Here is a 57,671-nt window from a genome sequence, read left to right on the forward strand (position 1 = left end):
ACGGTAAGATAGAGGCGCGGGTTGATAAAGCGCTGCTGCCCAATTACGACGTGTTTGACGAGTATCGCTACTTTGAGCCATCAACCGAGTTTAACTGTATCGATTTTAAGGGCAAGCGCATAGCGCTCACCATTTGCGAAGATTTGTGGAACACGATAGAAAACCCGCTGTACATTACCCGCCCAATGGATTCGCTGATAAAACAGCAGCCCGATGTGATGATCAATATCGCGGCTTCGCCTTTCGCGTACAATCATGATGAAGAGCGTATCGCCATCCTTACCGATAACGCGAGCAGGTATAAGCTGCCGCTGTTCTACGTAAATCAAATAGGCGCGCAAACCGAACTCATATTTGACGGTGGCTCTCTGGTGATAGACAACACCGGTAAACTGGCCGATGAACTACCTTATTTTACAGAAGCGCTTACGTATTATACCCTTAATGACGATGCTTCCATCAGTTTCGACCATCAATCTACCTTAAAAACGGAGCGACCTTCGGATATCGAACAGATCCACCAGGGGCTGTTGCTCGGTATCAGGGATTATTTTTACAAGTCCGGCTTTAGCCGCGCTACCTTGGGTTTATCCGGAGGGATAGATTCAGCCGTAGTGTGCGCGTTGGCCGCGGAGGCCCTGGGTGCCGAAAATGTAATGGCGGTGTTATTGCCATCAAAATTCTCCACAGACCATTCGCTGAAAGATGCCGAAGACCTGGTGAATAACCTGGGCTGTAAAAGCGAAACCATTGCCATACGCAACGTTACCGATGCCATTGAGGGGGTGCTGCAACCGCAGTTCAATAATTTGCCGTTCAATATTGCCGAGGAGAACATTCAATCGCGCAGCAGGGCGATCATTTTAATGGCCATGTGTAATAAGTTTGGCTACATATTGCTCAATACGTCCAACAAAAGCGAGGCGGCTGTAGGTTACGGTACTTTGTATGGCGATATGTGCGGAGGCATTTCAGTAATTGGCGATGTATACAAAACGCAGGTGTTCGAGCTGGCGCGATACATAAACCGCGAGCGCGAGATCATCCCCGAAAATACTATTGTTAAACCGCCATCGGCAGAGCTAAGGCCCGATCAAAAGGATACCGACTCATTACCGGAGTATGATGTGCTGGATAAGATACTGCGCGAGTACGTGGAAAACCGCTGCTCATCGTCGGAAATTATACAAATGGGCTACGAAGAAAATACTGTAAAACGGGTAATAAAACTGGTAAACACTGCCGAACATAAACGCTACCAAACGCCGCCTATTTTGAGGGTGTCGCCAAAAGCGTTCGGTATGGGGCGGCGTATGCCAATTGTAGGTAAATATTTATCGTAAATATTTGAATATTAAACTAAACCTTTTGCGTTTGCGTTCGTCTAAATAAAAAAGAGGGAATAAGAAGACCATGAAAAGATCGATCTATTTAGGGTTACTGGTATTGTGCATATCAGTTTTATCCGCCTGTTCAAATTACAGGTACTATACCGCTGCAAAAAATAAAACCAATTTTGGGAGTTACCGTACTTTCGGTTGGGTACGAATGAAACAGCCGGATAATAATCCGCAGAAAATATACTCCAACGATATTGCCTTTGAAAATATTAAGGACGCGGCCAACGATGCCTTGAAGGCGAAAGGATTAACATTACAAGATGACCAGCCCGATTTGTACGTAAACTATACTGCAATGACAGGGCGTGGTTATAAAACACAATACTACTCACCTTACTACGGCGGCTTTTACGGCGGCTTTTACGGCGGTGGCTGGGGTTGGGGCGGATGGGGTGGCTGGGGCTACCGTCCGTTCTATGGCGGCGGCTGGGGCTGGGGTGGCTACGGTGGCGGTTATGCCGATCGTGTTCCTTTCCGTGAAGGTACCATCATCATCGACCTTATTGACCGTAAAACCGGTAAAATGGTATGGCGCGGTTATGGTGTAGGCGAACTGCGTAACCCACAAAAAGCTATTAATGATTTGCCAAAGGTAGTAAGCGGTATTATTGCACAATTAAAGCTTAGCGCCGATAACAAATCATAATAAAGAAATAAACTATTGACCTGAAAGAAGGCCCCTTTGGTGTAATGCCGGTGGGGCTTTTTTTATTGCGCGGCGGCTTGATTATGCCTGCGCGCTAAACGTATAAAAGTAAACATCAATACTATTACGGCGAGTAGCAATACCCAGGTATCAATAGGGCATTCCAGATCGGGGTCGCTGTTATCGCAGGGCAGGGGCACATCATCGGCCGCCTTAAGGTTAAGGGCTGCCAGCATAAATAATATCAGTAAAGCTTTGATCTTACCGGTTTTCATAAAAATGGAGCTTGTATACAAACTTACAGCTTATAACAGGGCTTTTTGCCGTTTGCTGTGGGTTTGGGCGTAAATGAACAGGTTGAACAAAACGCTGCTGTACTGCAAACTTGATTTTCTGTTTTGCAATATAAACCCTTATCTTTCAACCATAATATGAAAAGGATTTTATCAGCGCTTTCGGGTTGCTTTTTGGTATTGTTTGGTTCGGGTGCTTTTGCCCAGCGGGCATTGGTTACTGATGCTAAAAAAAAGGAAATAACCGCACTTTCGGTTCAGCTTAACGCAGCCCATAAAATTAATTTTCAGAAAGCGTTGGCATTGGCTAAAAGCAAGGGCTGGGCAGTGCGCAGGCAAACCACAAATGGCCGTGTTATTAGTTTGCAGGGGGTTAACACATTGGGTTTTCCGGTATATCTTACCACTCATAATACCGAAGCTGCCGCTGCTACCCGCACCAACGCGGTGCAGCCAGGCGGCGAATTAAACCTTAATTTATCAGGATCGAGCAGCTTTTTAAACGGTAAACTGGCTATATGGGATGGCGGTACCGTTTTTCGTACCCACCAGGAGTTTGCCGGTAAAACCATCACCTTTGGTGCCGGGCAAAGCGGTTCTGTTGAACATAGCACACACGTGGCCGGTACCATGATAGCCAAAGGTGTAGTGCCGTTGGCTAAAGGGATGGCCTTCAATGCCGGTACGTTGTTATCTTATGATTTTGATGATGATGTATCGGAAATGACGGCTGCATCGCCAAATCTGCTCATCTCCAATCATTCTTATGGTGATGTTGCCGGTTGGGATCGTAATATTGATGAAAACCGGTGGGACTGGTATGGCCTGCCCGGTGATACGGAGGATTATATATTTGGCTATTATGATACCCGCGCGCAGGATTTTGATCGTATTGCTTACAATGCGCCATATTACCTCATTGTAGAATCGGCGGGTAACAGCCATGCTTACACGGGGCCTGCTGTTGGCGCTACTTACTGGGGTTACGAAAGCCGTACCAATCAAACATTTGTTAATAAAGGCCCACGCCCGGCAAACATCAGCAGCAATAACGGTTTCGATGTAATATCAACCACCGGTAATGCTAAAAATATTTTAACAGTGGGCGCGGTAAACCAATTACCTAATGGGCCAACCAACAGCGCCGACGTAAGAATAGCCAGCTTTAGCAGCTGGGGCCCAACAGATGACGGCCGTGTTAAGCCTGATATTGTGGGCATGGGGGTAAACGTATATTCAACATTAAACTCCGGCACTACAGCTTACGGCTACTCATCGGGTACATCAATGGCATCGCCAAACGTGAGTGGATCTATATTTTTGTTGCAGGAATATTACGGACAGTTGCATCATGATAGTTTGATGCGCGCTGCTACCTTAAAAGGTTTGGTTTGCCATACCGCTTTTGACGCGGGCAATGCTGGGCCCGATTATAAATTTGGCTGGGGACTGCTGGATATGCGTAAAGCCGCGCAGGCCATTACCGATATGGGCATTAAAAGTGCTATAAATGAAAATACGATACAGCAGGGCCAGGTACAAAACTTTGTAACGAAGGCAGTGGGTAACGAACCATTAATAGCAACCATTTCATGGACAGACCCCGAAGGCACGGTAGCCGCGGCAGGTACTTTGAACGATAGAACGCCGAAACTGATCAATGATTTAGATATACGGGTAACCGATGGCAGCACTACGTTTAACCCCTGGATGCTCGACCCGGCAAACCCTGACGCTTTGGCAACAACCGGTAATAACATTCGCGATAATGTTGAACAGGTGTACATAGCTAATCCTGTTGCGGGTAAAGATTATACCATCACCATTACCAACAAAGGTACGCTGAAAGGCGGCTCACAAAACTATTCTGTAATACTTACAGGCGGTAATCTTACCGGTATTGATGCAGCTGTGGTAACCGAAAGCTTATCTGCTTACCCCATCCCGGCTAATAACACGCTTAACGTGCTGCTTAATGTTAAAACCGCAGGGCAGTTGACACTAAATGTGTATGATTTGATGGGCCAAAGCATGCATACCGAAAAGGCGAATGTGGCGGCAGGCGTGTACAGCAAGCCATTAAATGTTGGCAACCTGTCAACCGGGATATACATTCTAAAAATTGCCACGGGGCAGCAGGTTTACACTAAAAAGTTTATTGTAGCACGATAGGGCTTTCAAGGTATATGCCATGATGCGTGCCATCCACAGTGTTGCTTCACCCAACCCTCTACAACGGAGAGGGCTTAAAAAATGATGTTTCTTTTCTCGTCAGCAAACAGCTTCGGGCGAAAGCGGGAAGAATATGACTATCGCGCACAAAAAAGCACAATCAAAATGCTGATTGTGCTCGGTATGTTATTGATATTTTTTATTAAAACGTATACTTTATACCCAAACCCGGGGCCAGGTCAAAAAACGGACCGGTAGCCAGTTCAACACGCGGGTTAAGATCAAGACTGATGGCTATAGGGGCTTCGGGTAATTTGTACTCTAAACCTAAAACACCATCGGCACCTAATAATATCTTGCTGTCTTCGTAGTATTCGTCGCCGCCAAGTTTTTTGTATTTACCGCGGCCTATTGAACCCGCGTGGGCACCAAAACCATAGTAAAACTTTAACCCGGTTGTATTAAAAGCCTCCTGGTGTATTTCGTATAAGCCGGTAAGTACAGCGCCATGGCTACGTAAACCAAGTATACCTTCAAGAGCTGTATTAGGTTGCATGAAATATTTTACCGACAAGCCATTCTCATATCCGCCAAATTTTAAGCCGGCAGCAATAGGATAATCCTGCGCTTGTGAACGGGTAGAAACAAGGAGAGCAGCAGCGGCAATAAATAATGTAAATAGTAGTTTTTTCATTGTAAAGTTTTTGCAAATAAACGGCAGAAACCGGCGTTTATGTCAACCTATAACAAAAAACAAAGCTTGTTGTGTTGTATGATGCTGATAATCAATGCTAAATATTGACGCCTGAAGCCACTATAAAAGGGCAGTTTAGCTTAAATTAGGCCAATTGCATTTAATTAAATGATGAATAAATATATAAAACTGGCTTTGCTGCTGGCATTGCCGGTATGTTTTAACACTGCCCCTGCCGATGCGCAAAGCACAGGCAATACTGCCAAATACCGTAATGGCATGGTCGTATGCGCATACCCCGATGCTGCCCGTGTTGGCGCCGATGTATTAAAGAAGGGCGGCAACGCTGTTGATGCCGCGGTGGCCGTACAGTTCGCGCTGGCAGTTACATTGCCCGAGGCCGGTAATGTTGGTGGCGGCGGTTTCATGGTATACCGGTCGGCAGGTGGTAAAACGGCTACGCTTGATTTTCGGGAGAAGGCTCCGTCGGCAGCCAATGTAAATATGTACCTGGATAGCGCAGGCAATATCATCCCCAATAAAAGCTTATATACCCACCAGGCTTCGGGTGTACCCGGTTCGGTGGATGGCATGGAGCAGGCGCACAAAAAATACGGAAGCTTAAAATGGGCTTCGCTGGTACAGCCTGCTATTGATCTCGCCCGAAAAGGATTTAAAATAACGGCCCGTTTGGCGCACGATCTTAATCGCCAGCAGGCTATGTTCAGGAAACTTAATCCCGGTAAAAGCTATCTGGTTAAAGATACGGAATGGCAGGAAGGGGATGTTTTGATACAGGAAGACCTGGCTAAAACCCTCGAACAAATCCGTGATAAGGGCCGTGAAGGATTTTACGGCGGTAAAGTGGCCGGGCAAATAGTAGCCGAAATGAAGGATGGCAAAGGACTCATTACATTGACCGATCTGCAAAACTATCATGCCGTATGGCGCACGCCACTCGTTGGTAAATACAAACAGTATAAGGTGATCACTATGCCGCCGCCATCAAGCGGAGGCCTGGCCCTGCTGCAATTACTGCGTTCGGTGGAGGATTATCCGCTAAGCCGATGGGGTTACAACCGCGACTCAACTGTGCAACTGATGGTTGAGGCAGAGCGCCGAGTGTATGCCGATCGATCTAAATATCTCGGCGATCCCGATTTTTACAAGGTGCCTGTTGATAGCCTGCTGAAACCGGCCTACATCACCGGCAGGTTAAAAAACTTCAGTTGGGATGCCGCTACGCCGAGTTCAGCCATTCAGCCCGGCGCATTTGTGGGTTATGAGAGCGACCAAACCACCCATTTTTCAATTGTTGATAAGCAGGGCAACGCGGTATCCATCACCACTACACTAAATGATTCTTTCGGCTCCAAAATATTTGTTGGCGGCGCGGGTTTTTTGCTGAATAACGAAATGGACGATTTTAGTTCGAAACCCGGCGTGCCTAATATGTACGGTTTAGTAGGTGGCAAGGCTAATAGCATACAGCCCGGCAAACGTATGCTATCATCAATGACGCCCACTATTTTGGAAAAGAACGGCAAGCTTTTCATGGTAGTAGGTACGCCCGGAGGCTCTACCATCATCACCTCTGTTTTTCAAACCATATTGGATGTGATTGAGTTTGGGCAGGATGCTCAGCAGGCTGTAAGCAGCAAACGCTTCCATCACCAATGGCTGCCAGATGTGGTTGAGGTAGAAAAAGATGCTATAAATAGCGAGGTGCACAATAAATTGCAACAAAAAGGGTATATGATAAAAGACAGCGGCCCTATAGGTCGCGTTGATGCCATTGTGGTAACCGCTGATGGTTATTATGAAGGTGGAGCCGATCCGCGGGGCGACGATACAAAACAAGGATGGTAGTTGCCCATAAAATATTTATGTTTGTGAAGTATGCGTAATACCTTAAAGCACCAGGAAACCATTGATTACCTGTTAAAAATAGCGTGGCAAACCATGGCTAATAAATATAACCAGCTGGTTATTGAACATGGCATTACCCAATCAACAGGTTACCTGCTCATTAATATTGACGAGGTGGAGGGCACAACGGTATCGCAGGCGGCACAGTTGCTGGGTTTAAAATCAACCAGTTTATCGCGCATGCTCAATAATATTGAAGCCGATGGGCTGATATACCGCGAATCAAATGCTGGCGATAAGCGGTCGGTTAAGATCTATCTTACCAAACTCGGGCTTGAAAAACGGCAGTTTGCGCGTGCACTGGTTAAGCAGTTTAACAACTACCTTAACGAGCACATCGGCGAAAAAGACAGGGACTACCTTACGCAATTATTAAAAAAGATCAATCAACTCACCATTAACTATAACCCCGATAACCAAAAAGTGTAGCCGAATTATTTAGGCGTGTACACCATAAACACCATGCACAAACGTTAAAAAATGTTAAGCTGCTGTTTTTGAATTATAAAAAGATAAATTTGCGGGTTGAAAGTAAACATGAACAGATTACTGTTGATAATAACGTTATTATTTGCCGTTTCGCTAACGGCCTGTAAAAAAACACTCATAGGTGTTGAACGGGCAAGGGCGCAGGCGGTTATTGACGATGGCATTATCCAAAAATATATTGAGGATAATAACCTTGCCGATAGCGTTAAAAGGGTAGGCGATACCATAGGCGTTTGGTACATTATCAGAAAGCCGGGTGTTGGCAGCGATATTTTTACCAATTCAACACTGGTTACGGTGGGGCAAACCACCCGCCTGTTAAGCACCGGTGAAGTAGTAGCACAAACAACAGATTTTCACCCATCATACATATTGGGCGGAAATATTATAAAAGCATGGCAGCTGGGTATACCATTTATTCAGCGGGGAGGGGAGATCAGGATCATCGCGGCATCGCGGTATGCTTATGGGCCGTACGCGCACCCCGAGGCTAATTTACCCGCTGATGCCATACTTGATTTTGATATCACATTATACGATGTAACGAATAACTAAATGAAACAAAAACTATTTACATTTTTACTATTAAGCACGGTTATACTGGCAGCATCATGCAAACGGGACAGCAATTACCCCGATATTAAAGCGTATGATAATGAGCAGATCAAAAACTATATAGCGGCTAATAATCTTACCGATTTTAAGCGTGATACTACCGGCGGCGATACCAGCGGCATGTATTACAAAATTATTCAGCCGGGTACCGGTGATGCCGATCTTAAGTATTCTGACACGGTATCATTAGTATTCACTATAAAGAGTTTCGATGGCAAGTATACTTCTACCGATACTGTTGTAGGCAATCACGTTACTACATTTGTAGGATATATTACCAAGAACGGTTTGCCAAAAGGATTGGAACTGGGGATATATAATGTCTTGAAACGTCAGGGCGGAAGCATGCGTTTGCTTATTCCTTCGCGTATGGCTTATGGCGTTAACGGTGTAGGCTCGGGCAGCAGCAGCGTATTAAACGGGCGGATAGCCGGTAACCAGTGTTTAGATTACTATGTACACGTTGTTGATAATTTAAAAGATTATGATGACCGTGCTATACAAAAATACATGGCAGATAACGGCCTTGCCGGATATACCAAAGCAACATCGGGCTTGTACTATAAAATATCGGGGCTTGATACCGGTCAGGTAATTACACAAACATCATCTGCTACCGCCACTTATACACGCACCATGTTTAACGGTACGATATTTGACCAGGCAACCGCATCTGCCTCTGTTAGTATTGATGGCGAGCTTTTGGGTGTTCAGCAAGGGTTGAAGCTGGCAAAAACCGGGCAAAGTATTTCCCTGCTTATGCCATCGCGCTTAGCGTTTGGCCGTAGCAGTGCAATTGTAGGTTCAATTTCTATACCTGCGTTTTCATGTATACGGAATGAATTTTCTATCTCGGCGGTAACGTATTATTAAGTTATTTACTCAACGCCGCCTTAAACGCTTTTAAACAGCGTTCGCGGGCGAAGGCGTGATCAACAATGGGTTTTGGATATTTGCTGAAGTCGGCATATTCCGGAACCCATTTTTTTATGTACTTCAGGTCCTTATCAAAACGCTTGGTTTGCGCGTCGGGGCTAAATATCCTAAAGTATGGCGCGGCATCTGTACCTGAGCCAGCTGCCCATTGCCAGCCGCCTACGTTACTGGCCATTTCGTAATCCAATAGTTTTTCGGCAAAGTAATGTTCGCCCCAACGCCAGTCTATCAATAAATCCTTACTTAAAAAACTGGCAGTAAGCATGCGTATACGGTTATGCATAAAGCCGGTGGCATTTAGTTCGCGCATGCCTGCATCTACCAATGGATAGCCGGTACGGCCTTCGCACCAGGCCTCAAATTGTTCTTCGTTGTTCTCCCATTTAATACGGTCGTACTCAGGCCGGAAGGCATGATCCATCGTATGCGGAAAATGATATAAGATCATGCTGTAAAACTCGCGCCATATCAGTTCGTTCAGCCAGGTTTTCTCTTTGGCTTCAGACGCTTCTGCGGCTACTTTGCGGATGCTCAACGTGCCAAAGCGCAGGTGTATGCCAATGTGCGATGTGCCGCGTACAGCCGGGTAATCGCGCTTTTCGGCATAGTCGTCAATTACATCGCTGTATTTTTTACCGGGTAGTTCGAGGTCGCTTTTTTCAAAGCCCATCTCTTTAAGCGTTGGTATAGCCTGCGGCTTAAAGCCGAACAGGTTTTTGAGATACTTTTTTGTAGGATATGATTTTAGGTAGAAAGGTTTTATTGCAGCCAGCCATTTACGCTTGTAGGGTGTAAACACGGTGTAGGGCTTGCCGTCATCTTTCACCACCTCGGCTTTCTCAAAGATCACCTGATCCTTATAGGATTTAAATTCTACATCATGCTTTTTAAGCAGATCGGTAATGGCTTCATCTCGTGTTTTGGCATAAGGCTCATAATCGTGATTGGTATACACCGCGGCAACTTCGTATTCTTTCAGCACGGCTTTCCAGGCATGCTCGGGCTTGTCGTAGGCTACCAGCAAGGCGCTGTCGTACTTTTTAAGCTCGCTGTTGAGTTCTTCTATCGCTTGGTAGATGAAAGTAACCCGTGCGTCGTGTTTATCCTTCAGCTTGCCTAAAATCTCTTTGTCGAAAATAAACAACGGCAATACCGGGTTGCCGCTTTTAAGGGCATGGTATAAACCGGCATTATCATCTAACCGCAGATCGCGCCTGAACCAAAAAACGGTTACGGGTGTTTTATTTGCCATAAATATCTTTCAATGCTTCTTCAACAAAATTGTATTTAAAACTAAAGCCGGCATCCTCAATTTTTTGTGCCGATGTTTTTGTGCTGCCCAAAACCAGCGTAGCCATCTCACCCAAAAATAGTTTAAGCGCGAAGCTCGGAACATTGGGCAACCAAAGCGGCCGCTTGATTTGTTTGGCAACCGCCTGTGTAAGCTGCTTATTGGTAACCGGGTTGGGGGCTGCCATATTGTATACCCCTTCTATTTCATTTTCAACCGCGTAGAGGTACATTTCGGCAACATCGTGCCAGTGTATCCACGATATCCATTGTTTACCGCTGCCTAATGGTGTGCCGAAGCCAAATTTTATTGGTGCTGCCAATTGAGGCAACGCGCCGCCGCCAATATCAAGCACTACCCCGATACGAAATTTAACTATCCGTAAGCCTAAACTTTTGCCTGCATCGGCCGCCTGTTCCCATACCACGCAGCAGTGGCCTAAAAAGTCGTTTGCTGGCGTGTCGTCTTCGCTCATCACCTCATCGCCACGGTCGCTGTAATAGCCAACCCCCGATGCCGATATGAATGTTTTTGCCGCATTCTCTTTATTTCGTAGCAGTTCGTAAATAAGTCCGGCGGATTTGATCCTGCTGTCTATTACTTCCTGTTTGCGGGCAGCTGTCCAGCGTTTGTCGGCTATACCGGCACCCGCCAGGTGAATAATGGTATCAACGCCATCAATGCACTGCGCTTCGATAGTGCCCTTGTCAATATCCCATATATAGGTTTTTACCTGCGGATTTTTACCCGGCTTGCGGCCGAGGTGACTAACGGTATAACCCTTAGCCAGTAATAATTTGGTGAGGTGTGTCCCCAATAATCCCGATCCGCCGGTGAGTAGTATTTTTTTGCTCATGGTTTTTTTGGTCCATGGTCCATAGTCGATGGTCCATAGTGTTTTTTAGTTGTTTTAGTCCATTGTCGATAGTCCATGGTACATAGTCGATGGTCGATGGAGTTGCTTAGTTATTGCGTACTTTAAACAAGTATCCGTCCATGGACTATCGACCATCGTCTATGGACTTTCTCTTCTCCGCCCATGGACTATCGACCATCGTCTATAGACTAAACCTTCTTCACCTCTTCGTAATTGATCAGCTGCTTGGCCATCCCGTTAAATATAAACAGGTGGAAGGGCCACATCAAATACCAATATAAACGTCCCCATAATCCGTTGGGCCTAAAGGTAGCTACCTGGCTCAAAAATTTCTTATTATGGCGTTCAACTATTTTAAATTCCAGCCAGGCCTCGCCGGGCAGTTTCATTTCTGCGTATAGCAGCAGGCGTTTATTTACCTTGTCGGCCAGTAAAACGCGCCAAAAATCTATCACGTCGCCGGGCGAAATATTGATATTACTTGTGCGCCCCCTGCGTGAACCAACCCCGCCGAATACCTTATCCAAAAATCCACGGATGTTCCAGATCCAGTCCCAATAATACCAGCCACGGTTACCCCCTATCGACCATACATTGCCCATCACCTTACTGGTATCACTCTCGAAAGGCAGTTTTACCTTGTATTCCATAGTTCCGTTTTGCGGTACCTTTATCTGGTCCATAAAGCCGGAATGCAAATAGCCCCCGTTCAGCGCATCCTTCCAACTCGAAACTATAGAGTTTTGTTCGATCTTTTCAAATGCCAGCGTTAAACACTCCTCGTAAGTAAGGCATTTACGCGACACCACTTCATCAATGGCCTTATCCTTACATACGGTTTCGTTCTTCATACTTTCTACCAAACTATTGGCCAGCGAAAAACTGGTAGAGGTAACAAAGTATAACCAGTAGGATGATATTTTAGGTGATAAGAACGGGATAGTAATAATATAGCGCTTTAACCCGCGTACTTTGGCATAAGTAAGCATCATCTGCCGAAAGGTTAACACATCCGGGCCGCCAATATCGAATGTGCCGTCGAAGGCTTTTTCATTGAGCAAAACACCCTCCAGATAACCCAGCACATCACGGATGCCTATAGGCTGACAGCGGTTGTTTACCCATTTTGGTACAGTCATTATGGGTAGCTTTTCGGTAAGGTCGCGGATGATCTCGAACGAGGCACTTCCCGAACCGATGATGATGGCTGCACGTAATACGGTAAGTGCAGCATTACCTTCTTTAAGTACCTCTTCTACATGCTTGCGCGATAGCAGGTGCTTCGATAAGTTACTGTCGTTAACAATGCCGCTCAAAAAGATGATCTGTCGGCAGCGGGTCTTATTCAGCTGTTGGGTAAAGTTATGAGCCGATAATGCTTCGAGCTCTGCAAAATCCGGCGATTGCGACATGGAATGCACCAGGTAATAGGCCGCATCAATATCATTGGGGAAAGCCTCTATGTTCTTTTCGCGCAGCAGGTCGCCGGTAATGAGGGTAACCTTATCACTAAAATCACTTTGCTCATGAAAGCGCCGTTTGTCGCGCACAAGGCATACCACTTCATGGCCTTTCTCCAGTAAAACCGGAATGAGGCGGGTTCCTATGTATCCGTTAGCACCTGCAAGCAACACTTTCATGTAGCTGCAACAAGTGATGGGCAAAGGTGTTTTTTATTAATTCAAAAGTGAAAATTCAAAAGTCAAAAAAGAGGGAGGGCGCTGCCGCCGCTCGCTTTGGGGCTCAGGTTTTGGGATGACTAAATTTTTGTCATTTCGAACAAGGAACGAGGAGAAATCTTCTTCATTTAGCAAGTAGCAGACATGCATTATGAATAAGATTTCCCCCTACGGTCGAGATGACAGCGACCCAACAGCCGCTCGCCTCCTGGCGAGTGGCAAATATTACCCGGCCTCCGGCCGTGGGCACAAAAACAGCAATCACAAAAAAAGCGCCTCTGTACAACAAAGGCGCTTTTGATATTTTAATGCAGCTATGCTTATTTAAGTATAGCGAATACTGCTTTGAATGCTATTAAACTGCCGATAACCAGGGCAATGTTTGCTACCCATGAGTAGATTGAGGTTTCGCCGACGAAACGGAAAAATACTCCGAATAAACCGATAACGATAGCAACAATTAATAATTTATAGTGTCCTTCCGCGTTAGCGTTTTCTAATGAACTCATGATATTGAAATTTTGTTGCTGCAAAAATAAAAATGTTTAGCGAAAAAGCTACACATCTGTTAAAGTTTTATTAGGCAGCAATAGCGGATTTTTCTTACGGTAAGCCCTTATTGCCAGCCATACAGCTACTCCAAGCAAAATAAACACCCACAAATTGGTAAGCGCTACTACAACGGTCATAAAAATATCCAGCCCGTTCAGCAGCGAAAGTTTCATCTGGCTCAGGAAGGGGATATGGTAACTGTCGACATCGTCATTAGCTACAACCTCCTGCATAATGGTGTTGCTTTGGTAAAAACCGATAGTTACCACGCTGTATTTTACCGCGTCGTCAATACGGCGGTTGTTGATCTGCTCGTCAACCAGTTCGTCTTTAAAGTACAAGATATCTTCGGGATGCTTTACCACCATCCGGCCATTCTTTTGCTGCTTTACCAACTCGGCCCGGCTGTCGAGCTTCATTTGCGAGGATAAGTAATCTAAGGTCTTGTCCTCAATATCCATTTTACGAAAGGTTACATATATACCCATGTGGCTTACGGTATTCATAAACTCCTCCAGCTTGGGCGATGGAATACGTACCGTCATGTCGGCAGTTGTATTAAAGGCCGATACATGCCGCATAGAGTCGTTACCCAATTCAATATTCCGATTGCTGATCACTTCCGACTGCATTTGATGATGCGTTACCATACCGTTGTAATGCGCCGCCAGGGCCGATATGCGTTCGCCCGTTTGCGCTACATCCTTTACTTTAAAAGAGATGTCAGCCGTTTTGATCAGTTTGGTTTGGGTAGATGCCACGCTGTCGGCGGCTACCAATGTGGTGTCGCTGCTGTTACTGTTCAGCGCCTTGTATTCAGCAGAGTTTTTGCATGAGAATAGCATCACCGCTCCGGAGAGCAGTATAAATAAAATACTGGTTTTCATAATGTTAGTTGATTTTGTTATTAATACCGGCGTATTGAAAAAGGTAACCTTAGCACCGCCACGTCAGCATAAATGTTACAAATAACAGGCTCATTTACAGCGTAAAATAATAAGCACAAAAAAGGCCTCCTGAATTCAGGGGGCCTTATATATTAAATTTAAAAGTGGTCTTTTTTTATTAGCCGTTTGAAAGTGCTGCCGCGCCGCTCACAATCTCGGTAAGCTCGGTAGTGATGGCTGCCTGGCGTGCCTGGTTGTACGAAAGCTTAAGGGCTTTCAACAGGTCGCCTGCGTTTTCAGTAGCCTTATCCATAGCCGTCATACGGGCGCCGTGCTCAGACGCGTGCGAATCCAGTATCGCGCGGTAAAGCTGAATCTTGATATTCTTAGGGATCAATTGCTCTACAATTTCCTCTTTCGATGGCTCAAGAATGTAATCAACTTGTTGCTGTATACCTTTTTCTTTGATCTCGGTTTTAGCAACCTCAGCCTTTGGCACAGGCAATAACTGCTCGGCTATTTGAAATTGTACTGCCGCGTTCCTGAAATGGTTATACACCAGCTCAACACGGTCGTACTGCCCGTCAGAAAAGCCTTTCATAATGCTTTCGGTTATTTTTGAAGCATTTTGAAAGTTAAGATCAAGGTACAGGTCATTATTGTTACCAATAACGTTGTATTTACGGCGTTGATAATACTCCTGGCTTTTTTTACCGATAGCGATGATAGATACATTACCGGCTTTCAGTTGCTCGCTGTATTTTTCGGCAATAAGATTGTTGGCGGTTTTAATAGCATTGGTATTGAAAGCACCGGCCAAACCACGGTTTGACGATATTACAACCACCAGTACACGTACCGGCTCGCGCTCTTGAAGGTATGGCGATGAACCATCCTCTAAACCGGCCGATAGGTTAGCCAACAGATCCTTCAGCTTATTAGCATACGGACGTAATTGTATAATAGCGTTGGTAGCACGTTTAAGCTTAGCAGCCGAAACCATTTTCATAGCTTTGGTGATCTGCTGCGTTGAGCCTACTGATACTATCCTGTTTCTTACTTCTTTTAAATTAGCCATTTTTGTGGGTTACAAGTTGTAAGTTATAAGTTGAAAGCGTTACCTGCAACTCATAACATACAACATACAACATTAATATTTCCCTGACAGTTCTTTAGCTACTGTTTCCAGTACGCTGGTAAGTGAGTCGTCAAATTTACCTGCTTTAAGGCCGGCTAATACTTCCGGGTGACGAGCTTCTAACTGGTTGGTGAACTCTGTTTCAAATTCTCTTACCTTGTTCACAGGTACGTTACGCATCAGGTTTTTAGTACCTAAGTAAATGATGGCAACTTGTTTTTCAACTGATACCGGTGAGTACTGGCCTTGTTTAAGCATTTCTACGTTACGTGCACCTTTATCAAGTACGGTTTTGGTAGAAGCATCAAGGTCTGAACCGAATTTAGAGAAGGCCTCTAACTCGCGGTATTGAGCCTGGTCAAGCTTTAAGGTACCGGCAACTTTCTTCATTGATTTGATTTGCGCGTTACCACCCACACGTGATACCGAAATACCTACGTTAATAGCCGGACGAACACCCGCGTTAAACAGGTTCGATTCCAGGAAGATCTGACCATCGGTAATTGAAATTACGTTGGTTGGGATGTATGCTGATACGTCACCTGCCTGAGTTTCGATGATAGGAAGAGCGGTTAATGAACCACCACCTTTAACGATGCTCCTGATAGACTCTGGCAAATCATTCATCGCCTGCGCGATTGAATCATTGGCGTTGATCTTAGCGGCACGCTCTAATAAACGGCTGTGCAGGTAAAATACGTCACCAGGGTAAGCCTCACGGCCCGGTGGACGACGTAGTAATAACGATACCTCACGGTAAGCTACCGCTTGTTTTGATAAATCATCATAGATGATCAAAGCAGGGCGACCTGTATCACGGAAGTACTCGCCGATAGCAGCACCCGCGAAAGGAGCAAAGAACTGCATGGTAGCAGAGTCAGAAGCGTTTGCCGCAACAATGATAGAATAAGGCATAGCACCTTTTTCTTCAAGCGTACGTACAATGTTAGCTACTGTTGATGCTTTTTGTCCGCAGGCAACATATATACAGATAACCGGCTGGCCGGCATCATAAAATTCTTTTTGATTGATAATGGTATCGATACAAACAGCGGTTTTACCTGTTTGGCGGTCACCAATAACCAGCTCACGTTGGCCACGGCCAATAGGGATCATCGCGTCGATAGCTTTGATACCTGTTTGCAGGGGCTCGGTAACCGGCTGACGGTAGATAACACCCGGTGCTTTACGCTCCAGAGGCATCTCGTAAGTAGTACCGGCGATAGGGCCTTTACCATCGATAGGAATACCCAGGGTATTCACTACGCGGCCAAGCATGCCTTCACCAACGTTTACCGAAGCAATTTTGTTGGTACGCTTAACAGTATCGCCTTCTTTAATGTTTTCAGATGAACCTAACAATACCACACCCACGTTGTCTTCTTCAAGGTTAAGTACAATGCCTTGCAGGTCATTATTAAACTCAACCAGCTCACCTGATTGTACTTTTGTTAATCCGTAAACGCGTGCGATACCGTCACCTACTTGCAGTACGGTACCTACTTCTTCTAATTCGGATTCTGACTTGAAGCCTGCCAACTGCTGACGCAAAATTGCTGATACTTCGTCTGGTCTTACCTCTACCATTTTTTAACTTATTTTAGAGTTTTTTGAGATTTTAATTATTGAATTGCCGCTTGTGCAAATTCGGTTTTCAGTTTCTTAAGGTCGCTGGCTATGCTGGTATCAATTTGCCTGTCGCCAACGGTTAGTACAAAGCCACCAATTAAAGCCGGGTCAACCTTAGCATCTAAAATTACGCTGTTGCTGCCTGTAGCCGCCTGTACATCAGCTATCATCTTTTGTTTGTTAGCTTCGGTAAGCGGGCTTGCCGAGGTTACAGTAGCCTTTATAATGTTCTTTTTAAGATTATAAAGGTTGATGTACTCGTTAGCGGTGGTTAATAAAACTTCGCCGCGGCCTTTGTTGATCATGATGTTGAAAAAGCTGATAGACAGCTTGCTCACCTTGCCGCCAAATATGGCATCAACAATGCTTACTTTTTTGCTTTGCGAAACAATAGGGTTACCTAAAACAGCATTTAACTGCGTATTTTCCTTTAATACTTTCAGAAAGAAAACCATATCGGCTTTTGTCTCCTCAACAACGTTTTGCTCGGTGGCAAGGTCGATGAGTGATTTGGCGTACCTGGATGCTACTGTTAATTCTGACATGCTTTGCTTTTTATTCGGTTTTCAGATTTTCGAAGTTCCGAAATTGTATTATTTTAAATTGATTTCTTTCAACAGGTCGGCAACCAGGGCATCCTGTTTGCTTTGATCTTCAAACTGCTTGCGTAATACCTTTTCGGCAATTTGCAGTGATAAAGCAGATACCTGGTTTTTAACATCAGCCATCGCGATAGCTTTCTGGTTGTTAATTTCAACGCGGGCAAGCTCAATCATGCGTGCACCTTCTTTTTGTGCAGCCTCTTTGGCATCAGCCACAATCTGATCTTTCAGTTTGCGGGCATCCTGTAATATATGGTCACGCTCAATACGTGCTTGTTTAATTAACGAGTCGTTTTCGCTGGTTAGGCGGGCCATCTCATCTTTAGCGGCTTCTGCTTTTAACAAAGCATCTTCAATTGAACGCTCCCTGTCATCAATAGCGCTCATGATTGGTTTCCAGGCAAATTTTGCCAGTAAGAAGAACAATATCGCGAATGATATGGTCGTCCAAACTACTAAACCAAGCTCAGGGGTAACTAATGGATTCATTCCTTGTATATATAGTTTTTTAAAGTTAAATGTTAAAATAACCGTACCTGTTGCCAATCGCTCCGGGTACGGTTATAAGTTTTTCCGGGAAGGATTAGTTACCTAAACCCAGGAATGATACAACCACACCGAACAAAGCAGCACCCTCGATAAGAGCGGCAGCGATGATCATTGCAGTTTGGATTTTTGAAGCAGCTTCCGGCTGACGTGCAATACCTTCCATTGCTTTACCACCAACCTGACCAATACCGATACCGGCACCGATAACTGCTAAACCTGCACCAATTGCAGCGATACTTCCAATCATTGTTTTAAATTTAAAGTTAATATATAATATATAGTTATTTACAAATTTTAGTGGTGATGCTCTTCAACGGCAGTACCTATAAACAGCGCGGTAAGCAGTGTAAATATAAAGGCCTGCAACAAGGCAACCAGTAACTCCAGCACATCCATAAATACAACGAATGCAACTGAAACCGGTGCTATAGCAACACTTTTGAATACGAAGATCAGCGATATTAAGCTCAACACGATGATGTGGCCTGCTGTAATATTAGCAAACAAACGAATCATCAATGCGAATGGCTTTGATATGATACCGATCAACTCTACCGGCCACATAATTGGATATAACCAAAATGGTACATCAGGTAAAAAGATGTGTTTCCAGTAGTATTTATTACCGTTAACGTTAACCACAATTAATGTAATGGCCGACATTACCAGCGTTAATGATATATTGCCTGTTAAGTTTGAACCTCCCGGGAAGAAAGGAATTAAACCGATAAGGTTGTTGATCCAGATAAAGAAGAACATGGTTAACAGTAACGGCATAAAGCGTTGGTATTTGTAACCGATGTTTGGGCGGGCAATATCATCGCGTACAAACACAATAATAGGCTCTATGAATGATTGAAGGCCTTTAGGCGCTTTACCAACGCGTTTTTTGTAGGTAGATGCTACGCTAAAGAAAATGATGAACAGCAGGATGATTGACAGCCACATAGAAGCAACGTTCTTGGTGAATGAAAAATCATAAACCTTGGCTGATTCATTGATTGCACCGGCTTCATCAACCGCTTTAATTTTGTCGTGTACCAAAGCGTAAGTATAGTACTTACCCTGATGCTTTTCTTCACCCTCATGGCCAAAAACATCCGACATGAAGAACTCAACGCCTTTGTCGGTATAAAGTATCACCGGCAATGGTACAGATAGATGTCCCCAAATGTGGAAAGAATGCGAATCGGCTATGTGCTCAAGTATGGTTTTGCTCGGGTTAAATTTTTCTTCGTGGCTGGTCTCGGTAGCATGTTCGGCGGTATGTTCTTCCTGTATCGCAAAAGTTTTACAAGTGCAAAAAGACAAAAAAACGCCTAAAACGAGGCTTAAAGCTATTTTTTTTGAGTTCAAAATGTGGCTAAAATCCATTAAATGAGTGTTTTTTACTTTTAATTTTGGTTGCGCAAGTTACGTAACAAAACATAAACTTCAAAGCCGGTATTTAGAAAATATACATAAAAGAAATTGACCATAAATACGCTGCGGTCAACACTGGTTTTTAATACCAGTAATAAGGCCAGCGCCATGCCCATTATCATTTTTATGATAGTGAATATTAAAAAGGTTTGTGCATACATTTCGGGGAGTCTTTTTTGTATTACCCCTACCGAAACTATCAGGATGAGCGTTAATGCTGTCAATAAAATAAATATGCCCCAAAATTGCGGCAACACCCATTTTGCATTACCCGTATAAGTAAGTGCCAGTGGCGGCAGGGCCAGTAATACGCTAAAAAAAAGGAAGGATATAAGGGTGCGGTACATATTAATTTTTAACAGCTTTTATAACCAAAAACAGCGAGATGAAAACCCCGGCGAGGGCAAGCACAACGGTTACCCATTGCACCTTATGGTTATTTGCCTGGTCAATTTTATAGCCTGCGTAGGCAAAACCGCCAATAATAACCATCATTTGCACTGCCAAACCGGTGTATTTGGCGTAGCCGCCGGCGGCTTTATTAAGGTTGTCGCCTCCTTTTTGTTCATTTTGGGCCATGCGCAAATTTATTAAACCTATTGTATAGTATTTGTTAATTTAGCAAAGCTTTTAAAAAACCGGAATTATTTTGAGGAACGTGAGCATCTATTCTACCCTACGCCGTTTTAGCCTTTTGATCGTCATTTTGCTGCTGGCGGCCTGTTCTCTCGAAAAAAAAAGCGGGTTAAACCGTCGCTTACAAAATCTTACCGCTCATTATAATATCCTCTTCAACGCCCGCGAAATCCTCAAACAAAAACAGGACGCCTACGCGGCCAGCTTTGTTGACAACTACACCGAAATGCTAAGCGTTTACCAGGATACCGCGGCTGTTACCGGCGAAGATAAAGATTTAGCCGCGGCCATTTCAAAAGCGCAAACCATAATCAACTTTAAGGAGCAAAGTAACTACCTCGGCGATGCCTACCTCGTGCTGGGTAAAGCCAATTATTTAGGCAGTAACTACTTTAACGCGGTGGAGTATTTTGATTATGTGATACGATCATATACCGAAAAGCCCGAACTGGTACAGGAGGCTTTGGTTTGGAAAGCCCGCGCGTTGCTATACCTTAAACAGCAGGAACAGGCCAAACTGATATTGGATACTGCCATACAAAACATCAACCCTAAAAAAAATATTACTGCCGATGTGTATGCCTCCAAACTGCAATACGATATTGTGGCACAGGAGTATGCCGATGCCGAGCAAATGGCCGTTAGCGCTATTAAGTACAGCAACAGCACCATGCAGCGCTTGCGGTGGACGTTTATACTGGCGCAATTACAGGAACTGAACCAAAAACCTGCCGATGCCATTGCCAACTATACCCGCATTGTGCGCAGTAACGCGTCGTTTGGGATGGCCTTTAATGCTGATTTGAACCGTATACGTATTGAAGATAAACGCGACGGCGTTAAGATCAGCCGGGTTGACAAGTTGCGGTCGCTGCTCAAAAATCAAAACAATAAGGAATTTACCGACCAGATCTATTACCAGATAGCGCAGATCTATTATACCGAGGGCGATGTAGATAAGGCGATAGATAACTATAAGCTATCAACCAAATACAGTTTACAAAACCAAAATCAAAAAGGCCTGTCGTACCTGCGCCTGGCCGATGTGTATTTTAAGAACAAGGCCGATTATGTGAATGCCAAAATGTACTATGATAGTACGCTGGCTAACCTGTCGCCCAATTACCCGGTATATATCACCATTAAAAAGAAGAGCGATAACCTGCAACTATTAACCGATAACCTGAAGATAATAGCCCACGAAGATACCCTGCAAATGCTGGCCGGGCTTAGCGAAGATGCCCGCAAGGCAAAAATTGATGAGATGGTGAACCGCAATACCATGCAGCAGCAGCAAAGGGTATCGGCACCATTGAATAATAACGTAACGCCGGGTAACCTTGCCGACTATACCCAAAATCCGCAAGCCAGTACGCCCGATGGCAACAGCTTTTACTTTTATAATAACAAGGCGGTTAGTCAGGGTTTTTCGGTATTCAAGCGTAAATGGGGTAACCGCCGGTTGGAAGATAACTGGAGAAGAAGTCAGCGCAGTAACAGTAACCTCACGGTGAACAATACTACTAACGATCCCGACGCGGTGGTGAATACCAGCGCGCAAAAGGATGTGCAAACGGTATCTAACAGCAATTACCGGCAGGAGCTGGTGCAAAGTATTCCATACACGGAAGATCAGATGCTGGAATCGAACCTGAAGATATATAATGCCTATCTCGATATCGGTAATTTTTACCGGGATATACTGGAGGATAAAAAGGAAGCTATCGCTAATTACGAACTGTTGCTGGCGCGATTCCCGGATCATCCTAATAAATCATCTATATATTATAACCTGTACCGTTTATACAGTGATATTGATGTAGCCAAGGCCGAAGATTACAAGAACCGCCTGCTGAAAGAGTATGGCGATACCCCATATGCCAAGGTGATACTCGACCCGGAATATGCCAAACACATCAGCGATGCCGATGCCGAGTTTAATGCCCTGTACAACCAGGTGTACGACCTTTACGCGCAAAGAAAATATACCGATGTGATACAACAGGCGGACATGTTGTTGCAGCAATATCCGCTCAATAAACTATCATCGCAGTTAGAATACCTGAAGATCATTGCCAACGGGCACCAGGTAAAACTGCCGCCATTTAAGGCCGACCTGATAGCCGAGGTTAATAAATATCCCGACGATCAATTGGTAACCCCGCTGGTAAAACAGCACCTTGCCTTTATTGAAAGCCATACCGCCGAAATTGCTGCGCGCCGTTTCGCCCTGCTCGATGATGATTATATTCCATTCTTGCAAACGCCAATTGAACCTTTGCAACCCCAATTTGCACAGGTGGCCGAGCGGCGGATTGAAAAACCGATAGAAGGCGCTAAACAAAAACAGCCCAATGCCGCCGCAGTAAACAAGGCTAAGCCGCTTACATTAGGCGAGGTGAAAGCATTGGACAGGCCGGTGATAGAAAGATCGGCAACTGATTCGGTAAATAATAAGCTTGTTGATGTACCTGTAATTGCCGGTAACAAGCCGGTGGTTGATAGCGCTGCAAATGCTCCGGCGAAGCCTAAAAAGGCTTATCCGTTTACCGAGAACGATAAAACCAATTACTATTTTGTGATCAATGTGGCCGATAACAGAACAAGTTTATCATCGTCGCGTTTTGGGGTGGGGCAGTTTAACCGCTCGCGCTACCAGGGAATAGATATTAAGCACCAGTTGAAGGATGTTGGGGCCAATAACCAGCTGATTTTTGTGGGACGTTTTTATAGTTTGGAGGCCGTTAAAATTTATGCCCGTTCTATTGTACCTTTGATGCCGGATATTATGAAGGTGCCGAAGGAAAAATACAGTTTCTTTATCATCACGCAGCAAAATCTGGATAAACTAACAGACAAGAAAACATTGGATAATTACGTTGAGTATTATCAGGACAATTTTTAAAAAATGATCGTTAAACTTTCACCACAGGATACAAGAAGATACAACTGGTATATATGGCGTTTTGTAATTGCCGGCTTTTCATTTGTTGTTATCATGTTCCTGCTTACCGCGTTCGGTATTTTTGGCGAACTGCCATCTTTCCGCGATCTGGAAAACCCTAAAAGCAATTTGGCATCGGAGGTAATATCGTCTGACAAGCAATTGCTGGGTACCTACTTTATTCAAAACCGGTCGAACGTAACTTATAAAGAGATTTCTCCCAACGTAATTAACGCGTTGGTAGCAACAGAGGATAGTCGCTTTTATGAGCACTCGGGTATTGATTTTAACCGTACATTCAGCATTATATTTTATAACCTTATTGGTAAAAAACAGGGTGGAAGTACCATTACCCAGCAGTTAGCGCTGAACCTGTTCTCCGAAAGGGCGCATAACCCGCTGAAACGTATTGTTCAAAAAATGCAGGAGTGGATAACCGCTGTGAAAATTGAACGCCATTATACTAAAGAAGAGATCATCACCATGTACCTCAATACGGTTGATTTTGGCGCTTATAACGTATACGGTATTAAATCGGCCGCTATTACTTATTTCAATACCACACCCGAGCAATTAACGCCCGATCAGGCGGCTTTATTGGTAGGTATGGTGAATGGCCCGGGTATTTATTCGCCCATTAATCACCCCGAAAATGCCCTTAACCGCCGTAACCTGGTATTGCGCCGCATGCAGGAAATGGGTTATTTAAGCGATGGGCAGGTAGATGAGTTTAAGCAGAAACCGCTTGGTTTGCAGTTTAAAAAGATCAACCATAACGAAGGTTCGGCACCATATTTCAGGGCGGTGCTTAAAAAAGAGATCCAAAAATTGTTTGTCGACAAGAACATTACCAAGGCCGATGGCACGCCGTATGATCTTGACCGCGACGGATTGAAAATATACACCACACTGGATGCCACCATGCAACGCTACGCCGAGGAGGCGCAAAAGGAATATATGCGTGGCCTGCAAGCGCAGTTTAATGCGCAATGGAAAGGTAAAAGCCTTTGGAAAAAGATCCCGAGCTTTAAACAACTGTTAGATCAGGGTATGTACCGTACAGATAGATATAAATCATTAAAACTGCAAGGTAAAACCGACGAGGAAATTCAGCAGGACTTTAACACGCCTGTAAAGATGAACCTGTTCACCTGGAAAGGTGATATAGATACCGTAATGAAACCTATCGACTCGATTGTGTATTGTAAGCTATTGCTGCGCAACGCGCTGATGAGCATGGACCCGACCACCGGCTACGTAAAGGCTTGGGTGGGTGGCACCAACTTTGAGCATTTTAAATACGACCAGGTAAAAATGGGTACCAGGCAGGTGGGCTCAACGGCAAAACCATTTACTTATGCGGTAGCTATTGAAAATGGTTACTCGCCATGTATGGAGATCCCGAATGAGCCGGTAACCATTACAGGTTACGGCGAGCCATGGACTCCCGGTTCATCACCCGAAGGTACTTTGCCGGGCACCATCACCCTGCGTAAAGCGATGGCCTACTCGCAAAATTACGTTACTGCTTATGTAATGAATGAGGTGAAACCGCTGCCGGTGATGGAACTGATCAAAAAGATGGGTATCACCAGTCCGGATATTGGCCCTTACCCGGCTATCTGTTTGGGTACGTTCAACGCATCGGTTTATGATATGACGGGCGCTTACTCGGCCTTTGCCAATCACGGTTTATGGACGGAGCCAACTTACCTGCTGCGTATTGAAGACAAGAACGGAAACGTACTATATGAGCACCATACCAACATTAGGCAGGCGCTTAACGAGCAAACCGCTTACGTAATGACCTATATGCTGAAAGGCGTGGTAGAAGATGGTACAGGTTCGAGAGTGCGTTATAAATATAAATTAAATAACCCTATAGGCGGTAAAACGGGTACTACCCAAAACAACTCCGATGGCTGGTTTATAGGCGTTACCCCGCAACTGGTTACCGGCGTGTGGACAGGCTGCGAAGACCGTGCCATCCACTTTAACAGTACTAAAGTTGGGGGAGGAGCTAATTCGGCACTGCCTGTGTTTGCCTTATATATGCAAAAGGTATATGCCAACAAGGCACTTGGTATTAAGCAAAATGTTGATTTTGATCCGCCTAAGTCGGGTGTGAATATTCAGATCAATTGCGGCGCCTACAGCGAGCAGCAGCAAGGCACCAACGAGGTAGACGAAAAACTGGAATTTTAAGCGCTTCCGTAAGCTCATATGCTGCGGAACACACGCTGATTAATTATAAAAATATTATTAAACTTATTCCCCCTTCAGGGGGTTAGGGGGTATGGAGAGATTTGATTACAGGGCAGCTTTAAAGAATGTGCCGCACAAGCCCGGTGTATATCAATTCTGGAACGATGAGAAGGAACTGATATACATAGGCAAGGCTAAAGACCTGCGCAACCGTGTAACATCCTATTTTAATAAGGATACCAACGTAAATGCCAAAACACGGGTATTGGTATCCAAAATACGCAACATTACTTTTACCATTGTTGATACCGAGGTAGATGCCTGGCTGCTGGAAAACAGCATGATCAAAAAGCATCAGCCGCGCTACAATGTAATGCTGAAGGATGATAAGACCTACCCGTGGATCATCATCAAGAACGAAAACTTCCCGCGCATATACTGGACACGCCGCATTGTGCGCGATGGTTCAAAATACCTGGGGCCGTATGCTTCGGTAAGTATGATGCACACCATACTGGGGCTCATTAAAGAAACCTACCCACTGCGCACCTGCAACCTTGCGCTAACCCGCGAAAATATTGACAAAGGCAAGTTCAAAGTTTGTTTGGAGTACCAATTGGGTAACTGCAAAGGCCCCTGCCAAAACTACCAAACGGAGGATGATTATGATAACAGCATTGAGGAGATCACCAATATCCTGAATGGTAAAATAGGGGCTGTAGTGCGCTCTATGAAAGCCGAAATGGATAAGGCTGCCACAGAGATGAACTTTGAACTGGCACATAAGCTAAAACGCAAGTATGATCTGCTGGAGAAATACCAAAGTAAATCTACCGTAGTAAACTCATCTATTACCGATGTGGATGTTTTCAGCATCGCCTCTGAAGAGAAATACGCCTTTGTGAACTTCCTGAAGGTGATGAACGGTACCATCATTCAAACGCAAACCATAGAGCTTAAAAAGCGCCTGGATGAAAGCGACGAGGAACTGCTTACACTGGCTATCTCCGAGTTCAGGAGCAGATATAACAGCCAGTCGCGCGAGATCATTGTGCCATTTGATATAGATCTCGACGATGCCTCAATAAAGTTTACCGTACCCAAGCTGGGCGAGAAACGCAAACTGCTCGACCTGTCGCAAAAGAATGTGCAGTTCTTTAAAAAGGAAAAGATAGACCAGTACGAAAAGTTGAACCCGGAAGTACGCACAGAGCGCCTGCTGACGCAAATGATGAAAGATTTGCGCATGAACCAGCTGCCGCGCCATATTGAGTGTTTTGATAACTCCAACTTTCAGGGTAAGTATCCGGTATCTGCCATTGTGGTATTCAGGGATGGCAAGCCATCCAAAAAGGATTACCGCCACTTCAACGTAAAAACGGTAGAAGGCCCCAACGACTTTGCCACTATGGAAGAGGCCGTACACCGCCGCTACCGCCGTATGCTTGATGAAGGAACAGAACTGCCGCAGCTCATCATCATTGATGGTGGCAAGGGGCAGCTATCCTCAGCTTTAAAGAGCCTACGCTTATTGGGGATTGATAAACAGGTGACAGTTATTGGTATAGCCAAACGCCTGGAAGAGTTGTATTATCCCGGCGATCAATATCCGCTGTATCTCGATAAAAAATCGGAAACGCTGAAAGTGATCCAGCACCTGCGTGATGAGGCCCACCGTTTTGGTATCACCTTCCACCGCAAAAAGCGCGATAAGGGCACTTTGGTCACCGAGCTGGAACTGATAGAGGGCATAGGCAAAACCACCAGCGAGAAGCTCCTGAAATACTTTAAATCAGTCAAAAAAATCCGCGAAGCCAAAGAGGATGAACTGATGGAAGTAGTTAACCTGAAACAGGCAAAAGCCATATTGGGTTACTTTAACCCGGAACCAATAGAGGGCGAAGCTTTTGAAGAGCAGGAATAACTGTTGTTTAGAATCAAGAATTTAGATTCAGGAATCAGGATTTAAGATAATAAAAACAAAAAACTACAGTCGCTTGGCTCCAGCCAAGTGACCATTATTACCCGGCCTCCGGCCGTACACATTCAACATTTTTGTAGTGCGGCCGGAGGCCGCGGGATAGTTACCACTCGGCTGGAGCTCACAGGTGTTGGGAAGACTACTTGTCATCTCGAAACGCAGTGAGAGATCTTCTTCTCGCCATGCATGTCTGCTACTTGCTCGACGCAGAAGATTTCTCCTCGTTCCTCGTTCGAAATGACAAAATTTTAATCTTCCCAACACCTGTTGGCTGGAGCCGAGCGACTGTAGAGTGATTTAGGAATCAGGATTTACGAAACCAATGGAAGAGGTCACTATTTAGTGACCTCTTCCATTATACACCCTGTCATTCTGAGGAACGAAGAATCTATTATACATTTATTCTTGTCAATCATTTATTAGATCCTTCGTTCCTCAGGATGACATGACAAAAAGGTTTTATTTATAAAAAAACCATCCTCCCTCTAAAACAAGAAACCCGATCAGTTAAACTGATCGGGTTTCTTTAGCCCTTTTAGGAAACGGGGCATATATAGAGTTTGGTTAGTATTCCCACAAAGTAAGTTCCCAGTCCATTAGGTTCTTCTTTATTCTTTCGGCTTCATATAACTGATCTATGCCTTGTGCATAATCTTTTATACGTTCGTCCTTATCGTTTGATACTTTAACGATGTAGCTGGAGAAGATCCTTTTGTTAAAGCAATCATCAAAGGTTAAACCTGTGGCATCGCTGTTGCGACTAACGGCTTCTTTAGTGGCCAGGATGTTACGGGCCTCCGGGAAGTACACCCAGAATGCAGGCTGATAACCGAGGTCTAAACCACCTGCTTTTGGTTTCACTAATGGTGCTATACCCACAATGCGCGGCTCAAATACTGAGCGTTGTTTGTCAAATATCCAGTCTTCTTTAATTCTGAATTTCACCACACTGTCAGGGTTAAATTCGCCGGCTTTAAAGGTCGAGCCAATTTTGTTGCCATCCTTATCAAACTGATCAACCATGCTGCTATCGGCCATCCTTGAACGGGCCTGACCCGGTTTTAGCGGGGTAGAGAAAGCGTCACCGTTAGGATCATTCTGTTTAGGGTTCGGGCTTGGGTCGTACGCTTGCAATTCGCCATTATCAATAGCGGTAAGCAAAGCATCAATTAAACGCGATTTCGGCGAAGCCAAGTACTGGTTCATCTTTTCGCGCACATCAATTTCGCGCCAAACACGTTTAGCGAAAACCACATCAGCCTCCCTTAAAGCAGGGTATGGCGTAGCTTTTTTGCTCACTGAGGTAATGCTGGTTTTGGTGTAATAACCATCCATCGGCCTGTCAAACTGTTTTACCGGCGTAGTATCAACCGGTGCTAACGTTTGTTTTTGACTAAGCGCCGCGTTATCAACTACAGGGCTGGTGGTTTTTGGCCTCCGTGTAGTAGTTGTTTTAAACTTGGTTGTTTTATTACGTTTGGTGCTGCGTTTTTGTGCGAACGACGAGGCCACGCAGGCCAGGCATAACACAATAACTAAAATACTCTTCTTCATATCTCTACTCTTAATTAGCCGAAATAATTATATCATCGAGGCCGCGTTGTGTACCATCGGGACCAACAGCAACTATGTTACTGAAAATAACTTTAGTACCCGGTGTTACCGTACCCAATGCCGCTTTCATCTGGCCTGATAATTCGTTACCCGAAGTGCTCAGGATAATTACATCCTGCCTTGGTTTTGCCAGTAAAAGGCTAAAGCGGGTTACGTTAAACTTAGCATCGAATTCAAAGTTCTCCAATTTAGCAAAAATTCTGTCTTGTCCGCGTATGTTGGCCGCGCTTGTGCTACCACTGCTTTTACCTGCAAACTGCGCTTTAGGATCAGGAATACGTTTTACACGGAATAAAGTGCTGCCCAATACCTGCGATTTGCCCGGCGAGGTTTCTGCCGAAACGGTTATAGTCGCATTACCTATTGAACTAACGTTAGCTGTATAGTGACCACCTGAGCCACTGATTGAACCGCCGCTGATACTTACTTTAATACTGTTGGTAGCAATACCCGGTGCCGATACCGAAACAGGGTTAGGGACGCCAATGTATAAAACGTTCATTTTATCAGGCGATACCACTGCTGACGGACGGGCCACGGTGTATTTTTGAGGTTGTGTTTCGTAGGTTTTCATGGTACCGTCATTTTGTTTAACGGTTATTTTACCTACCCATGTAAACACGCCTTCTTTACCGGTACCTACTGAGTATTTACCCTTGCCATCGGCTACCGAAAGACTGCTGCCGTTAACTGAAATAGCCGGGCTCGATTTTGAATCAGACGCGGTAAGGAATACCTCGGCAGTATAGGGCTGCCCTGCTATTACATAGCTTGACGGTGCAACTGCTACAGCCGAAAATTTATCCAAATTCACTACTGCCTGATCTACCTTGCCTAATATTTTCTTTACAACTTCATTTTCGGCATTTTTTGTATCGGCTTGTATTTTGGCCAATGTAGTTAAGGTTGCTCCCAATGGGATACCATCACCAAAGTTTGCCTGATCCCATTTTTTTGTACCTCCGCCACGTTTAGGCAGGTCGGCTGCATTTAATGAGAAGTTGATGCCTGATTTATCTTTATCATCAAGCAACCCTATTAATTTTTCGCGGGTTTCGTTTATTTTTGTGCGTAGTAGATCTGCATTTTTATCAGTGATCATTACACGCGGAGAAATATCAAGATTATCGCGTTTGTCAACATCACCGGTGGTTTCATTAATGCCGCCACCTTCTTCAATTAATTTAGCTTTTAGTTGTTCAACAAACTTGTTAAGGTCATCAGCTATACGGCTTGCTTCTTTTGCTTTATCATAAACCGGTTTTGCCCTTTCAGGTTGTTCCTTAAGTTTAGTTTGCTCAAAAGCGGTGTAAGTATTTTGTATGCTGGTAGTAACGTTACTTGTTGATTTATCTAAGCTGTCGGTAATATTTTTAAACGCGTCAAGTAAACTGTCGGGTACGTTTAGGGCAATAAGGCCTAATAGTACCAGGTACAGTATACCTATCATCCGCTGTCTGGGGGTTTGTTTGCCTCCGGCCATGTGCTCTATTTGTTATGTATAGTTATCAAAAAATCCTGTTAATTACCGGCAAAAATTAAACGCGGGGCTGGTTCATAGCCGTTAACATATTGCCGTAAATTGAATTTAACGACGCCAGGTTTTTAGCTAAACGGCCAACTTCTTCTTTAAAGTGCTTAGAATCATCAAGCGACTCGTTGAAGTTTTGCATGGTAAGCGACAGGTTATGATAGAACGTATTCATTGATTTCAGGTGCGCGCTTGAATCTTGCAACTCAAGTTCATAAACAGCGTTCAAAGCCGATAGGTTTTTAGCCAGGTTGTTCACTTGCTCGTGATAGGCTTTTGAATCGGTATTTGAGTTAGCCATTTCTGTTAAGTTTACTGATGCTTTTTCAAAAGCAACGCTCAGGTTATCGTAGCTTGCGCTTGCGCTTTTAACTTTGGTAGCAAACTCGGTAGTGGCAGCGCCGGCATCGGCAACTTTTGATATGCTGCTCACTTTATCACCAAATGTTCTCAAGCCATCACCCAGGCTGCTAATCAGTTCAGGGCCAATTTTGGCATCGGTTAACATTTTATCTAAAGCGGCAGTGTTTGAAAAGTTAGTACCTGTGCTTACCTGACGTGGGGCTGCTACTTTAGGCAGTTCGCCATTATAGTCATCAGCAAGTTCAGGATAGGCACGTGTCCAGTCAACTTCTTCAGTATCTCTTTGTAAACCTAAAATTAAAAATAGTACAGCCTCGGCACCAAGTCCGATAGCGATAAGGTATTCAGCGCCTTTATAGTGATTTATTTTAAATAGCAGACCGATAATTACAACGGTTGCACCTATTGAGATGATATTATCAATTCCGAAAGGTTTTTTCTTTCCAGCCATAAGTAGTAGTGTTTTGTATTTAATTAAAAATGTGGTGTTTCTTAATTTCTTTTTAGCGTTTGTCCCTGATATCGCGGCCCACGTAGTGAGTTACGCAACGGAAACCTATGTAAGATTTAGCAGTGTCCTGGTATTCGTAAGTACGGGTTGAGTTTTGCAGAAAATAGCCCACATCTTTCCATGAGCCACCTCTAACTACTTTACGTTTTAATATTTCAGGGTCGCTTGGTTTAGCTTCATAGTTAAACGTTGGCGACATATCGCTCACAAATGATGATGATGAGGGGTCGTAAGATGAGGCTGTCCACTCGGCTACGTTACCGGCCATGTTATACAAGCCGTAATCGTTAGGGAAGTAAGAGCGCACGTTCACGGTGTAAGCGCCACCGTCGTCGGTATAATTACCACGACCGGGTTTAAAGTTAGCCATCAGGCACCCTTTGGCGTTTTTGATGTAAGGGCCACCCCAAGGGTAATTGGTACCAATCCTACCGCCGCGTGCCGCGTATTCAAACTCTGCCTCGGTAGGCAGGCTGTATGGCGAACGGTGCGGTAAACCGCGCGAATCTTTATACGAATCGTTAAAGCGGGTGCGCCATACGTTAAAGGCGCGTGCCTGGCGCCAGGTAACACCCACTACAGGGTAGTTACGAAAAGCCGGGTGCGAAAAATAACCTTCAACCATAGGCTCATTGGCGGCATAGGCGAAATCGCTTAACCAAACCAGTGTATCGGGGTAAACGTTAACGGTATCACGTAAAATGAAATCCGAACGCTTCATGTCTTTATTATTTTTGTTGTTGGCCGCGCCACGTAAGCCCATAACGGCATAGTTGTATTTCAGCAAGCGTACATCAACCTCATTACGGTCAAAAATACGATCCTGTCCCTGGTAATACATAGTTTGCAGTTTGGCGGCGTTGTTATTGCCTTTTCTGAAATTCCAAACCGGGTTTTTGCGTACATATTCCCAGTTAATGAATTTTTGACCTGTAGCGCCGCTGCCTGCTTTGGGCTGAATGAAATATTTTTGATCGGCCAGGTAGTTTACAATGGCTATCGAATCGCGCACCCAGTTTACGTATTGTTTGTATTGGGTGTTAGAGATCTCCGTTTGATCCATAAAAAACGGCGATACGGTTACCTGTTTGGTTTGCGCTATCTGCGAAAAGGTAACATCCTGATCGGTTTGCCCCATTAAAAAGGAACCGCCGGGTATATAAACCATGTTCAGCGGGACTTCAGATCTGAATGACCTTTGCGGTACCCCGGTTACTTCGCCGCCACCTCCGTTGTGGCAACCACTTAAAATGCCTCCGGCCAAAACCGCAATTAAAAAGTATATCTGCTTCATCTTCAAATCAAGTTCAGTTAGATGCTATAACATAAATAGATTGGCCTAAGATAAAACTTTGGCTAATCAAACAAAAAAAACATTTTATGAACGTATGTTACAGGCTGCAATATAAACTATTAAAGTAATTTAAAAGTTAATTGCAGTTAATAATAACCCCCTTGCAGCTAAATACTTATCATGTAGCTTTTCAAGGAGTACTATTAACGCATAAACAAGTTGAAAGGTTGCAAAAAAGTTAAATAAATTGAGGGTCAATTTATTTATTTACCAGCTTGCAGTACTGTTCAATGGCCATTGTCATGGATGGAGCGCCGGGTGTAGGAGCCGGAACATCCAGAATAAGACCAGCTTCGAGCACTGCTTTGTGCGTTGTGGCACCAAAAGCGGCTATGCGGGTATTGTTCTGTTTAAAATCCGGAAAGTTTTTGTAAAGCGACTGGATGCTCGACGGGCTAAAGAACGCGATAACGTCGTAAAACACCTCGGCAAGGTCAGACAGGTCGCTGCAAACGGTACGGAAAAGTACGGCAGGGGTAAAGTTATAACCGTTTTCCAAAAGGAATTTCTGGGTTTCTTCAGCAGCCACGTCAGAGCATGGGTAAAGGAACTTTTCGCCTGAATGTTTCTTTAGCACTTCAGCCAGATCGGTAGCGGTTTGCTTGCCAAAAAAGATCTTTCTTTTGCGGTACTGGATATATTTTTGAAGGTAAAGCGCGATAGTTTCTGACAGGCAGAAGTATTTCATTTCAACCGGTACCTCAAACCTCATTTCTTCGCAAATACGGAAAAAGTGATCGGCCGAGTTGCGGCTGGTGAAAATTACAGCGGTAAAATCGCCCAGGTTGATCTTGTCCTTACGGAAATCCTTTGCAGGAACACCTTCAACGTGGATGAACGACCTGAAATCAATCTTAAGATTTAACTTTTTGGCCAGTTCTGCGTATGGATTCTTATCATTTTCGGGTTTTGGCAATGTAACCAAAATGCTTTTAACCCTTTTCTTTCTATCTTCCAAAATCGGTTCCTAATAACTACCTGTTAACTACTATTACTATATATCGAGTGCCTTTAATAAAACTAAAATGGGGCAAATTTCGAGGGCACAAAGATAGAGAAATAAATAAAATTTCGGAAATCGAAAATTCGAAATAATATTTACACTGTTACGCAAGTAAAGCCAAACTAATATTGCGCCTGTTGCCAATAATGCAATTAATAATATAACCGGCACTAAATGAATGCTCACCAATACAAGGCAAACTACTACCGGCAGCAGCGCAAAAGCCAGGTTAAAATAAGTGAAATACAATAAAGTCACATACTGATCAACCAAATTGCCAATATCAAAAATAAAGCCTAAGAATTTGAGTATCATGAATTTAACTGCGAACAGCGCCAGCACTGCAACAGTAATGGAAGTAAAAAGCCTGAAGCCGCTTACGCTGTAATACACCTCGTTATAAACCGAAAGCTCGTACAGCAAAAAACCCACTGTGGTGCTAAAAAGCAGGAAAAGGCCGGTGAATGCCCAAAAGCTTAGCAGCCCGTTTTCTTTATCAACCTGCGATAAAATTTGTTTGTTATAAAATGACTGAAAAACTTTGCTGACGTCTTTAGGAAGCGAAAGTTTCAAAAAAGCGGTGTAGAGCAAAAGGCCCGTAATAACCGCAATTACCCAGCTATCGCGATGCTTTCGCGGGTGCCCGATGCCCAGGTACCTCTTCGCTTTTTCCGATGTTTCTTCAATACCCCAGATATTGCGGTTGGTACTGTGCAAAAGGCTGTCGACATACTGGTTTTTACGTGCTGGATCGGGCGTTTGAATAAACAACAGGGCCAGCGAATCAGAGATGCGCTTTTCCTGCAACCGGTTGGCCTGTGCTACTGAATCAAGAAAGGGTAACTGTTTGGGGCGATAAACGGTATCGGTATATACCGGCTCTTCGGTTATCACAGAATCCTGCGCCAAAGCACCGCTGCAGAATAATATGCCCAGTAAAAATAGAATAACCCTTAACCGCATTTAAGCCCTTGTGTTTTACGGCGCAAATTTAATCAAATATATGTTAGCCTTGGGGTTTGTATTTAATATTGAAGGGGTGATTACGCTATCAATCTGCGCCTTCGTAAGCTTTGTTTACTTTTTTAAGGAAAGCGGCCGTGGTTAAACCTATAGGTGGTTTAATTATGAAGAGTTTATTTCTATTCAAAATAGGGTACTCTTTTGATTTGATTGCCGCTATCGGCCGGGAATGCTCAATTGCAATTAATTTATTATTTTCAAAATACAACCCAATCCTGTATCCAGGAGACGGATCCGTGATAGTGTTTTCATAAACACAATACTGGCTTATTGTAGGGAGGGTTTTGGAGACCATATTTTCTTTTGAATATGAATTATCAGATATTAACCTTTTAAATACGTTGTAATCGAAATTGCCCTGATTTTCTTTGAGAACATTACTTAAGGTAATTTCAGGAATGGAGCTGTTTTTGATGCTTGATCTTTGGATGTAAGCGAAAATTTCTACTACATAATTATCCGTACCTTTTGCATTGCTGTAAATGTAGGTCATCGTTGAATCTTCCGGAATATCGGTGAGTACTACCCCAACAAGTTTGTTTTTAAAGTCGTAAAGCTTTTGGCCTTTTTTTATGCCTTTATCATACTGTTGTTTGGTTGCTTTCAGTGTAACAGAAAATTCAACCCAGTTTTTATCCAAATTGTCACAACCTATATCGGTTCCGTTAACTAACGAAAATAGTGCAATGCCATTGGGTTGGGTACGAGCAATAGCGGGTCCGGTAATTATCTCTGATTTCACTGCCGAGAAAAAGAGCAACATTAGAAGAAAGAACAAAAGTTTATATTTTATCATTTTGCGATATGGTTATGTGTGCGAAGATAGATAATGTATATCCACATTGGCGACATACTATGTTGTAAAGATGATTACTTTTGCAAATTATTACTACACAACATGGCCGGTATTTATCTTCATATTCCTTTTTGCAAACAGGCCTGTTATTACTGCGATTTTCATTTCAGTACTTCGCTGAAATATAAAGACGAGCTGTTCGACGCACTCATTAAGGAGATCAACCTGCAAAAGGCTTACCTGAACGGCGAAACCGTAGAAACCATTTATTTTGGCGGCGGCACACCATCGCTTTTAACGGCAGATGAGATTAATAAGCTGATAGGCACCATCACCCAATTGCATACCGTATCGTCAACCGCCGAAATTACCCTCGAAGCCAATCCCGACGATCTGGATAAAGTGAAACTGGACGCCTTGCGGCAAACGGACATCAATCGTTTCAGTATCGGGATACAATCTTTTTTTGATGAGGATTTGATGTGGATGAACCGTGTACACCGTGGCAAAGAGGCCGAAGGCGCAGTGAAACGTGCACAGGATGCCGGTTTTGAAAATATTACGGTCGACCTGATCTATGGCTACCCCTTGCTTACCAATACCAAGTGGAAGCAAAACGTAGCCAAGGTATTTGAATTACAGGTGCCCCACGTATCGGCCTATTCCATGACGGTTGAACCGCAAACAGCCCTCGCTGCCTATATTAAAAAGAAGGTGTACCCGCCCATGAACGAGCAGCAAAGCGCCGAGCAGTTCATTTACCTCACCGATGCCATGCAGCAGCAGGGTTTTGAGCAGTACGAAATATCTAACTTTTGTAAGCCCGGCCATTACTCACGTCATAATTCTAATTACTGGAAGGGTGTAAAGTATTTGGGTATAGGCCCATCGGCACACTCCTTTAACGGCGAAACCCGGCAGTGGAACATCGCCAACAATGCTAAATACACACAGTCGCTTGTTAAGGGTACCATCCCCGCCGAAACGGAAGTGCTGTCAGAAGCCGACCGTCTCAACGAATACATCATGACCTCGCTGCGCACCGTTTGGGGCCTCGAACTCGACAAGCTGAACACTATTGCCGCAGGTGCCGAAAGTCAGCTGTTGATACCCGCCCAGCAATACCTCGAAAAAGAATGGCTGCTGCAAAAAGAACGCACGCTTTACCTTACCCAACAAGGTAAACTGTATGCCGATCATATCGCTTCCGAATTATTCTTTTAAGTGCTACTCTTTCAGGGAGTTGTATTATATATCTGTAAATCAATCAATTGCATGTAGTCTGCCTCGCTCTGCAATCTGCCTGCGAAATGCTGCCGTATCTGCCCATACACAACAAAAGAAATTATCATTTATCATGAAAAAATTAATTTTAATGGCATTTGCAGTAGCAGCTATCGCAATTTCGCCAAAAGCAAATGCACAAACTAAAATGGTAGGCGGCGCCGCAATGTACCCTACTAAAGATATTGTTGACAATGCCGTAAACTCAAAAGATCATACTACGCTTGTTGCCGCTGTTAAAGCTGCCGGTTTGGTTGAAACTTTAAAAAGCGCTGGCCCATTCACTGTATTCGCGCCAACTAACGAGGCCTTTAATAAACTACCGGCAGGTACTGTTGATAACCTGGTAAAACCTGAAAACAAAGAAACGCTGACCAAAATTTTAACCTATCACGTAGTAGCAGGTAAATTAAGCGCTAAAGATTTGTGGGCAAAAGCAAAATCATCTGACGCTACACTGAAAACCGTTAGCGGTGGTACATTAACCGTAAAAGCCGATGGCAAAAAGCTGTACCTGGTTGATGAAAAAGGCGGAAAATCATGGGTAACCATTGCCGATGTTAACCAAAGTAATGGTGTTATCCACGTAGTAAATACAGTGTTGATGCCTAACTAAGCCCAATTATAATTTCCATCATATATTAACAGGGCCCGGCGGTTTGTACCGCCGGGCTTTTTTGTCAGCATATTTTAAAAAAGCAAGTTGGCGGTTAGCGGTTTTTTTTAAAATATATAATTTTGCATGTTAATTAATTGTGAAGATGGGCATAATACTAACCCCTATAGATACGGTTGATAACATCACAAAGGATGATTTTATTAACAATTACTTAAACAAACGCAAACCGCTGGTAATCCGCAAAGCGACAGAAAAATGGCCGGCGTTACAAAAATGGACCTTTGATTATTTAAAGGAAACTGTAGGGGATAAGGTAGTGCCTCTGTACGATAGTTCAAAAGCCGATCCCTCGAAACCCATTAATGCCTCGGCTGCCGAAATGAAGTTTGGCGATTATATCGACCTGATACAAAAACAGCCTACCGACCTGCGCATCTTTTTATTCGACCCCATAAAATTTGCGCCTAAATTATTGGATGATTACCGCTCACCAACCGACCTGATGGGCGGCTTTCTGGATAAATACCCTAATATGTTTTTCGGCGGCGCGGGTTCAGTTACCTTTTTGCATTACGATATCGATCTGGCGCATATTTTCCATACTCATTTTAACGGTCGCAAGCATATTATGCTGTTTGATAATAAGTGGAGCGAGCGCCTGTATTGTATCCCCTTCGCTACCTATGCGTTGGAGGATTATGATATTGAACATCCCGATTTTAGTAAATTTCCAGCGTTAGATGGGATTGAGGGACAGCAGACCATATTAGAGCATGGCGACACGCTGTTTATGCCTACTGGCTATTGGCACTGGATGAAATACCTGGATGGTTCGTTCTCCATATCGCTGCGCGCCTGGGATAAATCGTGGGCTATTAAAGCGAAAAGCCTGTATAACTTAACCGTTCAGCGTAAGTTTGATGATATAATGAAGGGCAATTTTAAACAGAAGTATATGAGCTGGAAAGAGAACCTCGCCATAAAACGGGCAGAAAAAGCATTGGCACAAGGCAGGCCATAAGTAGTTTACAATTTGATAATAATTAATTATTACCTTTATGCGCTTGGAGAAATGTACTCGAAGCGCGTAAATAAATGAGCTTCATACTATCCCCTATTGATACAGTTGAGAGCATTTCTCCGGCTGATTTTAAAAAGAACTACCTTGACCCGCGCAGGCCGTTGGTAATAAAAGGCCTTACCAAAAGCTGGCCGGCCCGCGAAAAATGGACGGCCGAATACCTGAAAAGCGTGGTAGGCGATAAAGTAGTTCCGCTGTATGATAACTCTAAGGCCGATCCTTCAAAACCCATCAATTCATCGGCTGCCGAAATGCCGTTCAATCAGTATATCGATCTGATTAAATCGCAGCCAACCGAGCTTCGCATATTCTTCTTCAACATATTTAAGCAGGCACCCGAGTTGCTGAACGATATTGTTTTACCGAAAGACCTGATGGGCGGCTTTATAGAAAGTATGCCGGCCATGTTCTTCGGTGGTTCAAACTCTGTTACTTTCCTGCATTACGATATTGATCTTCCGCATATATTTCATACCCATTTTGGTGGCCGCAAACATGTGATCCTTTTCGAAAATAAATGGAAAGAACGCCTGTACTGCCTGCCAAACGCCACCTACGCGCTTGAAGATTACGACGTAGCCAATCCGGATATTGAAAAATTCCCAGCATTGGACGGTGTAAAAGGCATCGAGGTGTTTTTAGAGCATGGTGATACCCTATTTATGCCAACGGGTTATTGGCACTGGATGAAATATATTGATGGCTCATACTCGCTAAGTCTGCGTGCCTGGGATGCATCGATTAGCCGCAAGGCAGCAAGTTTATATAACCTCGCTGTAAAAGGCGGTGTAGACAGCGTTCTGAAAATGGCTTTCAAAAGCGATTACGCCAAATTCCGCGAGCGAGTGGCCATTAAGCGTGCTAACAAAGCGCTGAAAGCCGGCAGGCCGTATTAATCAGAATTCATTAGAAAAGGAAATAACAACCGCTCGGCTCCAGCCGAGTGGTAACTATCCCGCGGCCTCCGGCCGCACCACAATAATGTATAAGAGCGTACGGCCGGAGGCCGTGTAATAATGGTCACTTGGCCGGAGCCAAGCGACTGCGTAATGTGGTCATCTCAAAGCCACCCGGCGTAGTAAAAGAAGAGATGCTATCTGCCTTTATACTTCTTTAAAGCACGCTCAATATCTGCCAAATAGATCTGATCAGGCGATTCGCAATATGGGTCGTTACGATGGTAGCCCGTTTTGGTGTATAGCTCTTTTGCTTTCAGCAAGTTTTTAATGCCCGTTTCCGGTTGCTTTAGTGCTATATAAGTAAGGGCGAGGTAATAATAAGTATCGGCCAGTTTCTCATACTTCTTAGTTTCAAGTAATAGATCTGTTAAAGCGGCATTGTAATTTTTGAGTTTAAAGTTGGTTACACCCCGATGCAGGTAATCAAAGAGGCCAACTATCCTTTGCTTTTCATGTTCGCGAATACATTTGTTAAAACACTGCATGGCCAGCTTGTAGTTCCCCATTTCGCGTTGCGAAAGCGCCATTATTATACGCAGATCATAGTCACCATCGCCTGTGTAACCGGGCTGGCCTTTGTTGATGGTATATAAACGTTTCAGATCGGCATAGGCATTCTCATAATCACGCAGAAACTTGAAAAAGCACCAACCCCGCTGACTTAAATATTGAGGATCAGCTTTAACCGCGCGGTCTATCAGGAGTTTCCACGTATAAAAATCACCACGCTTTAAATACGGTACCGACATTTCGTGGAGTGATGGCGCGTAAGTAGGGCAGGCCTTTATCGATTCCAAAAATACCTGCTGTGAGGTCTTGCTGCCCTGCGGATATTCTATCGCATTGGCATATAGCTGGCAGGCAAGTTTATGGGGGCCATCTTTATAAATCTCGCAATTGGTTTGCGCATACAGCCATACAGGCAGGCAAAGTAACGCTATAAAGAGTGTTCTCTTCATGGTGTAATGGCTTTAATGCGTCCGTTCACCAGTTTGAAATTTAGATAGTAATAACTGTCGTAAAAATTGCCCTTATCATCTTTACCCGGCAACCATTGGTTAAGTGCTTTGCATAGCTTAAGCATCTGGTTGGTAAGGCCGGTATCAAATACCGTCTTTTGGTAATCCTTGTTTAATTGCAATACCCGGAAACGGTCTGTTTCACCCTTGCAGTTTATTACAAACCGAACAGTGATAAACCCGGTAGCCGGGGCATAGGCAGGCTTGTATTGGAATTTGCTGTTGATGAAATCCCTGATGGCTTTGCCGCCGCCTTTGTATTTGGTACCGTAATTATAGTATTGTATAATGTAATCTTTATGGCAGAGTAAGAAATCAGCTTTGTCAGTCTTCGGATCGAATGCGATATCACCTACATCTTCCGGTAGTTCATTGGCTTTGGGTATTTGAGCTTTTACGCCAAATCCAGTAAACAGTAGCATAAGTATCAGCACAACGGTTTTCAAAGGCATGGGTTGTATTTCCGGTTATAAAGGCATACTTGTAGCAAAGAGGTATGCTAAGTCTTGGATCTATACTCTTGTTTCCTGAATCTCAATCATCAACTCGAGTGATCCGCCATTATTTTCCACTCGCCGTTTATTTTGCGGAACCAGAGGGTGAAATAGCCGCCCGGTGCATCTTTTTCGCGTTTCAGGTTCCAGCCGCCCAGTACAAAGGCGTTGGTTTTATCAATCAGGTTAATTTTGATGATCTTAAAGGTTAAGGTGCCCATGGCGGCTTTGTCAGGGTAACCTTTCTTATAGTTATCGAGCGTTTGCTGCCAGCCATAGGTAGGGCCGCTTTTGCCTACAAATAACAGCGAATCCGATTTCCAGTATTGCTGCATAAACTCATCAAGGTCGCCGCGGTTCCAGGCCTGGCGCTGGGTTTCTAAAACGTTTGCTATGGCTTTTTTATCCTGCGCGAAAGCTGTGCAGGTGAACAGGAACAATAAGGAGGCAAGTAACAATCTTTTCATATTGATAAAATTAAACAATATTATCACTTTATCCTTATTAGCTTTGGTAATCAAACCCCCACGTATTTTATGAGTAAACAGGTTTTAAGTTTTGGCGAAGTGTTATGGGATACCTTCGAAGATGGAAAGAAAGCTGGCGGTGCGCCGATGAATGTTGCCCGCCACCTGATACAGCAGGGTTTGGATGTCGTATTTGCCAGTAGCGTTGGTGCCGATGCATCGGGCGATAAGCTATTGGGCTTTTTGCAGGATAATGGCCTGTACAGCGATTTGGTACAGGTAGATCAGGAACTACCCACCTGCGAAGTAACCGTACAACTGGATGCCGATAATTCGGCCACGTACATCATCCCCGAACCGGTATCGTGGGATAACATCAGGTTGGAAAGTGATTTGCGGAAGAAAGCCAAAAAAGTAGCCGCCATTGTATTCGGTAGTTTAGCCTGCCGTGGCGAAATAACCCGCAATACACTACGTTCGCTGCTCGAAGAAAGCCCAGCGCTCAAAATATTCGATGTGAACCTGCGCGCGCCTCATTACGAGCTGTCGACCATAGAAACGCTTGCCGCCAAGGCCGACATTATAAAAATGAACGAAGAAGAAGCCGATCTGCTGATCAACGGCAGTAATGCTTCGTTAGAAGATAAGATAATGGAGTTTCAGAATAAATATCATGTAAAAACGATATGCGTAACCCGTGGCGGCAATGGCGCCATTATTTGGCACGATGAGAAGTTTTATGAGCACCCCGGCTTTAAGGTAAAGGTAGCGGATACCGTAGGTGCCGGCGATTCGTTTTTGGCCACCCTGATAGCCGGGTTACTGGCCGAAGAGCCGATACAAAATGTATTGGAGAAAGCTTGTGCTGTTGGCGCTTTTGTAGCCAGTAAGCGCGGGGCTAATCCGGTATATGTTAAAGAAGAGTTTCCAATTCCTGTAACATTCTGAATCAGCCCCGTGCTGTAGCTTTATAATAATATTATCTCCAGTTTTTGTACTGGTTAATTAAGCCGTTGGTTGATGAGTCGTGAGTTTTCACCTCATCAGCCGTACGCAGCTCAGGCAATATTTTACCTGCCAGTTGCTTGCCCAGTTCAACACCCCATTGGTCAAAGCTGTAAATATTCCAGATAATCCCCTGTACAAATATTTTGTGCTCGTACATGGCCAGTAAAGAACCTAACACGCGCGGTGTTATCTTTTTAGCCAGTATAGAGTTGGTAGGGCGGTTACCATCAAATACCTTGAAGGGCGCAATGGTTTCAATTTCTTCTTCTGATTTACCTTGTGCTTTCAATTCGGCAACTACTTCCTCTTTGGTTTTACCGTTCATTAAGGCCTCTGTTTGCGCGAAGAAGTTTGATAGCAGCAAAGTATGGTGTTCGCCAAGCGGATTGTGTGATTGTGCAGGGGCGATAAAATCGCAAGGGATCAGCTTGGTGCCCTGGTGTATCAGCTGGTAAAACGCGTGCTGACCGTTAGTGCCCGGTTCGCCCCAAATGATAGGGCCGGTAGAGTAGTCAACAATGTTGCCATTGCGGTCAACATGTTTACCATTACTTTCCATATCGCCTTGTTGAAAATAAGCGGCAAAACGATGCAGGTATTGGTCGTAAGGTAATATACAGTGAGTTTCTGATTCAAAGAAGTTATTGTACCATATACCTAATAAGGCCAGTATCACCGGGATGTTCTCTTCAAATTCGGCAGTGCGAAAGTGCAGGTCCATGGCATGGGCGCCATCCAGTAATTCCTCAAATTTATCAAAGCCGATACCTAATGCTATTGACAGGCCAATGGCGCTGCAAAGCGAGTAACGACCGCCAACCCAATCCCAAAACTCAAACATGTTTTTGGTATCTATACCGAATTTGCTTACCGCGTCGGCATTGGTTGAAAGCGCTACGAAGTGTTTAGCCACATCGGCATCAACTGCGCCACCTGCCAGGAACCAGTCGCGGGCGCTGTGCGCGTTCGCCATAGTTTCTTGCGTGGTAAAGGTTTTTGATGCTATCAGGAACAATGTAGTTTCCGGATCGATATTTTTTAATGCTTCGGCAATGTGCGTACCGTCAACATTTGATACAAAATGCAGGTTAAGGTGGGTTTTGTAAGCCTTAAGCGCTTCGGTAACCATCACCGGGCCCAAATCAGAACCGCCGATGCCGATGTTTACTATATCAGTAATGGCTTTGCCGGTATAGCCTTTCCATTCGCCGCTGATAACGGCATCGCTAAAGGTTTTCATTTGCTGTAATACCGCGTTCACTTCGGGCATTACATCTTTTCCGCCCGCGTAAACCGGGGTGTTGCTGCGGTTGCGTAAAGCAGTATGCAGTACCTCGCGGCCTTCGGTAACGTTAATTTTTTCGCCATTGAACATGGCCTCAATTGCATCTTTTACCGAACACTCTTTAGCCAGTTGTATTAATAATGCAACAGTTTGCTCGTCAATACGGTTCTTTGAATAATCAACCAGGATATCCTCAAAACGGACAGAGAATTTCTCGAAACGTTCGCTATCGGTATCAAAAAATCCTTTTAGGTGTTTCGATACAATATCGATGTAATGATCGGTTAAATATTTGTACGAACTGGTGGCAGTGAAATCAATCTTTGGCAGCATAATTGAAGGTTTTTGTTTGTAAAAATACAGTTGTTTGTTCAATACAAACATACATAGTGTGCGCAATACACCAATCCAATTATTAAAATTTTAACATTTCTGTGATTTTACTTTATATTTTCTGAATAAATATTTAATATATTTGCTTTAATTATAAATAATCACACAGTCTACTATCATTTTGTTAATTACGTTAAAGAAAAACAACCATGTTTGAAAAACTTTTTTTGCTTGTGAAAAATAACGCCGGGATGGCTGTTATAGACAATCCTTCAATTCCTGAAAAATATCATGAGGCCGTTATCAACGAAGCTTCGAGTTCGATTATCGATGTATTGAAGAACCAGGTAGAGGGCGGTAAGCTGAAAGAAGTAATAAAGCATTTTCAACATCCGGATATTTATAATGACCCGCTAACCAACAGCGTGGTAAACAAGTTTGCCAATAAGCTGAACACGTTTTACAATCTTAGTCCGGCTGATGCGTTGGCGACATCAAAAATGTTGATGCCGCAGGTAATGCAGGAGTTGGTAAAAGCATCAAAAGTGCAGGATACCGATTTTGCGCTGGCCACATTTTTATCGAAATTAACAGGTAACCGTACCGGCATGAGCATGCTGGTAAATAAAATGGTTGCCGCTTAAAAAGAATATAGTTTATGTTACAAAGGCTTTGCAGGTTATACTTGCGGGCCTTTTTTAGTTAAGGCTTACCGCAATTTTATATATTTGCTACATGACAAAAGAACAGATCCAGGATTTGAGGGATAGAACAGCTTCCCTGAGGAGGCATCTTTGACATCGATACCAAACTTGAAAAACTACAGGAAGAACAGGAAATAACTGTTGGTCCGCACTTTTGGGATGCGCCAAAAGAAGCCGAAAAAGTATTGGCATCAATGAAACTGAAAAAAGTATGGACGGACGCCTTTCAAAAGGTAGTTTCGGCTGTAGATGATGCCAACGTATTATTTGAATTTTTCCAAAGTGGCGATGCTACCGAGGCCGAGCTAAAAGAACAGTACAACGCTGCCCTGAAGGTGGTTGAAGAACTGGAATTTAAGAATATGCTTTCGGCGGAGGAAGACCAGCTGAATGCCGTACTGCAAATAACCGCCGGAGCCGGTGGTACCGAAAGCTGCGACTGGGCCGGTATGCTGATGCGTATGTACATTATGTGGGGCGAAAAGAACGGCTACAAGGTAAGCGAACAAGATTACCAGGAAGGCGATGTGGCCGGTGTTAAAACCGTTACGCTACAGCTTGAGGGCGAGTTTGCCTACGGTTACCTGAAAGGCGAAAATGGGGTGCACCGTTTAGTGCGTGTGTCGCCTTTTGATGCCAATGCCAAGCGCCATACATCGTTCGCTTCGGTATATGTGTATCCGCTGGTTGATGATACCATTGAGATTGATATTAACCCGGCCGATATTGAGTTTGAAACTTTCCGCTCGGGTGGTGCAGGCGGGCAAAACGTAAATAAGGTAGAAACCGCTGTACGTTTATATCACAAACCATCGGGTATTATTATCAAAAACCAGGAGTCGCGCTCGCAATTGCAGAATAAGGATAATGCTATCCGCTTGTTAAAATCGCAATTGTACGAGATTGAGATGCGTAAAAGGTTAGAGATCACTAACGCTATTGAGGGCAACAAGAAGAAGATAGAATGGGGATCGCAGATTCGTAACTACGTGCTACACCCGTACAAACTGGTGAAAGACTTGCGTACTGATCATGAAACTTCAAATGCCCAGGCGGTGCTTGACGGTGATCTGGATGAATTTCTGAAAGCTTACTTAATGGAATTTGGCGGCCCTAAAGGGTAACAATAGTGCTATAATTTAAAAAGCGGCGCTGCATAACACAGCGCCGCTTTTTGTTTAAATAAAAGTTTATAAATTGCAGAAACCTTTTATTGATTTATGAGAACCGCGGGTATATTTTTAACCTTACTATTTATGGGGCTTTTTAGCTTTGGTCAGTCGCAAAAACCTATTCCTTTATACCCTAAGGGAGTACCAAATTCAAAGCCTGCCCCGGCCGACTATGCCGAAACCCGTGATAAAGACTGGATATATAAAGTAACCGACCCGACTATTACACCATATTTCCCGGAGAAAGATAAAGCTAACGGCGCGGCCGTGGTTATATGTCCCGGTGGTAGTTACAGCGGCCTTGCATCAGCGCATGAGGGTTGGCAGGTAGCTGCAGAATTTAACAAGATAGGTGTTACCGCCTTTGTACTAAAATATCGTTTACCCAGTGATGCTATCATGGTAGATAAAACCATTGGCCCCTTACAGGATGCGCAGCGGGCTATTCAGCTGATTCGCGAACGTGCTGCTGAGTGGGGTATTAATCCCAGCAAGGTAGGCATCATCGGTTTTTCGGCCGGAGGCCATTTGGCATCCACCGCCGGAACACATTTCGACAAAGTAGTTATCGAAAATAAAAAGAACATCAGCGTTCGCCCGGATTTCCTGGTGCTGATTTACCCCGTGATCAGCTTCGGTGAGTTTACGCATTCAGGCTCAAAAGAAAACCTTAGCGGCAAAACACCATCGGCACAAACCACCGATTTGTACAGCAACGAAAAACAGGTAACCACCAATACCCCGCCTGCATTTTTAGTACACGCTACCGATGATACTGTTGTGCCTGTACAAAACAGCCTGCTGTTTTATGATGCCTTATTAAAGAACAAGGTAAAGGCAGAAATGCATATCTATCAGCAAGGCGGCCATGGTTTCGGCCTCAACCTGCCGCAAACACAGGAACGATGGTTTCAAAGCCTTACCAACTGGATGGGGCAAAGTGGGTGGTTAAAGTAGTGGGGGATTCTATTTATCTCGCTATCTCAAGTAAGCGTAAGAGTTCCTTATCGCTGATGTCTGATTGTTCTGATTTGTCGTAGATGGATAAAAGGAATACAGAATCAGCTGTGATAGCGAAGTAAGTAATTACTCTGGCGCCTCCTGATTTTCCTTTACCTTTTGATGAAATTGCCAAACGGATCTTAAAACAATCGTTGCCCAAGGCTGTGCCCTTGTTTGGTTCGGTTTCGAGATTGTTTATCAGTTCTAAAAGTTCTGTTTTTAATGAAGGATATTTTTTAGCAAGACGCTTGAACTGCTTTTCAAACGAGGCAATGGTTAAAACCTTATATTTCATTCAGAAACTCGGTAGCTGAACGGCCTCTTAGTTTGCCGGTTTTAATAAGGTCGACGTTTTTGAATGCCTTGTGTATTTCCTTAATTTCTTCAAATAATTCCGCGTCGGGTACAGAAATAGCAGTAGCCTTCACATAGGAGTGCGTTTTAATCATCTCCATAAAGGTAGCGGCTTTATTATCTGCTATATCAATTAAAAGTTTCATATGCTTTAACTATACAAAAGTAAATATTATGAGGGTCAAATAGTATAATAATACGACTGTTATTTACTCCATTATCTCCAGCAACTCATTCAATTCATCCACCTTTTCGGTTGAACCGGCTTGCTCGTAGGCGCTGATGAGGTTGCGGATAACGCGTTTTATAATATCGGTATTTGAGCAGGGTTCGTAAAATTGTTTATCGGCATTCAGCTTTAGCTGCTTTAAAAACATATCTACATCTCTCCGGCCAAATATAAAACCCTTGTTGAAGGCGTTAATGTAAAAGAGTATGCCGCTTTCAAATTCGCTTTGCTGGCTTTCATCAAGATAAGCCAATATGAAATGCTGCGGCAGGTTTACGCCATAAACAGGTATATCCAACTTTTGGGCGATGATGGAATAAATGATAGCCAGCGAAATTTGGTTGCCCTTTTTGGTTTCCAGTACCTGGTTAATATAGCTGTTTTGCGGATCCTGGTGGTTGGTGGTATTGCCGCTAAAGCCGTGTATGTTGTAAAATACGTGGTTAATTAGCTTTACCTGCTCTGCCGGGCTGCCCTCGTTCATCATCTGCAACCAGATATCGCGTTTGATGTCCTCTATCTGGTTAATTACCTTTTGTTCATCCAGGTCGGGGTATTGGTAACGGTTAATGATGAGCACACCCTGTAACAGATCGAACGCGCCGCCCTGTAGCCATAGTTTCAAATCGTTTTTAACAATGCCGAATTGTATTTCGTGTACCAGGTTGGCTATACGCTCTTGCAGCAGGGCGTCAAAAGCCTGCTCAAATGCCGCTTCGAGGTGTTGTATAGCTGCTTCGCCGTAGGAGAGTAGTTTGCCGTGTACATGATCAAAGATCTCCGGATCGGGGTCGTCCAGCAATTTTATCAATGAATTTACTTCGCTTGTATTTATCATGCTATAAGCTAATATAATAAATGTTTATATAATTTTACAGCCATGTTCAATTTACGGTTCGCTAAAGATTACCTCTTACACCGCGTAAAAGCAAATAACAGGCATGGTATCCATTCGCCGTTTGTTTACAGGCTGGTTGATAAAATTATATACGATTTGCATGCCAAAAAAGTATATGACGATGCCGAAGCTACCCGTAAACAACTGCTGGCAAATGACACGCTAATCACTATTACCGATCTTGGCGCGGGTTCGTACGTAAACAATAACAAACAGAAAAAGATAAGCGAAATTGCCAAAAACGCGCTGAAACCGCCAAAACTGGCACAACTGCTTTATCGCCTCGCGGCAGATGTAAAACCCAAAACTATAATAGAATTAGGCACTTGCCTCGGCGTAACTACGCTTTACCTGCAGCAAGCCGCCCCCGAAGCAAAGGTTTACACACTGGAAGGCTGCCCCCAAACGGCAGGCATAGCGGCTAAACAATTTGCCGATGCAGGATTAAAAAATGTTGATTTGGTAGTGGGTAATTTTGACGATACCCTGTACAACGTAATTGAAAATTTACCCCGGCTTGACTTTGTTTTTGTTGACGGTAACCACCAGAAAGATGCCACCATCAAATATTTTGAATGGTGCCTGCCAAAAGTGCACGAAGACACCCTGCTCATCTTCGATGATATTTACTGGAGCGAAGGCATGAAAGAAGCCTGGGCGTACATAAAAGCGCACCCCAAAGTAACCGTAACTGTCGATTTGTTTTGGATAGGGTTGGTCTACTTTAAATCGGGAAGAGAGAAGGAAGATTTTAAGGTGAAGATTTAGTGGATGTGCAGATTGTTAGATGTGCAGATGTGCAAATGATTGATTTGCGGATGTTTTGATATGCGTTAAGTAATCAAATCGTCTGTACATCGGCTAATCTGCACATCCGATATTTGTAATCAAAGCATCTGCACATCTACATATCCGCACATTTGCACATCAAAAAATCTGCACATCAAAAATTAAAATGCTTCTGCGAGGCTTAAATACAGACCGCTTTGCCGGGTTTCGCCGGTGCGTTTTTCGCCTATGCCGTAGTCTATACGCATGCTGAGGCCTTTTTCAATATCGAAGAAGTAGCGTAGGCCGCCACCAATGTTGGGTTTAAAAGCCGATATTTTGAAAGAATTATTGAATACTTCGCCCACACCTGCAAACCCCACAATACCCAATCGTTCGTTAAAGCGGTAACGTAACTCACCTTGACCGGCAATGAGGTTGCGGTCACGGAAGCGGCCATTGTAATAGCCGCGCATAATTTCATCATTCCCCAACGCGGGCAGCAAGTAGTAAGGTGAACTTTCGCCAACCAGGCTTTGTTCCTGAATATTGATACCAAATACCAGCTTTTTGCTGATTGAAAAAAACTGCGCGTACTCAATATTGAAAAAGCCGCCCTTATAATTATTATTAGCGAACACGCCTTTCAACACATTAAAATAGGTGGTGATAACCGCCCCTTTGGTGGTGTAAGTGTTGTTGTTTCGGCTATCAAACACCAGGGTTGGTCCGGCAAAAATGGTGGTGCCGCCATTTGGCTGACTGCTGGCAGGTAATGTTTCCCAAATACCGCCGGGTGCTTTTTCGTTCAGTTTATAATCGTAACCGCCTGCCACAATGCCCGCGTAAAAATGTTTGCCCAGTCGCTTTTCGGCAGTAAGATTTACCCGGAACCTTTTTTGACCAAGCGGATCTTTATCGGCCTTGCGGGTATCATTGCCCACGCCAAAATAATCGAACGGGAAATTGATAAAGCTCACATTGGCCGTGAAGTGATATTTGTTTTGCGGTGTCCAGTAGTTGGTACTAAGGCTAAAACGGCTTTGGCCTTTGGTGGTAGCCGTGGCATAACCGAATATATTGGATACCCTTGTGCCCTCGTTCAGTGTATCGGTATAAAAGGAATACAAGGCCGATCCACCTGCTTCAACCCCTGTTTCGGGAGCCGAACTGAATACCGGTAATATAAAAAAGCTGCTGTGTTTGCTGGTATCTTTTTCCCAAAGCATTTTGCGTATAAACTTGGGTACAAGGTGCTTTTGAGCGTATATAGGCTGGCAACCCAGCAATATTATGAGTAGTAATAATGTTCTTTTCATCTGGCAGGATAAAGCGCCGCTAAGATGCGAATTAATATTTACAGAGGAGGAAGGGAGGGGCAATTAAAGGATATTCAACTGTCATCCTGAGTGTAACGAAAGGTCTGATTATGCGCTTGCTGAGTTCTTCGTTAGGAATGGTTCTGCTATTATTATCGTTAGTGGATGTACTTTTTTCTTTTCTCTCAAAAGAAAAAAGTACCAAAAAAGAAAAGTCGCGGCTGCGCAAGGAACTTTTAAAGGTTGTGCGTGGGCAGGGCCTGTACTTCCCGTTCCTTACGATGCCGCATTTTTGTCGGTTATGTTAGGTTTGTGCTTTTGTATAATGGGAGCACCATTGTCATGAGTTTAGTGTATTTGAAATCATATCTTTGATAATTAGCTATTTGTGAGTTTTTGTCATTGCGAGGTACGAAGCAATCTCGTAGCGTTTTATGCGCTTTTGTTGGCTTGTGCTGTGATTAGCGTTGATCTGCTCTTGGGCGCAGGGCCCCATTACTTTTGTAGCCACAAAAGTAACAAAAGGGCTTGTCCAGCAAAAGGCTTCTCTGCCGCACAGGGCCTATGCCCTGCAAACCGTGCAGAACTTAGGGCTGGAACTTTTGCCCCGCCGCGCTATTCCATCCCATAAGCAACAAGTTCCTATGCCCGCCTTTGCGCTCGTGCCCTCCACTGTTCTGCCCGTTTTCGCCCGAAGCTGTTTGCTGACGAAAAGGGCTGCCTCTGCTACTTACTCATGAGCCTTTCAGCTTTGACAACTTTTTAAAAGTTGTCAAAGCTTGATCTGGTGAATATATCTCCGCTGTCGCGAGTTTAGCATAGCCTAACTCGTGACTGAGCATGGCGTAAGCTTTCAGCTTACAAAAACGTCGACGGCGAGGCGCCGCAAAATATCCTTCATCCAGCCGAAGCGGAAGCGACTGTAATGTGGGCTACTACGTGGAAGACAAAAACTACCTTCTTTGCGAAGCAGAGAAGGGCCGGGGATGAGTTAGCCAATGTTAACTTTTTAAATACAAATAAGCATTTCAACAAAATACCTACTTTTGCAAAAAATTAACAGTATTCAATATGAGCACTACAACAGCAAGAGGTCCGATCTCTCAATTTATCGAAAAGAACTACCTGCACTTTAACGCGGCAGCATTAATGGATGCAGCTAAAGGCTATGAAACCCACCTGGCCGAAGGCGGTAAAATGATGGTTACCCTTGCCGGTGCCATGAGTACTGCCGAACTGGGTATCTCGCTTGCTGAGATGATCCGCCAGGATAAGATAGCCATTATATCATGTACAGGTGCCAACCTCGAAGAGGATATTATGAACCTGGTAGCGCATTCACACTACAAACGTGTACCTAACTACCGCGATTTGAGTCCGCAGGATGAGTGGGATTTGTTAGAGAACCACTACAACCGTGTAACCGATACTTGTATCCCGGAGGAAGAAGCTTTCCGTCGTTTACAAAAACATATCCACAAAATATGGAAAGATGCTGACGACAGCGGCGAACGCTATTTTCCGCATGAGTTTATGTACAAGATATTGTTAAGCGGCGAGTTGGAGCAATATTATGAGATAGACCCTAAAAACTCGTGGATGCTGGCTGCTGCCGAAAAGAATTTGCCAATTGTAGTACCAGGATGGGAAGACTCAACCATGGGTAACATCTTCGCCTCTTATGTAATAAAAAGACAGATAAAACCAACTACCATGAAGAGCGGTATCGAGTATATGGCATGGTTGGCCGACTGGTATGTTAAAAACTCGGAAGGTAAGGGTATAGGTTTCTTCCAGATTGGTGGTGGTATAGCAGGTGATTTCCCTATTTGCGTAGTACCGATGCTTTACCAGGATATGGAGATGGAAAACATTCCGTTCTGGAGCTATTTCTGCCAAATCTCAGACTCAACCACATCGTACGGATCGTACTCGGGCGCAGTACCTAACGAAAAGATTACCTGGGGTAAACTGGATATTAACACACCGAAGTTTATCGTAGAATCTGACGCTACCATTGTGGCCCCTCTGATATTTGCATGGTTATTAAATCAATAATTAACATCCAAATAATTTTTATAACACAAATAATATCTGTTACAACAGCTTTTGGCAAAAAGTGCGTTTAAAGCACATTCAGGCTATTTTTGGCTTTGTTTAGAACGATTATAAATTGTGGATAACTGTCATTTCTTTGTCAGCCATACTGTAATTAATTTTACTTTTGTGGCTGAAAAGTTAAAAGCCGCGCTAAACGGCGGGGTAGGTCCAGTAACTTTAATATTAATATTATTCAGCATAAATACGCTTTATGAGAAATATCTCATTAATTTTTAAACAATTCACGAGGTCGATTTTATTGGTTGCAGGCTTAGCTGCATACAGCGTAACTGCCAATGCGCAGGCTGATGTTGCGAAAGGTGAGGCAATTTTCAAGGCAAAGTGTACTGCCTGTCATAAAATCGAGCAAAAACTAATTGGCCCGGCACTGGGTCCGCAGCTTACATCAGAAACTGATGATAAGTACCTGATCAAATGGATTCAAAACAATCAGGCCCTTATCGCAGCTAAAGACCCAAAAGCTTTAAAGATATACAACGAGTATCAACAGGCAGGTATGTCGGTTTTTACCGAGTTATCTGATGCTGATGTAATGAACATTATCACTTATGTTCGTGAAGAGCATAAGAAAACAACAGCTGCTCCGGCAGCAGGCGCACCGGGCGCGGCAGCAGCTGCTGATAACGGCCCAAGCGAACTGCTTATCTGGGGTTTAATAGGTGTTGTTGTAATCGCGTTCATCGTAATACTTGTGTTAAACAAGGTTATCGGCACTTTAGAGCGTTTGTTGCTTAAAAACAAAAACATTGTAATTGAAGAAGAGGAAGAAGAAAAGGCACCTGTTGACCGTTTCGCTTTCCTGAAGAAAGTTGCTAAGAACAAAAAACTTGTTTTCTTCCTTGTGCTTTGTTTTGTAGTTGCGTCGGGCAGCTGGAGCTGGGTAACCATGTGGAATACCAACATGCACCAGGGCTACCAACCGGTACAGCCAATCAAATACTCGCACGAGTTGCACGCAGGTGTTATGAAAATTGAATGTCAGTACTGTCACTCAGGCGCGTTCAAATCTAAAAACGCGTCAATCCCATCATTAAACGTGTGTATGAACTGCCACAAGGTTGTTAAAACCGAGTCGCCGGAGATTCACAAAATTTATGATGCATTGGGTTACAATCCTGAAACTTCAACTTATGATGCATCAAAAGCTAAGCCTATCCAGTGGGTACGTATACACAACCTGCCAGATTTCGCTTACTTTAATCACTCTCAGCACGTAACAGTTGGCGGCATCAAATGCCAAAACTGCCACGGTCCTATCGAGACAATGAAAGAGGTTTACCAATACTCACCGCTTACCATGAAATGGTGTATACAGTGCCACAAACGTACCGAAGTTAACGGTAAAGGCAATGCGTACTATGATAACTTGCTTGCTGCTCACTACAAATTTAAAAAAGGTGAAAAAGTTACTGCAGCTATGATGGGTGGTACCGAGTGTGCTAAATGCCACTATTAATAATAACGAAAGAATTAAAAAGAACTTAGCAATTACAGTTTATATAGCTTAAATGGATAGCAATAAAAAATACTGGAAAGGTTTAGAGGAACTGAACAAAACGCCGGAATTTGTTGAGAAAAATAAGCACGAGTTTGCCGAGCCGTTGCCTATTGAGGAATTATTGAGTGGTGCGGGTTTGCAATCAAGAACTCCGCGTCGTGATTTCCTTAAAGCGCTTGGTTTTGGTGTGGGTGCGGTTACTTTGGCAGCCTGCCAGCGTGTACCTGTTCACAAATCAATCCCGTACCTGATTAGGCCAGAGGAGATAACTCCGGGCGTTCCTAACTACTATACATCAACGCATGATGGCCACGCTATATTGGTAAAAACCCGCGAAGGTCGCCCTATTAAAGTTGAGGGTAACCCTAAGGATCTTTTATCAGGTGGGGGTTTAAGTGCGCAATCACAGGCATCAGTTTTAGAATTATATGATGTTAACCGCGTGCAAGATCCTTTATTAAAAGGCAGCACAAGCAGCTGGAACGAGGTTGATGCTTTTGTAAAGAAAGAATTAGCTGCGGTACAAGCCGGCGGTAAAAAAATACGCATCGTATCATCAACAGTTAACAGCCCTTCAACACTGGCTGTTATTGCTGATTTTGTTGCCAAATACCCTGCTGCAAAACACATCAATTACGATGCGGTATCATATACAGGTATTATAAAAGCTAACGAAGCCAGCTTCGGCAAAGCGGTAGTACCTCACTATAACTTTGATAAAGCCGATGTTATTGTAAGCTTCGCGGCCGACTTCTTAGGAAGCTGGATCTCCGGTGAAGAGTTTACAAGACAATATGTTTCAAACAGGAACATGAAATCACTGGAAGAGAAAAAAATGTCTCGCCACATCCAGTTTGAAAGCGGCATGAGCGTAACCGGTACCAATGCCGATGCGCGTATCCCGGTTAAACCGTCTGAACTTGGTTTAGCGGTTATCAACTTATACAATGCCCTTTCAGGTACTACATTGCCGGGTTCAAAAGAACTAAGCACAAAATCTGCAAATACCGCTATCACCCTTGTTGCAAAAGAACTTATTGCTGCAAAAGGTAAAGCATTGGTAGTTGCCGGTGCAAATGATGTAGCTACGCAAACAGTAGTAAACGCTATCAACGCTTTGTTGGGCAGCTACGGTACTACTATCGATATCGAAAATCCATCAAACCAGTTTAAAGGTAACGATGCCGAATTTGTTGAGTTTGTTAACGAAGCGAAACGCGGCGAAGTTGGCGCGGTATTCTTCCTGAATGCCAACCCGGTTTACGATTACTTTAACAACAAGGATATTACCGCTGCTTTAGCTAAAGTACGCTTAAAAGTATCTTTCTCTGATCATAATGATGAAACCGCTGCTGCTTCAACAGTAATAGCGCCAAACCACCATTACTTAGAGTCATGGGGTGATTCAAACGCTATATCAGGTTTCTATACCGTGGTACAGCCAACCATCAACCCGGTTTACAATACACGCCAGGCAGAGCAAAGCTTATTAATTTGGGCTGAAGCACCTGTGGCCGACTATTACACTTACGTTAGAAATAACTGGAGCAATAGCCTGCTTGCATTAGGCGGTTTATCAGGCCAAAGCGGTTGGGAAACTTTACTGCAAACGGGTTTAATCACTACCGCGCCAAAACCGGCAGGTACTTATACAGCAGCAGCTAACGTTAACGCGGCAGCACAAGCTATTGTTAGCCAATCGGCAAAAATTACTGCCAGCGGCGAGCAAGTTGAACTTCAAATTTACCAAAACACATCAGTAGGTGATGGCCGTTACTCAAACAACCCATGGTTGCAGGAGCTTCCGGATTCGGTATCAAAAGTTACCTGGGATAACTATGCTGCCATTGCCCCTAAAACAGCCGAGAAATTAGGTTATGCAGAAGGTGATGTAGTAAAAGTTGAAGCTAATGGTTATGCTGTTGAAGTGCCGGTTTTAATACAACCGGGCCAGGCACAAGGCACTGTATCAATAGCCGTAGGTTACGGACGTACAGCGGCCGGACCGGTAGGTAACAATGTAGGTAAAAACGCTTATCCGTTCTATACTTACAGCAATGGTACACTGCAAACTTCACTGGTTGCTACCATTTCAAAAACAGGCGATGTATCGCCGCTTGCGCTAACACAAACTCACCACTCTTTTGAAGGTCGTGAGGCTGTTATCCGCGAAACTACTTTTAAAGAATTTGTAAAAGATCCGGCTTCAAAAAGCGGTCACGAAGAAAAACACAAAACTTATGATTTGTGGGAAAAATCTTCGAGCAGCGTGCACGAAAGACCTGCTTACGACTGGAAAATGGCTATCGACCTTAATGCCTGTACTGGTTGCGGTGCTTGTATTGTGGCTTGTAGCGCCGAAAATAACATACCTGTTGTAGGTAAAGACGAAGTACGCCGCCGCCGCGAAATGCACTGGATACGTATTGACCGTTACTACAGCTACGAAACTAAAAATGGCGCGGTTACCAAAGAGAAAGAGATTGAGAAATTAGAAGATCTTGACCATGTAACCGTTGTTCACCAACCGATGCTTTGTCAGCATTGCGATCACGCTCCTTGCGAAACTGTATGTCCTGTACTGGCAACCGTTCACTCATCTGAAGGTTTGAACCAAATGGCTTACAACCGTTGCGTAGGTACCCGTTATTGCGCTAACAACTGTCCGTTCAAAGTACGTCGCTTCAACTGGTTCAACTACTGGAACGATTCACGTTTTGATAACTACCTGAACAACGAGCATACGCAATTGGTGCTTAACCCTGATGTTACTACCCGTTTCCGTGGTGTAATGGAGAAATGCTCAATGTGCGTACAACGTATACAATCAAGCAAACTGAAAGCTAAAATTGAAAAACGTCCGTTGGTTGACGGCGAGATCAAAATGGCTTGTCAGCAAACATGTTCAGCAAACGCCATCATATTCGGTAATGCTAATGATCCTAACTCTGAGCTTTCAAAAGCATTAAAGAGCGAAAGAACTTATTATGTGCTTGAAGAGCTTAACGTACAACCGGGTATCGGATACCAGGTTAAGGTTAGAAACTCATTTGAAACTGAATTAGAAGCTTAATTAATACAACAGAGATATAAAATATGGCATCTCACAGTGAATCAATAATCAGGGAACCGTTAATTACCGGCAAGGATATTACCTATGCCCGCATTACTAACGAGGTACTTTTCCCTGTAGAAAATAAACCAAACAAAGCCTGGTGGATAGGCTTTATCACCGCCTTTTTAGGTGCGATGCTTTGGGTGGTAGCTATAAGCCTTACCTTTTGGTACGGTTTGGG

Annotated in this window: 53 protein-coding genes (2 of these 53 only partly in view); 23 read left to right on the top strand and 30 right to left on the bottom strand. The window is 44.0% G+C overall.

The features are described 5' to 3' along the window. Both AC07NA_RS13365 and AC07NA_RS13370 read left to right on the top strand, forming a co-directional pair. A protein-coding gene (locus tag AC07NA_RS13365; RefSeq protein WP_345211573.1) for an NAD+ synthase crosses the window boundary here: on the top strand, nt 1–1,343 show its 3' portion. 307 nt of this gene lie to the left of the window's left edge; 1,343 of the gene's 1,650 nt are visible here — the last part of the coding sequence; the start codon falls outside the window, past its left edge; it ends in the stop codon at nt 1,341–1,343. 70 nt (nt 1,344–1,413) lie between these two features. Further along, complete coding sequence (locus AC07NA_RS13370) at nt 1,414–2,046, top strand: DUF4136 domain-containing protein (RefSeq protein ID WP_494898056.1); 633 nt, start codon at nt 1,414–1,416, stop codon at nt 2,044–2,046. 62 nt (nt 2,047–2,108) lie between these two features. On the opposite strand, the gene AC07NA_RS13375 is transcribed toward AC07NA_RS13370, so the two are convergent. Continuing rightward, nucleotides 2,109–2,321: a hypothetical protein gene (locus AC07NA_RS13375; protein WP_494898057.1), complete on the bottom strand. Its 213-nt coding sequence runs from the start codon at nt 2,319–2,321 to the stop codon at nt 2,109–2,111. Between the two features lie 156 nt (nt 2,322–2,477). Here AC07NA_RS13375 and AC07NA_RS13380 point away from each other — a divergent pair, with 156 nt between their 5' ends. Next, nucleotides 2,478–4,511: a S8 family serine peptidase gene (locus tag AC07NA_RS13380; protein WP_494898058.1), complete on the top strand. Its 2,034-nt coding sequence runs from the start codon at nt 2,478–2,480 to the stop codon at nt 4,509–4,511. A 202-nt stretch (nt 4,512–4,713) separates the two neighbouring features. Here AC07NA_RS13380 and AC07NA_RS13385 read toward each other — a convergent pair whose 3' ends face one another. Beyond that, a complete protein-coding gene (locus tag AC07NA_RS13385) occupies nt 4,714–5,205 on the bottom strand; it encodes a hypothetical protein (RefSeq protein WP_345211577.1) in 492 nt (163 codons plus the stop codon). A 171-nt stretch (nt 5,206–5,376) separates the two neighbouring features. On the opposite strand from AC07NA_RS13385, the gene ggt reads away from it, so the two are divergent. The 4 genes from ggt to AC07NA_RS13405 all read left to right on the top strand — a co-directional run bounded on the left by ggt (nt 5,377) and on the right by AC07NA_RS13405 (nt 9,111). Then, a complete protein-coding gene (gene ggt / locus AC07NA_RS13390) occupies nt 5,377–7,074 on the top strand; it encodes a gamma-glutamyltransferase (protein ID WP_494898159.1) in 1,698 nt (565 codons plus the stop codon). A 30-nt stretch (nt 7,075–7,104) separates the two neighbouring features. Beyond that, a complete protein-coding gene (locus tag AC07NA_RS13395; RefSeq protein ID WP_494898059.1) occupies nt 7,105–7,563 on the top strand; it encodes a MarR family winged helix-turn-helix transcriptional regulator in 459 nt (152 codons plus the stop codon). Nucleotides 7,564–7,671: 108 nt separating this feature from the next. After that, nucleotides 7,672–8,178 carry an FKBP-type peptidyl-prolyl cis-trans isomerase gene (locus AC07NA_RS13400; protein WP_494898060.1) on the top strand — a complete coding sequence of 169 codons (507 nt, stop codon included), beginning with the start codon at nt 7,672–7,674 and terminating at the stop codon, nt 8,176–8,178. Next, complete coding sequence (locus AC07NA_RS13405) at nt 8,179–9,111, top strand: FKBP-type peptidyl-prolyl cis-trans isomerase (RefSeq protein WP_494898061.1); 933 nt, start codon at nt 8,179–8,181, stop codon at nt 9,109–9,111. A 1-nt stretch (nt 9,112) separates the two neighbouring features. Here AC07NA_RS13405 and AC07NA_RS13410 read toward each other — a convergent pair whose 3' ends face one another. The 13 genes from AC07NA_RS13410 to AC07NA_RS13470 all read right to left on the bottom strand — a co-directional run bounded on the left by AC07NA_RS13410 (nt 9,113) and on the right by AC07NA_RS13470 (nt 20,379). Beyond that, nucleotides 9,113–10,426 carry a cryptochrome/photolyase family protein gene (locus AC07NA_RS13410; protein WP_494898063.1) on the bottom strand — a complete coding sequence of 438 codons (1,314 nt, stop codon included), beginning with the start codon at nt 10,424–10,426 and terminating at the stop codon, nt 9,113–9,115. Next, the gene (locus AC07NA_RS13415; RefSeq protein ID WP_494898064.1) at nt 10,416–11,321 is read right to left on the bottom strand and encodes a TIGR01777 family oxidoreductase; all 906 of its coding nucleotides are present in this window, start codon (nt 11,319–11,321) and stop codon (nt 10,416–10,418) included. The genes AC07NA_RS13410 and AC07NA_RS13415 overlap by 11 nt, the downstream gene beginning before the upstream one ends. 209 nt (nt 11,322–11,530) lie before the next feature. Then, complete coding sequence (locus AC07NA_RS13420) at nt 11,531–12,982, bottom strand: SDR family oxidoreductase (RefSeq protein WP_494898066.1); 1,452 nt, start codon at nt 12,980–12,982, stop codon at nt 11,531–11,533. 359 nt (nt 12,983–13,341) lie between these two features. Next, nucleotides 13,342–13,530, bottom strand: coding sequence for a hypothetical protein (locus tag AC07NA_RS13425; RefSeq protein WP_345211585.1), 189 nt, complete (start codon nt 13,528–13,530; stop codon nt 13,342–13,344). 48 nt (nt 13,531–13,578) lie between these two features. After that, on the bottom strand, nt 13,579–14,460 hold the full coding sequence (locus AC07NA_RS13430; RefSeq protein WP_494898067.1) for a DUF4349 domain-containing protein: 882 nt from the start codon (nt 14,458–14,460) through the stop codon (nt 13,579–13,581). Nucleotides 14,461–14,638: 178 nt separating this feature from the next. Then, the gene (gene atpG, locus AC07NA_RS13435; RefSeq protein ID WP_345211587.1) at nt 14,639–15,538 is read right to left on the bottom strand and encodes an ATP synthase F1 subunit gamma; all 900 of its coding nucleotides are present in this window, start codon (nt 15,536–15,538) and stop codon (nt 14,639–14,641) included. 72 nt (nt 15,539–15,610) lie between these two features. Further along, nucleotides 15,611–17,185 (bottom strand): F0F1 ATP synthase subunit alpha, encoded by a 1,575-nt coding sequence (gene atpA / locus AC07NA_RS13440; protein ID WP_345211588.1) that lies wholly within the window; start codon nt 17,183–17,185, stop codon nt 15,611–15,613. Nucleotides 17,186–17,220: 35 nt separating this feature from the next. After that, complete coding sequence (gene atpH / locus AC07NA_RS13445) at nt 17,221–17,772, bottom strand: ATP synthase F1 subunit delta (protein ID WP_345211589.1); 552 nt, start codon at nt 17,770–17,772, stop codon at nt 17,221–17,223. Between the two features lie 48 nt (nt 17,773–17,820). Next, nucleotides 17,821–18,318, bottom strand: coding sequence for a F0F1 ATP synthase subunit B (gene atpF / locus AC07NA_RS13450; protein ID WP_494898069.1), 498 nt, complete (start codon nt 18,316–18,318; stop codon nt 17,821–17,823). Between the two features lie 94 nt (nt 18,319–18,412). Then, on the bottom strand, nt 18,413–18,625 hold the full coding sequence (gene atpE, locus AC07NA_RS13455; RefSeq protein ID WP_345211591.1) for an ATP synthase F0 subunit C: 213 nt from the start codon (nt 18,623–18,625) through the stop codon (nt 18,413–18,415). Nucleotides 18,626–18,672: 47 nt separating this feature from the next. Continuing rightward, nucleotides 18,673–19,752 (bottom strand): F0F1 ATP synthase subunit A, encoded by a 1,080-nt coding sequence (gene atpB / locus AC07NA_RS13460; protein ID WP_494898070.1) that lies wholly within the window; start codon nt 19,750–19,752, stop codon nt 18,673–18,675. A gap of 20 nt (nt 19,753–19,772) precedes the next feature. Next, nucleotides 19,773–20,147 (bottom strand): hypothetical protein, encoded by a 375-nt coding sequence (locus AC07NA_RS13465; protein WP_494898071.1) that lies wholly within the window; start codon nt 20,145–20,147, stop codon nt 19,773–19,775. 1 nt (nt 20,148) lies between these two features. Continuing rightward, nucleotides 20,149–20,379: an AtpZ/AtpI family protein gene (locus tag AC07NA_RS13470; protein ID WP_494898072.1), complete on the bottom strand. Its 231-nt coding sequence runs from the start codon at nt 20,377–20,379 to the stop codon at nt 20,149–20,151. A gap of 79 nt (nt 20,380–20,458) precedes the next feature. Between AC07NA_RS13470 and porW the strand changes: the two genes are divergently transcribed. The 3 genes from porW to uvrC all read left to right on the top strand — a co-directional run bounded on the left by porW (nt 20,459) and on the right by uvrC (nt 27,509). Next, complete coding sequence (gene porW, locus AC07NA_RS13475; protein ID WP_494898073.1) at nt 20,459–23,341, top strand: type IX secretion system periplasmic lipoprotein PorW/SprE; 2,883 nt, start codon at nt 20,459–20,461, stop codon at nt 23,339–23,341. Between the two features lie 3 nt (nt 23,342–23,344). Next, on the top strand, nt 23,345–25,585 hold the full coding sequence (locus AC07NA_RS13480) for a transglycosylase domain-containing protein (protein WP_345211596.1): 2,241 nt from the start codon (nt 23,345–23,347) through the stop codon (nt 25,583–25,585). Between the two features lie 91 nt (nt 25,586–25,676). Further along, on the top strand, nt 25,677–27,509 hold the full coding sequence (gene uvrC / locus AC07NA_RS13485; RefSeq protein ID WP_494898074.1) for an excinuclease ABC subunit UvrC: 1,833 nt from the start codon (nt 25,677–25,679) through the stop codon (nt 27,507–27,509). Between the two features lie 621 nt (nt 27,510–28,130). On the opposite strand, the gene porN is transcribed toward uvrC, so the two are convergent. The 7 genes from porN to AC07NA_RS13520 form a co-directional block, all read right to left on the bottom strand. Continuing rightward, nucleotides 28,131–29,120 (bottom strand): type IX secretion system ring subunit PorN/GldN, encoded by a 990-nt coding sequence (porN, locus tag AC07NA_RS13490; protein WP_345211598.1) that lies wholly within the window; start codon nt 29,118–29,120, stop codon nt 28,131–28,133. Nucleotides 29,121–29,130: 10 nt separating this feature from the next. Further along, nucleotides 29,131–30,663: a type IX secretion system motor protein PorM/GldM gene (porM, locus tag AC07NA_RS13495; protein WP_494898076.1), complete on the bottom strand. Its 1,533-nt coding sequence runs from the start codon at nt 30,661–30,663 to the stop codon at nt 29,131–29,133. A 55-nt stretch (nt 30,664–30,718) separates the two neighbouring features. Then, nucleotides 30,719–31,525, bottom strand: coding sequence for a type IX secretion system motor protein PorL/GldL (gene porL, locus AC07NA_RS13500; RefSeq protein WP_494898077.1), 807 nt, complete (start codon nt 31,523–31,525; stop codon nt 30,719–30,721). A 52-nt stretch (nt 31,526–31,577) separates the two neighbouring features. Beyond that, nucleotides 31,578–32,879 carry a T9SS ring complex lipoprotein PorK/GldK gene (gene porK / locus AC07NA_RS13505; RefSeq protein WP_494898079.1) on the bottom strand — a complete coding sequence of 434 codons (1,302 nt, stop codon included), beginning with the start codon at nt 32,877–32,879 and terminating at the stop codon, nt 31,578–31,580. Nucleotides 32,880–33,138: 259 nt separating this feature from the next. Further along, nucleotides 33,139–33,897: a uroporphyrinogen-III synthase gene (locus tag AC07NA_RS13510; protein ID WP_345211602.1), complete on the bottom strand. Its 759-nt coding sequence runs from the start codon at nt 33,895–33,897 to the stop codon at nt 33,139–33,141. Between the two features lie 36 nt (nt 33,898–33,933). After that, on the bottom strand, nt 33,934–34,905 hold the full coding sequence (locus AC07NA_RS13515) for a DUF4271 domain-containing protein (protein WP_494898080.1): 972 nt from the start codon (nt 34,903–34,905) through the stop codon (nt 33,934–33,936). An 88-nt stretch (nt 34,906–34,993) separates the two neighbouring features. Next, a complete protein-coding gene (locus AC07NA_RS13520) occupies nt 34,994–35,761 on the bottom strand; it encodes a hypothetical protein (protein WP_494898081.1) in 768 nt (255 codons plus the stop codon). Between the two features lie 102 nt (nt 35,762–35,863). Here AC07NA_RS13520 and hemW point away from each other — a divergent pair, with 102 nt between their 5' ends. From hemW to AC07NA_RS13540, 4 genes are all read left to right on the top strand, one after another. Then, nucleotides 35,864–36,985, top strand: a complete 1,122-nt coding sequence (gene hemW, locus AC07NA_RS13525; RefSeq protein ID WP_494898082.1) for a radical SAM family heme chaperone HemW — start codon at nt 35,864–35,866, stop codon at nt 36,983–36,985. Between the two features lie 133 nt (nt 36,986–37,118). Beyond that, nucleotides 37,119–37,661: a fasciclin domain-containing protein gene (locus tag AC07NA_RS13530; protein WP_345211608.1), complete on the top strand. Its 543-nt coding sequence runs from the start codon at nt 37,119–37,121 to the stop codon at nt 37,659–37,661. Between the two features lie 145 nt (nt 37,662–37,806). Next, nucleotides 37,807–38,685 (top strand): cupin-like domain-containing protein, encoded by an 879-nt coding sequence (locus tag AC07NA_RS13535; RefSeq protein WP_494898084.1) that lies wholly within the window; start codon nt 37,807–37,809, stop codon nt 38,683–38,685. Between the two features lie 74 nt (nt 38,686–38,759). Further along, nucleotides 38,760–39,641 carry a cupin-like domain-containing protein gene (locus AC07NA_RS13540; protein ID WP_494898085.1) on the top strand — a complete coding sequence of 294 codons (882 nt, stop codon included), beginning with the start codon at nt 38,760–38,762 and terminating at the stop codon, nt 39,639–39,641. Nucleotides 39,642–39,838: 197 nt separating this feature from the next. Here AC07NA_RS13540 and AC07NA_RS13545 read toward each other — a convergent pair whose 3' ends face one another. The 3 genes from AC07NA_RS13545 to AC07NA_RS13555 all read right to left on the bottom strand — a co-directional run bounded on the left by AC07NA_RS13545 (nt 39,839) and on the right by AC07NA_RS13555 (nt 41,684). Then, on the bottom strand, nt 39,839–40,663 hold the full coding sequence (locus AC07NA_RS13545) for a tetratricopeptide repeat protein (protein WP_494898086.1): 825 nt from the start codon (nt 40,661–40,663) through the stop codon (nt 39,839–39,841). Beyond that, nucleotides 40,660–41,145 carry a hypothetical protein gene (locus AC07NA_RS13550; protein WP_494898087.1) on the bottom strand — a complete coding sequence of 162 codons (486 nt, stop codon included), beginning with the start codon at nt 41,143–41,145 and terminating at the stop codon, nt 40,660–40,662. Before AC07NA_RS13550 ends, AC07NA_RS13545 begins: the two co-directional genes overlap by 4 nt. 119 nt (nt 41,146–41,264) lie before the next feature. Next, the gene (locus AC07NA_RS13555) at nt 41,265–41,684 is read right to left on the bottom strand and encodes a YybH family protein (protein WP_494898088.1); all 420 of its coding nucleotides are present in this window, start codon (nt 41,682–41,684) and stop codon (nt 41,265–41,267) included. A gap of 69 nt (nt 41,685–41,753) precedes the next feature. Here AC07NA_RS13555 and AC07NA_RS13560 point away from each other — a divergent pair, with 69 nt between their 5' ends. Next, nucleotides 41,754–42,632 carry a carbohydrate kinase family protein gene (locus AC07NA_RS13560; RefSeq protein ID WP_494898089.1) on the top strand — a complete coding sequence of 293 codons (879 nt, stop codon included), beginning with the start codon at nt 41,754–41,756 and terminating at the stop codon, nt 42,630–42,632. Nucleotides 42,633–42,663: 31 nt separating this feature from the next. Here AC07NA_RS13560 and pgi read toward each other — a convergent pair whose 3' ends face one another. Continuing rightward, entirely contained in the window at nt 42,664–44,310 is a 1,647-nt protein-coding gene (gene pgi / locus AC07NA_RS13565; RefSeq protein WP_494898090.1) for a glucose-6-phosphate isomerase, read from the bottom strand. Between the two features lie 209 nt (nt 44,311–44,519). Here pgi and AC07NA_RS13570 point away from each other — a divergent pair, with 209 nt between their 5' ends. The 3 genes from AC07NA_RS13570 (at nt 44,520) to AC07NA_RS13580 (ending at nt 47,143) form a co-directional block, all read left to right on the top strand. Beyond that, nucleotides 44,520–44,954: an EAF7 family protein gene (locus AC07NA_RS13570; protein ID WP_345211616.1), complete on the top strand. Its 435-nt coding sequence runs from the start codon at nt 44,520–44,522 to the stop codon at nt 44,952–44,954. A gap of 91 nt (nt 44,955–45,045) precedes the next feature. Next, a protein-coding gene (gene prfB, locus AC07NA_RS13575; RefSeq protein ID WP_345211617.1) for a peptide chain release factor 2 occupies nt 45,046–46,138 on the top strand; the annotation gives its coding sequence in 2 pieces (ribosomal slippage) (nt 45,046–45,105 and nt 45,107–46,138; 1,092 coding nt in all). Nucleotides 46,139–46,234: 96 nt separating this feature from the next. Beyond that, nucleotides 46,235–47,143, top strand: coding sequence for an alpha/beta hydrolase (locus tag AC07NA_RS13580; RefSeq protein ID WP_494898091.1), 909 nt, complete (start codon nt 46,235–46,237; stop codon nt 47,141–47,143). 13 nt (nt 47,144–47,156) lie between these two features. Here the strand turns inward: AC07NA_RS13580 and AC07NA_RS13585 are convergent, their stop codons facing one another. The 3 genes from AC07NA_RS13585 to AC07NA_RS13595 all read right to left on the bottom strand — a co-directional run bounded on the left by AC07NA_RS13585 (nt 47,157) and on the right by AC07NA_RS13595 (nt 48,609). Next, entirely contained in the window at nt 47,157–47,483 is a 327-nt protein-coding gene (locus AC07NA_RS13585) for a type II toxin-antitoxin system RelE/ParE family toxin (protein WP_494898092.1), read from the bottom strand. After that, complete coding sequence (locus AC07NA_RS13590) at nt 47,473–47,688, bottom strand: hypothetical protein (RefSeq protein WP_494898093.1); 216 nt, start codon at nt 47,686–47,688, stop codon at nt 47,473–47,475. The genes AC07NA_RS13585 and AC07NA_RS13590 overlap by 11 nt, the downstream gene beginning before the upstream one ends. Before the next feature lie 63 nt (nt 47,689–47,751). Beyond that, nucleotides 47,752–48,609: a transglutaminase-like domain-containing protein gene (locus tag AC07NA_RS13595; protein ID WP_345211619.1), complete on the bottom strand. Its 858-nt coding sequence runs from the start codon at nt 48,607–48,609 to the stop codon at nt 47,752–47,754. A gap of 42 nt (nt 48,610–48,651) precedes the next feature. Between AC07NA_RS13595 and AC07NA_RS13600 the strand changes: the two genes are divergently transcribed. Further along, entirely contained in the window at nt 48,652–49,437 is a 786-nt protein-coding gene (locus AC07NA_RS13600; RefSeq protein ID WP_494898094.1) for an O-methyltransferase, read from the top strand. 182 nt (nt 49,438–49,619) lie between these two features. Here the strand turns inward: AC07NA_RS13600 and AC07NA_RS13605 are convergent, their stop codons facing one another. Then, complete coding sequence (locus tag AC07NA_RS13605) at nt 49,620–50,756, bottom strand: BamA/TamA family outer membrane protein (protein WP_494898095.1); 1,137 nt, start codon at nt 50,754–50,756, stop codon at nt 49,620–49,622. Between the two features lie 1,071 nt (nt 50,757–51,827). Between AC07NA_RS13605 and AC07NA_RS13610 the strand changes: the two genes are divergently transcribed. From AC07NA_RS13610 to nrfD, 4 genes are all read left to right on the top strand, one after another. Continuing rightward, nucleotides 51,828–52,814, top strand: a complete 987-nt coding sequence (locus AC07NA_RS13610) for a deoxyhypusine synthase family protein (protein WP_494898096.1) — start codon at nt 51,828–51,830, stop codon at nt 52,812–52,814. Nucleotides 52,815–53,067: 253 nt separating this feature from the next. Then, nucleotides 53,068–54,333: a c-type cytochrome gene (locus AC07NA_RS13615; protein WP_494898097.1), complete on the top strand. Its 1,266-nt coding sequence runs from the start codon at nt 53,068–53,070 to the stop codon at nt 54,331–54,333. Nucleotides 54,334–54,385: 52 nt separating this feature from the next. Then, complete coding sequence (locus AC07NA_RS13620; protein WP_494898099.1) at nt 54,386–57,448, top strand: TAT-variant-translocated molybdopterin oxidoreductase; 3,063 nt, start codon at nt 54,386–54,388, stop codon at nt 57,446–57,448. Between the two features lie 23 nt (nt 57,449–57,471). Continuing rightward, nucleotides 57,472–57,671, top strand: the 5' portion of a protein-coding gene (gene nrfD / locus AC07NA_RS13625; RefSeq protein WP_345211625.1) for an NrfD/PsrC family molybdoenzyme membrane anchor subunit. It continues 1,276 nt past the right edge of the window; only the first 200 of its 1,476 coding nucleotides appear in the window; it begins with the start codon at nt 57,472–57,474; its stop codon lies beyond the right edge, outside the window.

The organism is Mucilaginibacter sp. GW821-FHT07G05, from assembly GCF_059418565.1.

Coding starts and splice junctions, on each gene's coding strand:
- AC07NA_RS13530 (WP_345211608.1), top strand. CDS start 37,119: ATGAAAAAATTAATTTTAATGGCATTTGCAGTAGCAGCTATCGCAATT.
- AC07NA_RS13370 (WP_494898056.1), top strand. CDS start 1,414: ATGAAAAGATCGATCTATTTAGGGTTACTGGTATTGTGCATATCAGTT.
- AC07NA_RS13605 (WP_494898095.1), bottom strand. CDS start 50,756: ATGAAAAGAACATTATTACTACTCATAATATTGCTGGGTTGCCAGCCT.
- porL (WP_494898077.1), bottom strand. CDS start 31,525: ATGGCTGGAAAGAAAAAACCTTTCGGAATTGATAATATCATCTCAATA.
- atpE (WP_345211591.1), bottom strand. CDS start 18,625: ATGATTGGAAGTATCGCTGCAATTGGTGCAGGTTTAGCAGTTATCGGT.
- atpF (WP_494898069.1), bottom strand. CDS start 18,318: ATGAATCCATTAGTTACCCCTGAGCTTGGTTTAGTAGTTTGGACGACC.
- AC07NA_RS13585 (WP_494898092.1), bottom strand. CDS start 47,483: ATGAAATATAAGGTTTTAACCATTGCCTCGTTTGAAAAGCAGTTCAAG.
- AC07NA_RS13425 (WP_345211585.1), bottom strand. CDS start 13,530: ATGAGTTCATTAGAAAACGCTAACGCGGAAGGACACTATAAATTATTA.
- AC07NA_RS13570 (WP_345211616.1), top strand. CDS start 44,520: ATGTTTGAAAAACTTTTTTTGCTTGTGAAAAATAACGCCGGGATGGCT.
- AC07NA_RS13545 (WP_494898086.1), bottom strand. CDS start 40,663: ATGAAGAGAACACTCTTTATAGCGTTACTTTGCCTGCCTGTATGGCTG.
- porK (WP_494898079.1), bottom strand. CDS start 32,879: ATGAAGCAGATATACTTTTTAATTGCGGTTTTGGCCGGAGGCATTTTA.
- AC07NA_RS13465 (WP_494898071.1), bottom strand. CDS start 20,147: ATGTACCGCACCCTTATATCCTTCCTTTTTTTTAGCGTATTACTGGCC.
- AC07NA_RS13395 (WP_494898059.1), top strand. CDS start 7,105: ATGCGTAATACCTTAAAGCACCAGGAAACCATTGATTACCTGTTAAAA.
- AC07NA_RS13470 (WP_494898072.1), bottom strand. CDS start 20,379: ATGGCCCAAAATGAACAAAAAGGAGGCGACAACCTTAATAAAGCCGCC.
- porM (WP_494898076.1), bottom strand. CDS start 30,663: ATGGCCGGAGGCAAACAAACCCCCAGACAGCGGATGATAGGTATACTG.
- AC07NA_RS13600 (WP_494898094.1), top strand. CDS start 48,652: ATGTTCAATTTACGGTTCGCTAAAGATTACCTCTTACACCGCGTAAAA.
- atpH (WP_345211589.1), bottom strand. CDS start 17,772: ATGTCAGAATTAACAGTAGCATCCAGGTACGCCAAATCACTCATCGAC.
- AC07NA_RS13515 (WP_494898080.1), bottom strand. CDS start 34,905: ATGCGGTTAAGGGTTATTCTATTTTTACTGGGCATATTATTCTGCAGC.
- AC07NA_RS13580 (WP_494898091.1), top strand. CDS start 46,235: ATGAGAACCGCGGGTATATTTTTAACCTTACTATTTATGGGGCTTTTT.
- atpG (WP_345211587.1), bottom strand. CDS start 15,538: ATGGCTAATTTAAAAGAAGTAAGAAACAGGATAGTATCAGTAGGCTCA.
- ggt (WP_494898159.1), top strand. CDS start 5,377: ATGAATAAATATATAAAACTGGCTTTGCTGCTGGCATTGCCGGTATGT.
- AC07NA_RS13535 (WP_494898084.1), top strand. CDS start 37,807: ATGGGCATAATACTAACCCCTATAGATACGGTTGATAACATCACAAAG.
- AC07NA_RS13375 (WP_494898057.1), bottom strand. CDS start 2,321: ATGAAAACCGGTAAGATCAAAGCTTTACTGATATTATTTATGCTGGCA.
- AC07NA_RS13415 (WP_494898064.1), bottom strand. CDS start 11,321: ATGAGCAAAAAAATACTACTCACCGGCGGATCGGGATTATTGGGGACA.
- AC07NA_RS13480 (WP_345211596.1), top strand. CDS start 23,345: ATGATCGTTAAACTTTCACCACAGGATACAAGAAGATACAACTGGTAT.
- AC07NA_RS13610 (WP_494898096.1), top strand. CDS start 51,828: ATGAGCACTACAACAGCAAGAGGTCCGATCTCTCAATTTATCGAAAAG.
- AC07NA_RS13400 (WP_494898060.1), top strand. CDS start 7,672: ATGAACAGATTACTGTTGATAATAACGTTATTATTTGCCGTTTCGCTA.
- atpA (WP_345211588.1), bottom strand. CDS start 17,185: ATGGTAGAGGTAAGACCAGACGAAGTATCAGCAATTTTGCGTCAGCAG.
- AC07NA_RS13595 (WP_345211619.1), bottom strand. CDS start 48,609: ATGATAAATACAAGCGAAGTAAATTCATTGATAAAATTGCTGGACGAC.
- AC07NA_RS13540 (WP_494898085.1), top strand. CDS start 38,760: ATGAGCTTCATACTATCCCCTATTGATACAGTTGAGAGCATTTCTCCG.
- pgi (WP_494898090.1), bottom strand. CDS start 44,310: ATGCTGCCAAAGATTGATTTCACTGCCACCAGTTCGTACAAATATTTA.
- AC07NA_RS13385 (WP_345211577.1), bottom strand. CDS start 5,205: ATGAAAAAACTACTATTTACATTATTTATTGCCGCTGCTGCTCTCCTT.
- AC07NA_RS13560 (WP_494898089.1), top strand. CDS start 41,754: ATGAGTAAACAGGTTTTAAGTTTTGGCGAAGTGTTATGGGATACCTTC.
- AC07NA_RS13620 (WP_494898099.1), top strand. CDS start 54,386: ATGGATAGCAATAAAAAATACTGGAAAGGTTTAGAGGAACTGAACAAA.
- AC07NA_RS13590 (WP_494898093.1), bottom strand. CDS start 47,688: ATGAAACTTTTAATTGATATAGCAGATAATAAAGCCGCTACCTTTATG.
- uvrC (WP_494898074.1), top strand. CDS start 25,677: ATGGAGAGATTTGATTACAGGGCAGCTTTAAAGAATGTGCCGCACAAG.
- porN (WP_345211598.1), bottom strand. CDS start 29,120: ATGAAGAAGAGTATTTTAGTTATTGTGTTATGCCTGGCCTGCGTGGCC.
- AC07NA_RS13410 (WP_494898063.1), bottom strand. CDS start 10,426: ATGGCAAATAAAACACCCGTAACCGTTTTTTGGTTCAGGCGCGATCTG.
- AC07NA_RS13405 (WP_494898061.1), top strand. CDS start 8,179: ATGAAACAAAAACTATTTACATTTTTACTATTAAGCACGGTTATACTG.
- AC07NA_RS13520 (WP_494898081.1), bottom strand. CDS start 35,761: ATGATAAAATATAAACTTTTGTTCTTTCTTCTAATGTTGCTCTTTTTC.
- AC07NA_RS13555 (WP_494898088.1), bottom strand. CDS start 41,684: ATGAAAAGATTGTTACTTGCCTCCTTATTGTTCCTGTTCACCTGCACA.
- AC07NA_RS13420 (WP_494898066.1), bottom strand. CDS start 12,982: ATGAAAGTGTTGCTTGCAGGTGCTAACGGATACATAGGAACCCGCCTC.
- atpB (WP_494898070.1), bottom strand. CDS start 19,752: ATGGATTTTAGCCACATTTTGAACTCAAAAAAAATAGCTTTAAGCCTC.
- AC07NA_RS13380 (WP_494898058.1), top strand. CDS start 2,478: ATGAAAAGGATTTTATCAGCGCTTTCGGGTTGCTTTTTGGTATTGTTT.
- AC07NA_RS13615 (WP_494898097.1), top strand. CDS start 53,068: ATGAGAAATATCTCATTAATTTTTAAACAATTCACGAGGTCGATTTTA.
- AC07NA_RS13430 (WP_494898067.1), bottom strand. CDS start 14,460: ATGAAAACCAGTATTTTATTTATACTGCTCTCCGGAGCGGTGATGCTA.
- AC07NA_RS13550 (WP_494898087.1), bottom strand. CDS start 41,145: ATGCTACTGTTTACTGGATTTGGCGTAAAAGCTCAAATACCCAAAGCC.
- hemW (WP_494898082.1), top strand. CDS start 35,864: ATGGCCGGTATTTATCTTCATATTCCTTTTTGCAAACAGGCCTGTTAT.